The sequence below is a fragment of the Pseudomonas syringae pv. tomato str. DC3000 genome, assembly GCF_000007805.1.
Lineage (GTDB): Bacteria > Pseudomonadota > Gammaproteobacteria > Pseudomonadales > Pseudomonadaceae > Aquipseudomonas > Aquipseudomonas avellanae.
This window is the reverse complement of record NC_004578.1, coordinates 5,825,780-5,883,450: the sequence shown is the minus strand read 5'-3', so window position 1 is coordinate 5,883,450 and position 57,671 is coordinate 5,825,780. Positions and strand designations below refer to the sequence as shown.

The window sequence follows — 57,671 nt, the reverse complement described above, 5'->3', positions numbered from 1 at the left end:
GGTGCGAAATATCCCACCACCAGTAGCAAAATGCCAACACCGATGAACGAGACGATACGCTCCATGCCGCCGCGATTGCTCAGCTCGACAAAAAACAGTTTGATCACCACCACCCCGATCAATGCTGCGCCGCCGAGCCAGATTTCGCGATTGGCGCGCATGTGGCCGCCGATCATCAACGCCAGCGCCATCAGCGTCCAGACAATCGACAAGCCCGCCTGAACGCGCATCGACGCCAGCAGTGCCTCGGTTTCCCACGGCACATCGGCCCAGTGATGGGCGGTGCGCATGACCATCGCCGTGATCAGTGCGAACAGCGAAGCGCCGGCCAGCAGCAGGGTGTGATTGCGTTTGTGCGTCAGGTAGGTGCGCATCCACAGGCACACGCCGGTCAGCGCGAGCAGCAGGCCGATTTCCAGCGGGTTGAACAGCGGTAGGTAAGGCAGCGGATCGGCGGCGCCGTCGCTGAAGATATTCGCCAGCCAGAACCACACCAGCATCAGGGCCGCCAGTGGCGCGGCAGCTCCTGCGTGATAAGCCTCGGGGCAGGCTTTCACGGGCCACGGCCATTGACGTGTCGAACTCATCGCCAGCAGGAACAGGCTCGGCAGGATAGCCCAACCCAGCCAGCGCCAGGCGTTGTAATACTCGGACAATTGCAACAGACCGAAACGCAACTCCAGTGCCAGCACGCTTATGATCAGCAGGCAGCCCACTGTGTGAGCGATACGTTGGGCAAGGACGGATTGCAGGCCCGCCAGGTAGCGCAGACTTAGCAGATGCACCGCGAACACCGCCAGCCAGGCCAGCCAGCCCAGGTTGCCTGCCGGATTATTGCGCAGGTACACCGAGATCATCAGCAATGCAGCGCACACAGGCGTTAGTGCGCTGCACAGCGCGGCGAGATCCGTCCAGCGCAAACGGAGGGCGAATGCGGCCCAGAGCGCCACGCTGATTGCCATGGCGATTAGGGCCGTGGAGGCCAGATACGGCGCTGGCGCGTGCAGGACGGCCGCGCTGGCCAGCGAAACCAGCCACCAGAACGCCCCCCAGATGACCAGCAGTGTTCGAGCGGTGCGCTGGTCGATGAGGGTCAGCGAATTGAGGCGGAACACGCACCAGGCGCTGACCATGGCGGCGATGGCCAGGATCATCGGCGTCCAGTAATCATTGGCAAAGGCTTGCCGCGCGCTGTCGGTGCCGCCGCTGATCAGAATCGCGCTGGCGGCCAGTTGCAACACCAGGCCGAAAACCTGTGCCAGCCTACGGTGCTGGCGCAGGCCCAGCCAGAAAACCGCTGCGCCTTCCACGGCCCAGGCACTGGTCGTCCACTGCGAACCAAGGCCCAGCGGTATTGCCAATGTGGCAAACACCACGCCCAGCGCCAGGCAGGTTTCCATCAACAAAACGGTTCGGCCGGTTGCACGTGCCGCCAGCCAGCGTGCCACCCCCATGTAGATCAGGCCCAGCGTGAGCGCGCTGAACGCGGCACCGAACTCAAGGTGTTCGACCAGTGCGTATTGCAGGCCGAACCCGACGATTGGCGTGCCAAACAGCAGTGTGCCGTCGACGTAATCACCTTGGCGTGCAGGCCAGCGCAGCAGGGTTTCGCGACTGGCATCCGGTGGCGCGTCAGTGAGTTCCAGCAGCTTTTGGCGGGCGAACAGCAGACCGATAGCCAGATACATCAGGAAGAACAGAATCAGGAAGGGTTCGGTGCTCCAGAACAGTTCGGGGGTGTAAGCCCTGATGCCCCAGGCGAAGCCGATGCCGAAGGTGCCGAAAAAGCCGATCAGGTTGAGGACGCGCCAGGCCTTGAACCAGGCGATGGCGATGATGCCCGCATTGAGCAGGGCGAAATAACTGAACAGCGAAACGTGGCTGCCTTGACCGGTCGAGGCCAGAATCGGTGCCGCAAACCCGCCGAGTGCGCCCGCGCAGGCCAGCGCCAGCGAATTCTGGTTCAGCGCCAGAATGGCCGAGAACACCGTGACGGCGACCAGCAGCGCAAAGCCCAGCGTCGGGTCCAGCAATGCGTGCAGCTTCATCGCTGCGAATACAGTCAGGTACAACACGCCGACGCCAGCGCCTTGCAGCATCAGCGCGTAAGGCCCGTTGCGCAACCTTAGCCACCAGCCCAGCGCCAACAAGGCCAGCGCACTGGCTGCAACACCGGCGTAGCGTGCTTCAACAGGCACAACCACGCCTTCGGTGGCATAACGCAGCAGAAACGCCAGGCCGAGAAACAGCACGACCACGCCGACGCGCAACACTGTATTGCCGCCCAGCAGCCAGTTCTTTGCGCGCTCGATGGCGCGGTCCAGCAGGTTGGGTGTTGCCGGTGGTGATGGCTGGGGGAGTGCGGCGGCAGGTTCGGGAGGTTGCGTTGGTTGCGTTTGTGGTTCGTCCGGCAGGTCCCAGATCAGTTCGGGGCCGGCAGTCGGCGCTTGCAGAATGACAGCATCCACCGGCAGCGGAGCGGCGTCCTGTGCAGGCGGTACGAAGGCGGGTGCAGGCTGGCGTTCAAGTGCGCCAAGGCGTTGCTGGAGGGTCTCGATGTTTTTGCCGGTTGCGAGTATCTGTTGCAGTTGAGCCTCGGATCGCCTGCCAAGCACACGTACACGAATGCCTGCCCAGACAGCCCAGCCCATCAGCGCGCCGATCAGAAACCCCGTCCACTCGTCATAGCTGAGCAAATAGCCCAGTAATGCACCGCCCACTACCAGACAAATCCAAAGCACGCGACGACATCCTTTTCGGTGTGTGAAGGTTTATCGGGCGCAGTATATAGGGGCGGACGGACATCGTTTGTAATGTTTTATGCGGAACAGACCCTCGTTACGCATGCTTCAAACCAGGCATCTATCGTTCTCACGCTCCAGCGCATTCAAGATCGGACGCGGAGCGTCCAGAACGTCGTTACCACGCAGGGCGTGGTAACGATAACCATGTGAGTGGGCGAGCAGCGCTTGGTCAGTCCAGCGCCTTCCAGATGTCGCCGGCGTATTCGCGAATGGTCCGGTCCGAGGAGAACCAGCCCATGCGTGCGGTGTTGAGCACCGCCGAGCGCCACCATTCCTTGGAGTCGTGCCAGCGTTCCTCGACCTTGGCCTGGGCCGCCCAGTACGAGTCGAAGTCGGCACAGACAAGGAAACGGTCATACGCCAGCAACTGATCGATCAGGCCCACGTAACGGTTCGGATCATCCGGTGAGAACACCCCGCCACGAATCGCTTGCAGTACATCGTTCAAACGTCCCGATGCCTCTACATCAGCATGCGCGCTGAATTCGCCTGCCTGTTTGCGGGCTTCGACCTGTTGCGAGGTCATGCCGAAGATGAACATGTGCTCCAGCCCGACCTGCTCGCTCATCTCCACGTTGGCACCGTCCAGTGTGCCGATGGTCAGTGCGCCGTTAAGGCCGAATTTCATGTTGCTGGTGCCCGACGCTTCCAGGCCCGCAGTGGAGATCTGCTCGGACAGGTCGGCTGCCGGAATGATGCTCTCGGCCAGGCTGACGTTGTAGTTGGGCATGAACACCACTTTCAGCAAACCACGAACCGTAGGGTCGTTGTTCACGGTCCGGGCGATGTCGTTGGTCAGCTTGATGATCAGCTTGGCCGAGTGATAGCTGGCGGCTGCCTTGCCGGCGAAGATTTTCACTCGCGGCACCCAGTCCGTACCTGGTTCGGCACGAATGGCCTGATACAGGGCGACGGTGTGGAACAGGTTCAGCAACTGACGCTTGTATTCGTGAATCCGTTTGACCTGCACGTCGAACATCGCCGCAGGGTTGACCGCAATGCCCAGACGCTCATGAATGATCGCGGCCAGGGCACGCTTGCTGTGCAGGCGCTGATCGGCCATCTGCTTGCGAAACGATGACTTCTCGGCGAACGGCTCAAGCTCCTTGAGTCGGGTCTCGGCGTTGTCCAGAACATCCTCGCCCAGCGATTCGACGAGCATTTCGGTCAGTTTCGGGTTGGCCTGGAACAGCCAGCGGCGGAAGGTGATGCCGTTGGTCTTGTTGTTGATCCGGTCCGGGTAGATCTTGTGCAGCTCTGCGAATACGGTCTTGCGCATCAACTGAGTATGCAGCGCCGAAACGCCGTTGACGCTGTGCGAACCGAGGAAGGCGAGGTTGCCCATGCGCACACGACGACCGTTGTCTTCTTCGATCAGCGACACCGCGCGCAGCACGTTGACGTCGTCGACGCCTTTGGCACGCAGCGTGTCGATGTGTTGCGCGTTGATCAGGTAGATGATCTGCATGTGGCGCGGCAGCATGCGCTCCATCAGGCCGACCGACCAGGTTTCCAGCGCTTCGGGCAGCAACGTGTGGTTGGTGTAACCGAGGGTGCCGACGGTGATTTTCCAGGCGGTGTCCCACGCAATGTTGTGGTTGTCGATCAACTGACGCATCAGTTCGGCCACTGCAATCGAGGGGTGCGTGTCGTTCATCTGGATCGCAGCGTGATCGGCCAGGTCGGTCAGCGTCGCGTGCTGGTTCAGGTGGCGACGCAGCAAGTCCTGCAGCGATGCCGATACGAAGAAGTACTCTTGACGCAGGCGCAGTTCCTGGCCCGCTTCGGTTGCATCGTTCGGATACAGCACGCGCGAGATGCTTTCTGCGCGCACCACTTCGGCCACCGCACCAAAGTGGTCGCCGGCGTTGAAGCGCTCCAGATGCAGATCTTCTACTGCACGGGCACGCCACAGGCGCAGGGTGTTGACGCTTTTGCCGCGCCAGCCCACCACGGGGGTGTCATAGGCGATGGCCCGCACGGTTTCGCCCGGACGCCATACCTGACGCGACTCGCCCGCTTCGGTAACAACGGTGTCGACGCTGCCGCTGAAGCCGATGGAGTACACGACCTCAGGGCGCTCGAATTCCCACGGGTTGCCGAAGTCCAGCCAGTTCTCGGTCTGTTCCTGCTGCCAGCCATCGACGATGCCCTGACGAAACAGCCCATGCTCGTAACGAATGCCGTAACCGTGGCCAGCAATGCCCAGGGTCGACATGCTTTCCATAAAGCACGCGGCCAGGCGGCCCAGGCCGCCGTTACCCAACGCAGCGTCGGGTTCGAGCAAGCGGATACGCTCGATGTCCACGCCCAGCTCGGTCAACGCTTCGCGAGCGACTTCCAGCAGGCCGAGGTTGCTCAGGCTGTCGTACAGCAGCCTGCCGATCAGAAATTCCAGCGACAGGTAATAAACGCGCTTCTGGACCTTGCGATAAATCTGTCGCGTGTGGTCCATCCAGTGTTCGACCATGTGGTCACGAGCGGCCAGAGCAACGGCTTCAAACCAGTCATGCTCAAACGCATGGTCGGGGTCCTTGCCCACCGAATAGGTGAGTTTGGCGAGCACGGCGGCGCGAAAAGCTGCCACATCAGCGTCACGAACAAGTGGTTCCTGAGACATCGATACAACCTCAAGTAGTCTGACGAATGAAAAACGGGATTCTTAGACTGTTAGACTGTAGGCGTGTCGTCAGTTATTTCCTGAAAATAGAGAAATAATTCGGTTTACGACTCACGCTTCGACCCAGCGCGACGGCTCTGGTTCGCGAACTTTTCAAATTGGCAAAACGCTTGCATCGATCGTTCCACCCCGATCAATGACGTGCAGCATGCTCATTCTTCGTTTCGGGTTTATGATGCCCCGTGGCAGAACAATAGAAGCCTCTGAACTGGACTTATGGAGCACTTATGCAGACTTTGTACCCGCAGATCAAACCCTACGCCCGGCACGATCTGGCCGTGGAACAACCGCATGTGCTCTACGTCGATGAAAGCGGTTCGCCTGAAGGTTTGCCTGTGGTGTTCATTCACGGTGGCCCGGGTTCTGGATGCGATGCGCACAGCCGCTGCTATTTCGATCCCAACCTGTACCGAATTGTTACCTTCGATCAGCGTGGCTGTGGCCGCTCCACACCTCATGCCAGCCTCGAAAACAATACCACCTGGAAGCTGGTGGAAGACCTTGAGGTCATTCGCGAGCACTTGGGCATCGACAAATGGGTACTGTTCGGCGGCTCGTGGGGTTCGACCCTCGCGCTGGCTTACGCTCAGACCCACCCCGACCGCGTGCATGCGCTGATTCTGCGTGGCGTGTTTCTGGCCCGTCAGCAAGAAATCGACTGGTTCTATCAAGCGGGTGCCAGCCGCCTGTTCCCCGATTACTGGCAGGACTACGTCGCCCCTATCCCGTTGGATGAGCGCAACAATATTCTCGCTGCCTTTCACAAGCGTCTCACCGGCGCAGACCAGATTGCCCAGATGCATGCCGCCAAGGCCTGGTCGACGTGGGAAGGCCGCTGCGCAACCTTGCGTCCCAATCCTCAGGTGGTCGACCGCTTTACCGATCCGCACCGTGCCCTGTCCATCGCGCGTATCGAATGCCACTACTTCATGAACAAGGCGTTTCTGGAAGAGAACCAGCTGATTCGCGACATGCCGAAGATCGCTCACCTGCCGGCAATCATTGTGCACGGTCGTTACGATGTCATCTGCCCGCTGGACAATGCCTGGGAGCTGCATCAGAACTGGCCCGACAGCGAGCTGCAGATCATTCGCGACGCAGGGCATTCGGCCGCCGAAACCGGTATCGCCGATGCGCTGGTACGTGCCGCTGCGCAGATTGCGCAGAACCTGCTCGATCTGCCGCCCGAAGAAGCCTGACGGCGGTTTTTGAAACGGGTCTGAAGTCTGGAAAGGTCTCTATGAAAGGTTTGTTGCAGCGCGTGCGCAGCGCACGCGTCGAGGTGGGTACCGAGGTCGTTGGTGCTATCGATCAAGGTATATTGGTGCTGGTCGGGATAGAGCCTCAAGACACTCGCGCCAGTGCCGATAAGTTGCTGCACAAACTGCTCAATTATCGTGTGTTCAGCGACGCCGACGGCAAGATGAACCTGTCATTGCGCGAAGTCAGCGGCGGATTGCTGCTGGTTTCGCAGTTCACGCTGGCTGCCGATACCAAAAGCGGGTTGCGCGCAGGGTTCTCGAAAGCCGCTGCTCCAGCGCTGGGTGCCGAGTTGTTTGACTACCTATTGAGTCAGGCCAGAATCGCGCACCCGGTCGTGGCAGCGGGCCAATTTGGTGCGGATATGCAGGTGCACCTGATAAATGATGGCCCTGTGACATTTTTGTTTGAGACGTAAGCTACGATTTCACCGTTACGCTTGGCGAATTCATCGTTCGTTCAGGAAATAAATTCTTTGTCATACCTGATGCGTTGTAGCGCGCGCTGCTGGATAATCGCGCGCTACGGGGATCGGCACTGTTGGTCCAATTGGTATGACAAAAGCGGTTCTGACATCGGATTGGGGAATCATTAAGCCCATTCGGAGTCGGAACAATGCTCGCCAACCCGGCATTGATAGCTGGCCGTTGGTTTATTCATCTGTTTTTCGGCGAGGGTTGCTCGTGATTGTTAGTCCCTGTGATGCTCCAAAGACACCCGTCAAGCGGTTGCGTAGTGCACTTCTGGCAAGCTCGGCCCTTGTGTGCCTGTTCAGTGCAGGCCAGCTGTGGGCGTTCAGCCTTGATGATGTAGCGGCAAAGGCCAAAGAAATGGCCGGGCAGAAGTTCGAGGCTCCGCGGAGCAATCTGCCGAACGAACTGCGCGACATGAAGTTCGCCGACTATCAGAAGATCCGCTTCCGTGATGACAAGGCCGAATGGGCGGGCGACAAGACCCCGTTCAAAGTGTCTTTCTACCACCAGGGCATGCACTTCGATACGCCGGTCAAGATCAACGAAGTGACCGCGACCAGCGTTGACGAGATCAAGTATGACGCCAGTCGGTTTGACTTCGGCGGCCTGAACATCGATCCGAAAACCTCCGAGAAACTGGGTTATGCCGGTTTTCGCGTTCTGTATCCGATCAACAAGGATGACAAGCAGGACGAAATCATGACCATGCTGGGCGCGAGCTACTTCCGCGTCATCGGCAAGGGTCAGGTTTATGGCCTGTCCGCACGCGGCATGGCCATCGACACGGCATCGCCGTCCGGTGAAGAGTTCCCGCGCTTCAAGGAATTCTGGATCGAGAAGCCAGGCCCGGATGACAACCATCTGGTGATTTTCGCACTGCTCGATTCGCCACGCGCCACGGGTGCCTACCAGTTAACCCTGCGTCCTGGCACCAACACGCTGGTTGACGTCAAATCGCGCATGTTCCTGCGTGACAAGGTCAACAAGCTCGGTGTTGCGCCGCTGACCAGCATGTTCCTGTTCGGCGCCAACCAGCCTTCGCGTGTGCCTAACTACCGTCGCGAGCTGCACGACTCCAGCGGTCTGTCGATTCAGGCAGCCAATGGCGAGTGGTTGTGGCGTCCGCTGAACAACCCTAAACATCTGTCCATCAGCAGCTTCTCGGTCGAAAACCCGCGTGGTTTCGGTTTGCTGCAACGTGGTCGTGATTTCAGCCAGTACGAAGACCTCGATGATCGCTACGACAAGCGCCCTAGCGCCTGGATCGAGCCAAAAGGTGATTGGGGCAAGGGCACCGTCGAGCTGGTCGAAATCCCGACTGCCGACGAGACCAACGACAACATCGTCGCGTTCTGGAAGCCTGAGACCCTCAAGGCGCCGGGCGAGGAAATGGCGTTCGATTACCGTCTGCACTGGACCATGCAGGAAAACTCGATTCACTCGCCTGATCTGGGCTGGGTCAAACAGACCCAACGCTCCATCGGTGACGTGCGTCAGTCCAACCTGATTCGTCAGCCGGACGGCAGCCTTGCATTTCTGGTCGACTTCGTTGGTCCGGTACTGGCGGCATTGCCGGAAGACAAGACCATTCGTAGCCAGGTCACTACCGACGACAACGTCGAGCTGGTGGAAAACAACCTGCGTTACAACCCGGTCACCAAAGGCTACCGCCTGACCCTTCGTGTGAAGGTCAAGGATGCCGGCAAGGCGACCGAGATGCGCGCTTATCTGCTGCGTGAAATCCCTGCCGAGCCGGGCAAGGAACCTGCGTTGCTCGTCGCTGATAAAGCTGACGAGAAGAAAGCTGCTGCCAAGGAAGCTGCTGCCAAGGAAGCTGCCAAGCCTGCCGTTGCCAAAGAGTCCGCCAACGACCAGGTAGAAATTGCCAAAGCCGACGCGCCGAAGCCTGAAGCCGCCAAGCCGGAAGCTGGCAAAGCTGATGCATCCAAGGCCGACGCTGCCAAAGGTGACGTTGCCAAGGCTGATGCAGCCAAGGCTGATGACGTAGCCAAGGGCAAGGACGGTAAAGATATTCAGCAGCCTGCTACCGAGGCAGCACCCACCCATCCGGAACCGGCCAAGACGTTGCAAGTCATGACCGAGACCTGGAGCTATCAGTTGCCGAGCGATGAGTAATTCTCAATGGGTGCCAGTGTCTCTGAACGAGTACCTGGCGCATTTGCCGATGAGCGACGAGCAGCGGGCAGAACTTGCCAGCTGCACAACCTTCGCCGAGTTGCATGAACGCCTTTCGGCGCAGCCGGTCACCGATCCTGCCGAGGCCGCTCAGGCTTCGGTAGGCCGTCGTCTGACGCTGTCCGCAGACGATCTGGAAGACGCCGAGATGCTCGGCGTCGATGCCAGCGGGCGTCTGTGCCTGAAGGCTACACCGCCGATTCGCCGGACCAAGGTTGTGCCCGAGCCGTGGCGCACCAACATTCTGGTGCGTGGCTGGCGCCGCCTGACCGGCAAGAGCAACCCGCCCAAGCCGGATCACAGCGATCTGCCTCGGGATCTGCCGAAGTCTCGCTGGCGTACCGTCGGTTCGATCCGCCGCTACATTCTGCTGATCCTCATGCTGGGTCAGACGATTGTGGCTGGCTCGTACATGAAAGGCATCTTGCCGTATCAGGGCTGGTCGCTGGTTTCGCTGGATGAAATCACCCGTCAGACCTTCGTGCAGACCGCTTTGCAGGTCCTGCCTTATGCCTTGCAGACCAGTATTCTGTTGCTGTTCGGCATTCTGTTCTGCTGGGTGTCGGCCGGTTTCTGGACCGCACTGATGGGCTTTCTGGAATTGCTCACCGGGCGTGACAAGTACCGCATCTCCGGTGCCAGTGCTGGCAACGAGCCGATTGAAGCCGGTGCACGCACCGCGCTGGTCATGCCGATCTGCAACGAAGACGTGCCGCGTGTTTTCGCGGGTTTGCGTGCAACGTTCGAGTCGGTAGCGGCCACGGGTAATCTGGACCGCTTCGACTTTTTCGTGCTCAGTGATACCAACGAGACCGATATTGCCGTCGCCGAGCAACAGGCCTGGCTGGATGTGTGCCGCGAGACCAAAGGTTTTGGCAGCATCTTCTATCGTCGTCGCCGCCGTCGCGTAAAACGTAAAAGCGGCAACCTCGATGACTTCTGCCGTCGCTGGGGCGGTGAATACCGCTACATGGTCGTACTCGACGCCGACAGCGTCATGAGCGGTGAGTGTCTGACCAGCCTGGTTCGCCTGATGGAAGCCACGCCGGACGCCGGTATCATCCAGACCGCGCCACGTGCTTCGGGTATGGACACGCTGTATGCACGCATGCAGCAGTTTGCTACCCGCGTCTATGGTCCACTGTTCACGGCCGGTCTGCACTTCTGGCAGCTGGGTGAATCCCACTACTGGGGTCACAACGCGATCATTCGCATGAAGCCGTTCATCGAGCACTGTGCGCTTGCGCCGTTGCCCGGCAAGGGCGCGTTTGCCGGTGCAATTCTGTCCCACGACTTCGTTGAAGCTGCGCTGATGCGCCGTGCCGGCTGGGGCGTATGGATTGCCTACGACCTGCCGGGCAGTTACGAAGAGTTGCCGCCCAACCTGCTCGACGAACTCAAGCGTGACCGTCGCTGGTGCCACGGCAACCTGATGAACTTCAGGCTGTTTCTGGTCAAGGGCATGCACCCGGTTCACCGTGCGGTGTTTCTGACCGGCGTGATGTCATACCTGTCGGCACCGTTGTGGTTCTTCTTCCTTGTGTTGTCCACGGCCCTGTTGGCGGTGAACACCCTGATGGAGCCGACCTACTTCCTTGAGCCGCGCCAGTTGTACCCGTTGTGGCCACAATGGCATCCGGAACGCGCTGTAGCGTTGTTCTCGACCACCATCGTTCTGCTGTTCCTGCCTAAACTGCTCAGCGTTATTCTGATTTGGGCCAAGGGCGCGAAAGGCTTCGGTGGCAAGTTCAAGGTTACCGTTTCGATGCTGCTGGAAATGCTCTTCTCGGTGCTGCTCGCACCGGTGCGCATGTTGTTCCATACACGCTTCGTACTGGCTGCCTTCCTGGGCTGGGCCGCAACCTGGAACTCGCCGCAACGCGACGATGACTCCACGCCGTGGCTTGAAGCGGTGAAGCGTCACGGTCCGCAGACCTTGCTGGGCGCATGCTGGGCACTGCTGGTGTTCTGGTTGAACCCCAGCTTCCTGTGGTGGCTTGCGCCTATCGTGGTTTCGTTGATGCTGTCGATTCCGGTGTCGGTGATTTCCAGCCGTACCAACCTGGGCCTCAAGGCGCGCGACGAGAAATTCTTCCTGATTCCTGAAGAATTCGAGCCGCCCCAAGAGCTGGTCTCGACCGATCAGTACACCCACGAGAACCGTTGGCATGCGCTGAAACAAGGCTTTATTCGCGCGGTTGTCGATCCTCGGCAGAATGCTCTGGCTTGCGCGTTGGCCACTTCGCGTCACCGTCAGGCACAGCCGATTGAAGTCGTGCGTATGGAGCGTGTTGATCACGCTCTCAAGGTCGGTCCGGCGAAGCTCGACAACCAGCACCGTCTGATGCTGCTGAGCGACCCGGTCGCACTGGGTCGCTTGCACGAGCGGGTCTGGAGCGAAGGTCATGAAGAGTGGCTGGCTGCCTGGAGAGCTTCCATCGAAGCTGATCCGCATGCGCCGTTGCTGCCTTTGCAACCTGTCGTGAAAGCACCGGAGCCGGTCCTGGTCTAAAACCACCCGGCAACCAAAAAGCCCCTGAAGCACTGCTTCAGGGGCTTTTTATTGGGCGTGTGCCGAGAAAAGATTTTTTGTGGGAGCGGACCGGGCGACGCTCCCACAGTTACGTTACCGGCCCCTTCGCGGACAAGTCCGCTACCACTTGGGCAGAATCCAAAGCAGACTTCTGTCCGAGGGGTAGGAGCGAACTTGTCTATGCCCGTTAAGCAGAATCAAAAGCGGGCGGGTGTATAACGCCAAGCGCTCCAGCTTGGGAATCCTTGCATCGCAGATCCATCAACTCACCTTGAATTTCCCCACCAGCCCCTGCAAGTGTGTGCCCAATCGGGCCAGTTCGACGCTGGATGCTGCGGTTTGTTCGCTCGCTGCTGCAGTCTGTTCGGAGATGTCGCGCACGCTGATGACGTTGCGGTTGATCTGTTCGGCAACCACGCTTTGTTCCTCGCTGGCGGTGGCGATCTGTTCGTTCATGTGCTGGATGGTTGCAACCGTGCGGGTAATGTCCTCAAGTGCACTGCCCGCGCGACGGCTCAGTTCGACCGTGTTGTCGGTCAAGGTGCGGCTGTTGTCCAGCGTGGTCGCGACCTGCTGCGTGCCGCTTTGCAGCGCCGCAATCAACTCCTCGATTTCCTCAGTGGACTTCTGGGTTCGTTGCGCCAGGCTGCGTACCTCATCGGCGACCACCGCAAAGCCACGCCCGGCTTCGCCCGCGCGGGCTGCTTCAATCGCCGCATTCAGGGCCAGCAGGTTGGTCTGCTGCGAAACCGACTTGATTACATCAAGAACGCCGACGATCTTGCCGCTTTCCTGCTTGAGCTGATTCATGGACTGAGTGGAATTGACCATCTCGCGCGCCAGTTGCTCGATCTGAGTGATCGCCCGTCCGACCACTTCATCACCGCTGCGCGCCTGTTGGTCGGCCTGAACAGCCGCCTGGGATGCCTCCTGAGCACTGCGCGCCACTTCCTGCACTGTCGCGGCCATTTCATTCATGGCGGTGGCCACCAGATCCGTCTCGTCCTTCTGGCTGTTCACCCCTGAACAGGTCTGTTCAGTGACGGCTGAAAGCTGCTCGGCTGCGCTGGCGATCTGCGTGACGCCATCACTGATGCCGCCAATCAACTCGCGCAGGCTAAGCGTCATGGTCTGCATACTGCGCTGCAACTGACCCATCTCGTCACGACGCGCTACTGACATATCCCGGCTCAGGTCGCCTTGAGCGATGCGTGCTGCGGCAATCAGGGTTTGTTGCAGCGGAACGGTGATTTGTCGGGTCATGACCCAGGCCGCCAGCAACCCGATCAGTAATGCCAGGCTCGCCACACTGGCCAGCATCGTTCTGGAGTTTGCAGCTTCGCTGTCACGTTGCGCGGTTTGCAGAAGGGTCAGCGCGGCCACAGACTCAAGCAGCTTTTCACCCAGGCTTTCCATCGACTCCTGATCAGCCTCGGCTTTGGTCTGTATCTGTTTGAACTCGCTCAGGCTGTCCCGATAACCCTTCAGCGCCTCGGTCGCGGGTACCAGTCCTTGAAGCGGGTCGTCGGCCTGGGTCTGAGCGATCTGCTCGACTTCCTTGAGCGCTTCGTCGATAGCGGTAATGGCGGCCGTTTCATCCGCATCCTTGGTGGTGAAGGTGTAGGCCTGCACCTGATAACGCGCGACCTGGATCTGCTGCCTCAGTTGTGAAATGTTGGTGAATTCTTCCATGCGCTCGCTGCTGTCCTGCTCCTGGCTCACGCTCTTGAGCACTTCGGCTTCGACCTGCGCGACTGCCTGCAAAGCCTGCTCTGACCTTTGATCCAGGCGCTGGCGTATCTGGTTGCGGCTCTGTCGATTGCTGCGAATCTCGGCGAAGGATTTCTCCAGTTCGCTCACCGCCTGCAGTTGCCCGTTGAGCAAGGTGATGGTCGCCTGCTCCGTGCTCTGCCGGTGCAGCGATGTCAGGTGGGTTTTCATTTCGTCGAGCTTTTTGATGACTTGCGCTGTGGTCTCCGGGGTCTTTTCCACTCGGTCGGTGATTCTGTCAGCGCGCAGGTCTTTGGTCAGGCTGGTGAGCTGTGAGACGTCCGAAAGCGACTCGGAGCGGTCGATCATGGTGTAAAGACCATGCCAGCCGGTGAGTGTGATGATCAGGGTTAGTAATAGCACCAGGGCAAAACCCAGGGACAGTTTGAATCTGACGTTCATGTTGCCGAGCGCGTGATTGATCAGTCGGAACATTGGAATCTCCTGCAATGAGCGAACAAAAACAGGTCCTGTGTGAGTCAGGACGTGCGTTGTGAGCGCATCGGCATGGCGATCCATTGTGTGACCTGAGAAGGTCGTGGGAGATTTCCGAGAAGAAACGAGGGGTGACAGACGTCACATTCCACGCAGACAGTCGGGCCCGTGCTCGCAAAAAGCACGGGCCTGATGCGCTTGATCAGACGGTAAAGCGGCTTACCAGCAACTGCAGGTGATTGCCGAGTCTGGCCAGCTCGACGCTTGAGGCTGCCGTTTCTTCACTGGCCGCTGAGGTCTGTTCGGAAACATCGCGCACATTGATGATGCTGCGATTGATCTCTTCGGCGGTGGCGCTCTGTTGTTCGGCTGCGGCGGCAATCTGCTGATTCATCGACTGGATGGCCGAAACGGTTTTGGTGATGTTTTCCAGCGATCCACCGGCCCGACGGGTCAGCTCCACGCTGCTGGCGCTCAGCTCGCGGCTGCTGTCCATGACCGTCGCGGCTTGGTGAGTGCCGCTTTGCAGGCTGGCAATCAGCGCTTCGATTTCTTCGGTGGACTTCTGGGTGCGCTGCGCAAGGCTGCGCACCTCGTCGGCGACTACGGCGAACCCGCGACCCGCTTCACCGGCACGGGCTGCTTCAATGGCGGCGTTCAGGGCCAGCAGGTTGGTCTGTTGCGCGACCGACTTGATAACGTCCAGCACGCTGCCGATCTTCTCGCTTTCCTGTTTCAGGGCACCCATTGCTTCGCTGGAATTGCCCACCGCAGAGGCGAGGCGTTCGATCTGCGCGATGGCCTCCTTGACCACGCGTTCACCGTCACGGGCCTGCTGATCGGCGGCTACCGCAGCTTCAGAGGCTTCTTCGGCGTTGCGTGCCACTTCCTGAACCGTGGCGGTCATCTCATGCATGGCCGTGGCCACCTGATCGGTCTCGACCTTCTGGCTGTTGACCCCGGCACTGGTCTGCTCGGTGACTGCCGACAATTCCTCAGCAGCACTGGCAATCTGCGTCACGCCGTCACGGATACCGCCAACCAGCTCACGCAGGCTGACAGTCATGCGCTGGATGGTGCTTTGCAGCTTGCCCAGCTCATCCTTGCGATCGACCCGCAGGTTGCGACTCAGGTCGCCGGAGGCAACGCGCTCAACCACTTCAAGGGTTTCCTGTAGGGGCGTGGTGATCTGACGGGTGATTATCCAGGCTGCCAGAATGCTCATCACCAGCGCCAGCGCGGTGGCTACAGCGATCATCAGGACTGACTTGTCGCTGTCTGCGTTGCGGCTTTTGTTCTGCCTGGCGATCATTTCATTGCTGGTGGCCAGCATGGTGGTGCCCAGCGCTGTCATTTTCTCCAGCGCGGCCTGGCTGGCGGCTTGCGCGTCCCGATACTGGCCTACCGCAGCGCGGTAGCCTTTTAGGCCGACCACGGCCTGTTGCAGCAACGGCAGGTATTCGGAGGAAATGTCACCGGCCAGGGTGTTGATCCCGGTAACGGCTTCATCGATAGCCTGGTTGGCGTTCTTTTCAAAGTCCGGACGGCCGCTGTAGGTGTAACCACGAACCTGGAAGCGCGCCTGTTGAATCAGCTTGCTGACGCCAACGATGCCGTTGAAGGCGAGGATGTTATCTGCCTTGAGCAACTCCGCTTCCACCTTGTTGGCCTGATCCACCGCCTTGTCGGCGTTGTCGCCCATCTGACTGCGGCTGGCCTCGCGAACATCGATGGCTTTGGACATGTCCGCGAACGACTGGCGGTATTCACGAGCGGTCTGGATCTGACCATCAAGTGACTGGAGGTTTTCAGGTGAGCGCAGCAGGCTTCTCGCGTACGCAAGTGCTGCATCAAGTTGATCCAGGGTAGTTCTGACTTCTGCCGCGCTTTCTGCGTTGAACAGGTCTTCGTAACGGGAACGGTTGATGCGCAACTGAAGCGTCAACTCGTTGATCTCTGCAATCGCTGTGACACGGTCGCCACGATCAATAAGCGCCTGGTTGCTGAACCAGCCGGTGGCCGAGATCATCAGGGTCATTAGCATGACCAGGCCAAAGCCGACTGCCAATTTCAGGCTGACACTCGCGTTGGCGAGACGTTGAGATAACCCACGAGACATGACCACTCCTTAGCTGTCTGTTCTTTTACGAATGCACTTACATCGGCAGTGCAGCAACTAACTGAAGCGATTTAGTTTGCGTAAAAAGTCTAGAACAGACGAGCCAGAAGGGCTGTTACTGCCGTTTCGACGCGCAGGATGCGCTCGCCCAGCTGCACAGGCTGCAAACCGGATTGGCGCAACAGGTCGACTTCATACGGGATCCAGCCGCCTTCGGGGCCGATCGCCAGCGTGACAGGCTGGGTGACCGCGCGCGGGCAGGCAGGGAAGTCGCCAGGATGGCCGACCAGGCCAAGTGTGTCGGCAGCTATGTGCGGCAGGCGGTCTTCAACGAAAGGCTTGAAACGTTTCTCGATCACGATCTCGGGCAGTACACAGTCGCGCGCCTGTTCCAACCCCAGAATCAACTGCTCGCGAATGGCTTCGGGCTCCAGAAACGGTGTCTGCCAGAAGCTTTTTTCGACCCGGTAGCTGTTCAGCAGAATGACTTTCGGCACGCCCATGGTCGCAATGGTCTGAAACACCCGGAGCAGCATTTTGGGACGAGGCAGCGCCAGCAACAGGGTCAGCGGCAGCTTGGCCGGCGGCTCGGCAGTCAGCGAAACACGCAACTCGGCCTCGTGAGGCTCCAGACGCAGCAGTTCGGCACTGCCCAGCAAGCCGTTGACACGGCCCACGCGCAAGCTGTCGCCAACCTCTGCGCGATGCACCTCCTGCATGTGCTTGAGGCGCCGATCGCGCAGAACCACCCGGTCGGCCGCGATAAAGTCGGCCTCCTCAAGTAACAGCAGGTTCACGGTGTGGTGGCGGGCGGCTGATCCTGCTTGTCAGCGTCCTCGGTTTCATCGTCCGGGTGTTCGCCGCGCTTCCTGATCATCGAGCTGCACAGGATGCCCAGCTCGAACAGCAGCCACATCGGCACAGCCAGCAGCGTTTGCGAGAAGATGTCCGGCGGGGTCAGGATCATGCCGACCACGAAGCAGCCGATGATCACGTACGGACGAATCTTTTTCAGGTACTTGACGTCGACAATGCCGATCCAGACCAGCAACACCACCGCCACCGGGATCTCGAAGGCCACGCCGAAGGCGAAGAACAACGTCATCACGAAGTCCAGATAACTGGCGATGTCGGTCATCATCGACACGCCTTCCGGCGTCACGCTGGCGAAGAAGTGGAAGATGATCGGAAAGACCAGAAAGTAGGCGAACGCCATGCCTGCGTAAAACAGGATGATGCTGGAGACCAGCAACGGAATGGCCACACGCTTTTCATGCTTGTACAGGCCCGGGGCGATGAAGCCCCAGATCTGATGCAGGATGACCGGCATCGACAGAAACAGCGCGACCATCATGGTCAGCTTGAACGGCGTGATGAACGGCGAGGCCACGTCGGTGGCGATCATCGTTGCGCCTTCAGGCAGGTAGACGCGCAGCGGGGCCGACACCAGGGTGTAGATCTTCTGCGTGAAGTAAAACAGACCGGCAAAAATCAGAAACACTGCCGCGACACAGCGCAACAGACGTGTACGCAGCTCGGTGAGGTGCGAGATCAGCGGCATTTGCTGATCGTTTTCCGGGATATCAGCGCTCATGGGGCTCGCGGTGGCAATGACGAATCGTGGGCGGGAGGCGTCGGGACCGGCGTGCCGGCATCGGCTGGCTTCGCGGTTTTCTCCAGCGACAGTGCGGTTTTCGGTGCCGCAGGTTCCGCCGGGCCGAGGGAGTTGTGCCCGGTGTCGGTGGCGTCGGTCTGCACCGGTGCTGGCTGCGGGCTCACCGGCTCGTAAGCGGTTTCGGGGTGCTGATTCTGAGCGAACATTTTGCGCGCTTCGTCTTCCAGCGAAAGAATGTGCTCGTTGTGCAGCTGCCGACGAATTTCGTCGGCACCGATTTCACGTTCAACTTCCTGTTTGATCGCATTGAAGCTGCGCTTCAAGCGGCCGATCCATAAGCCTGCGGTGCGTGCGGCACCCGGCAGGCGCTCGGGACCCAGCACCAGCAAGGCAACCAGGCCGACAAGCAGCAGTTCAGAGAAGCTGATACCGAACATGGGCTTAAACCTGGTCTTTGCGGATCGGCTCGTCGACTTTGTGCGCTTGCGCGTCGATGGTGTGCGGCTGGTTCAGCGGCGAGCCCTGAGGCGCGGGCTGGGCCTGCTGAGGTTGAGGTGCAGGCTGCTCGGCGGGCTTGTCGTCATCGTGCATCGCTTTGCGAAAGCCCTTGATCGACTCACCGACGTCAGTGCCCAGGCCCTTGAGCTTTTTGGTCCCGAAAACCAGTACCACGACGATCAGGATGACGATCCAGTGTTTCCAGTCAAAAATACCCATGAAACAGTCCTCGTAAAAGATTTCAAGCTTGAAAGGGGAGAGCGCTATTCTGCCGTGCGAGCAGCTTTTTCGGTGTGACCGGACAAGCCGAAACGGCGGTCCAGTTCATCGAGCACCGCCTGCGGATGCTGACCTAACGCGGCGAGCATCACCATGCTGTGAAACCACAGGTCGGCGGTTTCATAGATCACATCGCTGCAATCACCGCTGACCGCTGCGTCCTTGGCGGCAATGATGGTCTCGATCGACTCTTCGCCGAGCTTTTCCAGAATCTTGTTCAAGCCCTTGTGGTACAGACTGGCGACGTAGGAGCTGTCGGCAGCTGCATCCTTGCGTGATTCCAGCACCTCGGCCAGGCGGGACAACGTATCAGTCATGTTCAATGGCCTGCAGGGTAAATAGCATCAGGATCTTTCAGAACCGGGTCTACGGTCTTCCAGCCTGACTGTTCATACACGCGGTAAAAGCAACTTTCGCGGCCGGTGTGGCATGCGATGCCGCCGATCTGCTCGACCATCAGGATAATAACGTCGGCGTCACAGTCCAGGCGCAGTTCGTGCAGCTTTTGCACATGACCTGATTCTTCACCTTTGCGCCAGAGTTTGCCACGCGAACGCGACCAATAGATTGCACGATTTTCGGAGGCCGTCAGGCTCAGGGCCTCGCGGTTCATCCAGGCCATCATCAGTACCCGGCCGGTCTTGCGGTCCTGAGCGATTGCAGGCACCAGACCGTCGCTGTTCCAGTGAATCTCGTCCAGCCAGTCTTTCATATCTACTCCGGCAGCCGGACTTCAGGCCCGGCGGATTGAACAGTGTGCCAGCGCCATACGCTGCTGGCTATCGGCGAACGATCAGATACAGCCCGGCGATCAGCATGATCGCCGCCGGCCATGCGGTCAGCGTCAGCAGCTGCGTGGCTGCCTCGCTCATCACCCAGCCCTGTATCGCACCGCCCACCAGCAAGGCCGCACCGATGAGCCGCAAGACCGGCTCGTCCTTGCGATCGTGCCAGGGGCGTGGCGGGTCCGAAGCATGCGGGCGGGACATGCGCTCCAGCAGGTCGCGGGTCATGCCGGCGATATGCGGTAGTTGCTCGACCTGGGATTGCAGGTTGCCCAGCAGGGTTTTCGGGCTGACCCGCTCACGCATCCAGCGCTCCAGATACGGCTGCGCGGTGCTCCACAGATCCAGCTCCGGGTACAGCTGACGACCCAGCCCTTCGATGTTGAGCAGGGTCTTTTGCAGCAGAACCAGTTGCGGCTGAACTTCCATATTGAAGCGGCGCGCGGTCTGGAACAGGCGCATCAGCACCTGACCAAAGGAAATATCCTTGAGCGGCTTCTCGAAGATCGGCTCGCAGACGGTACGGATGGCCGCTTCGAATTCATTGAGCTTGGTCTCGGCCGGCACCCAGCCCGAATCGATGTGCAACTGCGCAACCCGGCGATAATCGCGTTTGAAGAAGGCAAACAGGTTACGCGCCAGATAATCCTGGTCTTCCGGCGTAAGACTGCCGACGATGCCGCAGTCGATGGCGATGTATTTCGGCGCCCACGGATTGACCGTGCTGACGAAAATATTGCCGGGGTGCATGTCAGCATGGAAAAAGCTGTCGCGAAAGATCTGCGTGAAGAAGATCTCCACGCCGCGCTCGGCGAGCATCTTCATGTCGGTGCGCTGATCGGCCAGCCCGGCCATGTCAGTGACCTGCAGGCCGTAGATGCGCTCCATGACCAGTACTTTCGGACGGCACCAGTCCCAGTAGACTTGTGGCACGTAAAGCAGGTCGGAGCCTTCGAAGTTGCGGCGCAGCTGGCTGGAGTTGGCCGCTTCGCGCAGCAGGTCCAGCTCGTCGTAGATGGTTTTTTCGTAGTCCATCACCACCTGCACCGGGTGCAGCAGGCGCGCATCGGCGGAAACACGCTCGGCCATGCGGGCAAGGATGAACAGCCAGGCAAGGTCTTGGCCGATGATCGGTTTGAGCCCCGGGCGTACCACTTTCACCACGACTTCTTCGCCAGTCTTGAGGCACGCGGCATGCACTTGCGCCACCGACGCCGATGCCAATGGTGTTTCGTCAAACCGGCTGAACACATCGCAGATACGTGCGCCCAGTTGTTCTTCGATCAGCTTGATGGCCACTTGCTGGTCGAACGGCGGCACGCGGTCCTGCAGCAGCATCAGCTCGTCGGCGATGTCTTCGGGCAGCAGATCGCGGCGCGTGGACAGCAGTTGCCCGAACTTGATGAAAATCGGCCCCAGGTCTTGCAGTGCCAGACGAAAACGTACGCCACGGCTCAGCTCGGACTTGCGCCGTGGCAGCCAGCGCCAGGGCAGCACGAAACGCACCGCGAGCATCCACCACGGCAAGGGCAAAGCGAACAACAAGTCATCGAGGCGATAGCGAATAACGACACGTTGAATGCGAAACAGACGGCGGACGGCAAGCAGCTTCATGCGTTATCGCTGGTATTGAGAAAGTGGGCAAGGCGGGCAAAACGCGCCTCGAGACGGTCCAGATCGAGTTTGATCCGGTCGAGTTCGGCGAAGCGTGCCTCGGCTTCGTGATTGCCCACCAGCGTACGCGATTCTTCGCTGAGGTAGTCGGCAACGTTCTGGCTGAGGCTGGTGAAGCTTTCCCGCGTCCAGCGCCCGCTGCTGCGCACGCGGCTGCTGAATAGCTGGCTTGCCACAGGGCCGACCCAATTGGACAGTTCGTGCTCCCAGTCCAGTTCGAGGTCCTGAAGAATGCCGGTCAGTTCCAGCAGTACGCCGCTGTCACCCTCAAGTTCGACGTCCGGGCCATGCAGCACGGCGGTCTTGTCCTTGCTCAGGGCCAGACGCAACAGGCTGGAAGCCGGTGCACGCAGGGTGCAGTCGGCATCGGCGGCCCAGTCAGCGGCCAGCAACAGGCCTTCGTCACTGGGCAGAATGAAGATTTTCAGGGACGGGTCGCGGCAATCGACGGCAATGACATGGCCGGACAGACGCGCCAGGCGCGGCAACGCTGTGCTGTCCAGGCGCAACACCCGATTGATACCGTGCTCGATGCTGGCGAGCAGCCCCCGAAGCAACATCAGGGTTTGATACCGCGGTGCAGGGCGACGACACCCGCCGTCATGTTGTGATAGGTCACGCGGTCGAAACCGGCGTCGACCATCATCGACTTGAGGGTTTCCTGATTGGGGTGCATGCGGATAGATTCGGCCAGATAGCGGTAGCTTTCCGAATCATTGGTGACCAGTTTGCCCATCAGCGGCATGAACGCGAACGAGTAAGCATCGTAAGCCTTGGACATGAGCTTGTTGGTCGGCTTGGAGAACTCCAGCACCAGCAAGCGGCCACCCGGCTTGAGCACGCGCAGCATGGAGCGCAGAGCGTCTTCCTTGTGCGTCACGTTGCGCAGGCCGAAAGCGATGGTCACGCAGTCGAAATGGTTGTCTGGAAACGGCAGTTTTTCGGCGTCGGCCTGGACAAACTCGACGTTGCCCGACACACCGAGGTCCAGCAGGCGGTCGCGACCGACCTTGAGCATGGAGGCGTTGATGTCAGCCAGAACCACTTGCCCGGTCGGGCCGACCAGGTTCGAGAATTTGCGGGTCAGATCACCTGTGCCGCCAGCGATGTCGAGCACGCGGTTGCCGGTGCGCACGCCGGACAGCTCAATGGCGAAACGCTTCCACAGGCGGTGCATGCCACCGGACAGCAAGTCGTTCATGAGGTCGTACTTGGCCGCGACCGAATGGAAAACCTCAGCGACTTTTTCTGCCTTCTGGCTTTCCGGTACATTTTTGTAACCGAAGTGAGTCGTAGGTTCGGCATCGCTGCCTTTGCGCTGATCGTTCATATCGCTTCACCGGAATAGAGTGCGGGTCATTCTAATCGCCAAGGCCGGCTTTGTCTTGACAAGGCTCATCAGCAACGCTTTCTTGGATGCGGGCGGGTGTATATAGTTGCGCCGCATTTCATCTGACGATCAAGGAACGCTCCAATGGCCAAGATAACCGTTGAACGCCCGCACGCCCTGGGCCGGGAAAAGGCTCGCGAGAAAGCCGAACAGCTGGTTCAGAAGCTGTCCGACAAGTATGGCCTGGCTCACGAGTGGTCTGGCGATACCGTGAAACTGGAAGGCAATGGCGCCAAGGGCAAGGTCGAGGTCGAAGAGGCGCTGATCCGCATCAATATCGAGCTCAACTTCATCCTGTCGACCATGAGCGGCTCGATCAAGACCGAAGTCGAGCGTGTGCTGGACAAGGCGCTGGCTGCCTGAGGCCTGGTATTTAGCCTAGGGTGAGCTTTCTAATTTTTCTCCGTAACGTTGTGCTTATGCCCATCAGGGGCGGTTCCTTCAACTTTCGAGCATGAGGTGCACCATGGCCAGAGCGAACACGAAGAAAAAAATCGAAGACGAGCAAGCCTCCACGCTTTCCGACGTCAGGCTGTATGCCCGCAAGATCTGGCTGGCCGGTCTGGGTGCCTATTCCCGTGTCAACGAGGAAGGCACCCAGTACGTCAAGGCGCTGATCAGAACTGGCGAGCAGACCGAAAAGGAAGTGCTCAAGACGGTCGATGAAACACGTGTGGCCGCCAACAGCGAAATCGAATCGATCAAGGGTGAGGTGTCGGGCGTCAAGGGGCGTGTCGATGCGCAATTAGGCAGAATCGAGGGTGCTTTCGACCGTCGCGTCGCAAAGGCCTTGAACCGTATTGGAATCCCGTCTAAACATGATGTTGACACGCTCTCTGCCAAGCTCGACGAGCTGACGGCATTGCTTGAACGTGTCGTGCCTAAAAAGCTCGAGCGCTCAGAGTCGAAATGACTTGAACGTTCAGGGTCTGGACAATAAGGAGAGCAGGATGGCTGGCAAGAAGAAAATCGATAAAGATGGCAGCTCGTGGATCGGTGAGGTCGAGAAGTACTCGCGCCAGATCTGGCTCGCGGGTCTTGGGGCTTATTCCAAGATCAGCAACGACGGCAGCAAGCTTTTCGAGACACTGGTAAAAGACGGTGAGAAAGCCGAGAAGCAGACCAAGGTCGAGGCGCAGAAACAGCTCGATGAGGTCAAGGACACGGCCAAGACGGCCAAGTCCCGTGTCGGCGACGTGAAAGACCTCGCGGTCGGCAAATGGAATGAGCTGGAAGGTGCTTTTGACAAGCGTCTGAACAGCGCCATTTCGCGTCTGGGCGTACCGAGCCGCAACGAAGTTCAGTCGCTGCACAGCAAGGTCGACCAGTTGACCCGGCAGATCGAACAACTGACTGGCGAGAAAGCCAAACCAGTGGCGTCGCGAGCTGCGCCGGCCAAGCCTGCACCGAAGACTACGGCCAAACCGCTGGTCAAGGCCGCTGCCAAAACCGTTGCGAAAACTGCTGACAAAGCAGCAGCCAAAACCGCTGCGGCCAAGCCTGCAGTCAAGAAAGCTGCGGCCAAACCGGTCGATGCGGCCAACAAGGCCGCGACTGCCACCGCCAGCAAAGCCAAGGCCGTCGCCAAACCTGCTGCAGCGAAAAAGCCTGCGGCCAGAAAACCGGCTGCCAAGCCCGCTGCGTCGTCGCCTGCGGCAAACAGTTCGACGCCTGCGGCAACCGCCCCGGCCGCTACACCGGAAACACCCGCCAGCCAGTCCTGATAACCGGCTGCAACATCGAAGCCCGGCCTGTCAAACAGGCCGGGCTTTTTTAATACCCCGAATACCTGCCATGCCAAAGCTTCTGGCCGAAGGCCGCAGGGAGCGAACTTGTTCGCGAAGAGGGTGGTTCAGACGATGCATCTTCGGGGAATGTGCCGGCCCTTTCGCGAACAAGTTCGCTCCCACAGGGGGTGGGCGTTCAGCCTGCTAATTCAGTTTTAGACCAATTTTCAACTATCGTGCCAGCACCGCTATCGTGCGACGCTCAGCGTCGGCATGCCGTTCTGGACGCTCTGCGTCCGCTCTTGAGCATGCGGCGCGGCGCGAGGTGCGTCAGGGAGAACGCTTCTCGCGCCCATGTTCACCCACCCAGGTACTCCATCGCCAACTGTTCTGCCGCCTCTCTTGAGGTGGGCAACAGGTGTGGAATGACAAGCATCATGATCTGGTAAACCACCACCCGCACATTGCCCTCGCGTCCGAGGATGCGTTGGTAGTCCAGTGAAAACAGCAGGTTCATGGTGATCTGCTCCACCAGTTGCCCCAATGCCTGGGTTTCGCTGACCAGTTGCCCGCGGGCCTTGAGGCGGGCCAGCAATGAGGCCAGGGTCTTTTTGATCGAGTTGAGCAGGTTGCGAATACCGCGGGCCAGTTTAGGCAGTCGTCCGGCGAGGTTGGACAGGTCCTGAAACAAAAAGCGATAGTGCGACAGCCGCTCGACAATCAGGTGCAGAAACATCCAGTAGTCTTCAGGCTCAAGCCTGGCGTCCGAGGGCGGATCGAGCAGCGGCGCCAGTTCTGTCTGAAAACGCTCGAACAGGCCCAGAATCAAAGGCTCCTTGCCATGAAAGTGGTAATACAGATTGCCGGGGCTGATGCCCATTTCATTGGCAATTTCCAGTGTGGAGACGTTCGGCTCGCCCTGCTGATTGAACAGCGTCAGCGCGCATTCAAGGATACGGTCGCGGGTTTTCATCCAGTCTTCTTGTTCAAAATTCAGAGTCTCGGGCTGGCCTGACCGGGTCAGCGCACATGCACATAGGTCCCCGGCGCGGCCTCCATCGGCGGGTAGTCGGCGTTGCCCAGCTCCCTCCGGGTTTCACGTTCGGCACCGCAATGTTCCTGAACCCATTTCAGCCAGTTCGGCCACCAGCTGCCGTCGTGGTGCTGCGCGTCGTAGTACCAGGCACGCGGATCGCTGCTCAGCCTGTCGTTCTCGACATAGCTGGCTTTGGGGTTGCCTGGCGGGTTGAGAATGCTCTGCACATGGCCGCTGTTGGCCAGCACGAAACGCCGGTCGCCGCCCAGCAGCAGGGTCGAGCGGTACACCGAGTCCCATGGCGTGATGTGATCGTTGATGCCGGCGACGCTGAAGCTGTCGACCGTGACTTTCTGCAGGTCGATTGGCGTACCGCAGACTTCCAGCCCACCGGCATGACTGAGCGGGTTGTGCTTGAAGAAGTCCAGCAGGTCACCGTGCAACGCGGCGGGGAGGCGCGTGGTGTCGTTGTTCCAGTACAGAATGTCGAACGGCGGCGGCGATTTGCCCAGCAGGTAATTGTTGATCCAGTACGTCCAGATCAGGTCATTGGGGCGCATCCAGGAAAACACCCGGCTCATCTCGCTGCCTTCCAGTACGCCTCGCTGGTAGGAGCGGCGCTTGGCGGCTTCCAGTGCCTGCTCATCAATGAACAGCGTGGCAGGGCTATCGATCTGGCTGTCCAGCAGGCTGACCATGTAGGTCGCGCTGGCAACACGGCGTGTCTGGCGTTTGACCTGCAAGTGGCCCAACAGCGCGGCGATGGTCAGACCGCCTGCGCAAGCGCCCACCAGATTGACCTCACGCGCGCCGCTGATCGCCCGGCAGATATTCATCGCCTGCTCGGCCGCCTCGACATAACTGGACAGCCCCCATTCGCGATGACGGATATCCGGGTTGCGCCAACTGATGATGAACGTCGACAGACCGTTCTTGAGGGCGTATTGCACAAAGCTGTTGGCCGGGCTGAGGTCGAAAATGTAGTACTTGTTGATCTGCGGCGGCACGATCAGCACCGGTCGGCTGAACTGCTTTTCGCTCATCGGCCGGTACTGGATCAATTCGAACATTTCGTTACGGAACACCACCGCGCCGGGTGTGGCCGCCACGGTCCGTCCTACCTCGAAAGCGTCCTTGGTGGTCTGGCTGGGCAGGCCGTTGTTGTGCAACAGGTCATCGGCCATGTGGCTCAGGCCTTTGAGCAGGCTGGCCCCGCCGGAGTTGAACAGCTCTTTGATGGCTTGCGGGTTGAGCAAGGTATTGGACGGGGCCAGCGCGTCGTTGATCAGCGTGAACAGAAAATGCGCGCGGGCCCGGTCCTCTGTGGACAGGTCGCAGTCATCGATCCACTGCCTGACTTGATGCTGGCAACTGAGATAAACCTGCAGCCCCCGGCGATAAAGCGGGTTCAGGCTCCAGGTCGGGTCGGCGAAGCGGCTGTCCTTTGGGTTGTGCGGATAAAGGGTTTCGCCCAGCAGCACCACGCGCCCCAGCTGGCTGCCCAGTGCCAGAGCGTGGCGGGCGCTGCGAATCGGATGCCGCCAGCCTTGCGCAGCCACATTACGCAGGGTCGAAAGCAGGTCTCGTCCGCGCACGCCGGCTATGGCGCTTTGCGCGTTGATAAAGTTCGCAGGCGCGGGCGCGATCGCGGCAGCTTTCGCTGGTTTTTCTTGCATGAGGGCAACACTCCGTCGTCAGGCAACTCATGGGTTGGCGCGAGCCCTTCTGTTGCGAAGGGCTTGCGTCGTTTTGCGCGCTCAAAAGCTCCTATGTAGTGCGCAATGGTTGAAACTGTTTTGTTCGGCGTCGCGGGCCTGCTGGCGCTGTCAGCGCGTTCGGGTTGGCGTGGGCTGCGGGTGCATGACCGCGCGTTGTCGTTCCTGCTGCAGAAACCCCATGATGATCGGCGCGACGGCTTCGGCGCGGGTAATCAGAAACAAATGCCCGTCATCGATTATGTGTAGCTGGGCATTGGGTATTCGCCAGGCCAGCAGGCGCATATTGACCAGCGGGATCAGCGGATCGTCATCGCCGGCCAGCACCAGCGTTGGCTGGTGAATCTTGTGCAGCCAGTGAATGCTGGTCCAGCCCATGCCGGCAAACAGCTGCCAGTAATAGCCCAGCTTGCCGGACGAGCGCACTTTGGCAGCGTGATTGGCTGCCAGATTGTGGTCGCGCCGAAACGCCCCACCGTAAATTTCCGGCGCGATGCGAATCACATGGGACGGTTGAATATAGCGGCGCGGGCTGGCCATCAACCACAGCACCCGTGGCTTGCCCGGCACCATCGCCATGCCCGCTGATGTAGCCGCCAGCACCAGTTTCTTGCAGCGCTCCGGGTAGTCATGGGCAAACTGCTGCGCCAGCGCACCGCCCCAGGAAACGCCGATGGCATTGACCTGCCCGTAGTTCAGGTAATCGAGCATGCGCGCCGCGAGTTTGGCCAGCCCCGGAAAGCGATAGGGACGTTTGGGTGTCGACGACCCACCGACTCCCGGCACGTCGAAGGCGATGACTTCCAAGTCCGGGTCCAGCGCCTCGACAAACGGAAACACCAGCTCCAGGTTGGCGCCGATGCCGTTGAATATCAGCAGCGGCGTCAGGTGACTCTTGCCTGGGCGCACGGCGGTACGAATGGTGTGTCCGTTCAGGTCAATGGAGCGAAAAACAAACGGTTGCGGCATGCGCGAAGCCCTGTTGATTGAACCGCCGGGGGATTTCTCCGGACTGAGCGAGCCTAGCGTTCGTGAACGTAAGTCCCGGGCGCTGCCTCGGCTGATGGATAGGCTTTGTTGCCGAGCGCGGCCGGTGCCTTTTTCAACTTGCCCGAGCGGCTGGTCTGCCATTCCTGCCAGTGTAGCCACCAGGAATCGGTGTGCTTGGTGCCGTTTTCCTGCCAGACGGCCGGGTCCGCAGGCAGTTCATCGTGCGTCATGTAACGCGACTTGGGGTTGCCCGGCGGGTTGAGAATGCTCTGGATGTGGCCGCTGCTGGAAAGCACGAACTCGGTCTTGCCGCCAAACAGCCGCGCCTACTTGTAGCAGGAGGCCCACGGCGTGATGTGGTCGTTGGTGCCGGCCAGGCAGAACACATCGGCCGTCACCTGCTTGAGGTCGATCGGCGTGCCGCAGACTTCCAGCGCGTTGGGGCGGATCAGCGGATTGTTCTTGAACATCTCGATCAGATCGCCATGAAAAGCGGCGGGCAGGCGCGTGGTGTCGTTGTTCCAGAACAGAATGTCGAAGACCGGCGGCTCGTTGCCGAGCAGGTAATTGTTGACCCAGTAATTCCAGATCAGGTCGTTGGGGCGCATCCAGGCGAACACTTTGGCCATGTCGCGGCCTTCCAGCACGCCTGCCTGATAGGAGTGGCGCTTTGCGGTTTCGAGCGTCTGCTCGTCGACGAACAGCGCGACTTCGTTGTCCAGCGTGGTATCCAGAACGCTGACCAGCAGGGTCATGGCGTTGACTTTCTTTTCGCCCAGCGCCGCGTAATGCCCCAGCAGCGCGGTACAGGTGATCCCGCCCGAGCAGGCCCCGAGCATATTGATGTCTTTGCTGCCGGTGATCGCCAGCACCACATCGACGGCTTCCTTGAGCGCTTCGATGTAGGTCGACAGGCCCCATTCGCGCTGGGCCTTGGTCGGGTTGCGCCAACTGATGATGAAGGTCTGCACGTTACTGCGCAGGCAGAAGCGCGCGAGGCTTTTTTCCGGGCTCAGGTCGAAGACATAGAATTTGTTGATCTGCGGCGGGATCACCAGCAAGGGGCGCTCGTGAACCTGCTCGGTGATCGGCTTGTACTGGATCAGCTCCAGCACATCGTTGCGAAACACCACGGCACCTTCGCTGGTGGCCAGGTTCTTGCCGACCTCGAAAGCATCCATGTTGACCTGGCTCGGCATACCGCCGTTGTTTACCAGATCCTTGGCCAGGTGTGACAAACCATCGAGCAGGCTTTTGCCGCCGGTCTCGAAGAAGCGCTTAACGGCTGCCGGATTGGCGGCGGAGTTGGTGGGCGACATGGCTTCGGTCATCAGATTGATCACAAAGTGAGCACGGCTGATGTCTTGGGGGGTGAGGTTGCTGCCGCCGATCCACTCGTGCAGTTCTTTGCGCCAGGCCAGGTAGGTCTGCAGGTAGCGGCGGTAAAGCGGGTTCTGGCTCCAGGCCGGATCAGCGAAGCGTCGGTCCTCAGGCGGCGGCTGCAAGGCGGACTTGCCGAACATCACGTTTCTGAGTTCGACGCCCAGGTGCGCGACGTGCTTGATGCTGTGAATCGGTTGCTTGAACGCTTGGCGCAGTACGAGGCGTGCGGTGCTCAGCAAGTCCTTGCGGCGCAGGCCTACTACCGGGTTCAGGCCTAGCGTGTGCTCAGAGGCCTGGCGCTGCAGTTCATCATCTTTCGGGTTACTCATCTACGACGCTCCATTGTCCTGAGACGAACACTGACATTCCTTGCCTGTGAACAGTGATACAGGCTGATAGCCAGTTCTACTGTCAATTTGCTGTGTGACTTTCTTCTGGACGATCCGACGCAGGAAACTTGCCAAAGTGACTGGTTACCCGAGATTTAAAAAAATCGCAAGCAGCGTCAGTCATCGACCGCTGCGCGGAACATTGAAACAAATTTGATTAGAACGCGCTTTCTAAAACGGCAAGCGGCAGGCCAGAGCGGCGGTGCTTGACTATGAAGGGGGGGGGCGGGCAGGTGGGCCTGGAGGGGTCAGAGCATCAGCTTGATGACTTGCTCGGAAGGGTCGCGGGATTTGCCGGCTTTTTTCAACTCCTGCAAATAATCTTCCCACAGCGCCGCCTGGCGTGTGGCCAGTTGGTACAGGTAGTCCCAAGTGAACAGTCCTGAGTCATGACCATCGTCGAAGGTCAGTTTCAGTGCGTATTGCCCCGCAGGTTCAACCTTGCTCAGGCCGACGCCCAGCTTGCCGAACTGCAGGATTGGCCGGCCATGCCCCTGAACTTCAGCAGACGGCGAATGCACGCGCAGAAACTCGGCAGGGAGGTGATATTCCTCATTCGCCGCGTATTTCAGCGTCAGGGTTTTAGAGGCTTTGTGCAGATGGATAGCAGTGGGGAGCATTAAGAGCAGCCTCAAGTTTTAAGCTACAAGCTACAAGCAGAAGCAAAAAAGCTGCAGGAGTGAACGACCTCTTGCAGCTTGTAGCTCGCGTTTAAAGAATATAGCGCGACAGGTCTTCGTTTTCCGCCAGATCGCCAAGATGGCTGTTGACGTAGTCGGCATCGATTTCGATAGGCGCTGCGTCCGGGCTGATCGCCAGGTCGCCTGCGCTGAACGAAACTTCTTCCAGCAGACGCTCAAGCAGCGTGTGCAGGCGTCGGGCGCCGATGTTCTCGGTCTTCTCGTTGACCTGCCAGGCAATCTCGGCCAGACGTTTGATGCCATCGGGCTTGAATTCGATTTTCAGGCCTTCGGTCTTGAGCAGTTCGCGGTATTGCTCGGTCAGCGAAGCGTGTGGCTCGGTGAGGATGCGCTCGAAGTCCTGTGGCGACAGCGCTTTGAGCTCAACACGGATGGGCAGGCGGCCTTGCAGCTCGGGTACCAGATCACTCGGCTTGCTCAGGTGGAACGCACCCGAGGCGATGAACAGGATGTGGTCGGTCTTGACCATGCCCAGCTTGGTGTTCACCGTGCAGCCCTCGATCAGCGGCAGCAGGTCGCGCTGCACGCCTTCACGGGACACATCGACGCCGCCCGAGTTACCACGCTTGGCTACTTTGTCGATTTCGTCGATGAACACGATGCCGTGTTGCTCGACCGCTTCCAGCGCCTTGACCTTCAACTCTTCGTCGTTGACCAGACGCCCGGCTTCTTCTTCGCGCACCAGCTTGAGTGCTTCCTTGACCTTGAGCTTGCGGCTCTTGGTCTTGCCTTTGCCCATGTTGGCAAACAGGCTCTGCAGCTGATTAGTCATTTCTTCCATGCCGGGCGGCGCGGAAATGTCGACACCAACGGCTTCGTTGATCTCGATTTCAATTTCCTTGTCGTCCAGCTGGCCTTCACGCAGGCGCTTGCGGAACAGCTGACGGGTGTTGGAATCGTTACTTTGCGCCGGGTCTTCGTTGAAACCGACGCGGGCAGGCGGCAGCAGGGCGTCGAGGATGCGGTCTTCAGCAGCGTCTTCGGCGCGGTGGCGTACCTTGACGATTTCCTGTTCACGCAGCAGCTTGATGGCAGCATCGGCCAGATCACGGATGATCGACTCGACATCACGGCCTACATAGCCCACTTCGGTGAATTTGGTCGCTTCGACCTTGATGAACGGCGCATTGGCGAGCTTGGCCAGGCGCCGGGCGATTTCGGTCTTGCCGACACCGGTCGGGCCGATCATCAGGATGTTCTTGGGCGTCACTTCAACACGCAGTTCTTCGGGCAACTGCATGCGCCGCCAGCGGTTGCGCAGGGCAATGGCAACGGCGCGCTTGGCATCGTCCTGGCCGATGATATGGCGGTTGAGTTCGTGGACGATTTCGCGGGGAGTCATGGACATGGTTATTCACGGCCCTCTGGCGCGATCAAGCCAATGGGGCCGCAGCATGTGCGGCCCGCAAGGGCTTAATCGGCGAGGTCCTGCTCCTCAATGGTGATGTTGTGGTTGGTGAACACGCAGATATCGCCAGCGATGTGCAAAGAGGTCTCGGCGATTTCGCGTGCTGAAAGATCAGTCTTGAGCAACAGGGCGCGGGCAGCGGCCTGAGCGAATGCGCCGCCGGAACCCATCGCGATCAGGCCATCTTCGGGCTCTACCACGTCGCCGTTGCCGGTGATGATCAAGGAGGCGTCCTTGTTGGCAACTGCCAGCATGGCCTCAAGCCGGCTCAGCGAGCGGTCGGTACGCCAGTCCTTGGCCAGCTCGACGGCTGCGCGAACCAGATGCCCCTGGTGTTTTTCCAGTTGGGCTTCAAAACGCTCGAACAGCGTGAAGGCATCGGCGGTCGCGCCAGCAAATCCGGCGATCACTTCACCGTGATACAGGCGGCGCACCTTCTTGGCGTTGCCTTTCATGACGGTGTTGCCCAGGGAAACCTGGCCGTCGCCGGCCATGACGACTTTACCGTGGCGGCGCACTGAAACGATGGTGGTCAAGGGAGAGTCTCCACACTGCGGGGCGAAAATGCCCTGATGCAAACTCATATGGGGGTGTGGGTGAGTATTTCAACCTTGGGGGTGAACAGCGGGGTCGAGATGACCCTCGTACCAGCGCGTAGCATGGGCACGAGGTCGTCTCAAGGGTTACGTATTACCGGCTCTGGCGCTGTTGCAACAACAGGTTACTAAAACCGCCGCCTGCCAGTTGTTTCTGGGCGGTGGTCAGTTGTTCGCGGTTGCTGAACGGGCCGACCAATACGCGGTACCAGGTTTCATCCTTCACCGTGCCGGACTCCACTGTCGAAGTCTGGCCCAGCAGGATGATTTGCGCGCGGACTTTCTCGGCGTCAGCCTGTTTGCGGAACGAGCCCGCCTGCAGGAAGAACGTCGTGACCGCCGCTGGCTTGGTAGTGGCGACGGGCGGAGCCGGTGGCGGCGTCAGGCCGCTGAGGGCTGCCTGGGCGCGTGCCGTGTCGATCTTGGCAGCCTGTTCGGGCGAAACCGGGGCGGTCGGTGCCACAGGCGGCGGCGTCTTCTCCGGGACCGCTTCGTTGGGCACGATCACTTCCGATTCCGGCAGCAGCGTGTAGAAGTCGTACTTCGGCTTGACCGGCGCAGTGGGGCTCGGTGGCGTCTTGTTCGCTTCGGCGATCTTCGCGGCCTTGGCGTCCGCCTTGACCCGCTTGACGTCTTCGCCGCCCGGTTCGAGCTTCATCAGAAAGACCACGAATGCGCCCACGGTCAAGCCAATCGCCAGCCACAACCATCCTGGAATCGGCTTCTTCGCGGGTGCCTGATAACGGCTGGCGCCCCGCTTGGGTGCCGGTTTTTTCTTCGCAACTGCCAACTTACATACGCTCCAGAGTTTCCAGACCCAACAGATCCAGGCCTTGCTTGAGGGTGCGGCCGGTCAGGGCAGCCAGACGCAGACGGCTCTGCTGCTGATCGGGATTTTCCGCACCAAGGATCGGGCAGTTTTCGTAAAAGCTCGAAAACAGGCCCGCAAGGTCATACAGGTAAGCACAAAGTACGTGCGGTGTGCCTTTTTCTGCGACGTTATTCAGTGTTTCGTTGAACTGCGCCAAGCGTGCAGCCAGTTCCTGCTCCTGCGGCGCCTCAAGGACGATGTGCCCTTTGCTGGCGTCGAAAGGCGTGCCCAGCTTGCGGAATACGCCGGCTACACGGGTGTAGGCATACAACAGGTAAGGCGCAGTATTGCCTTCAAAGCTCAGCATCTGATCGAAGTTGAAGCTGTAATCGCTGGCGCGGTGCTTGGACAGGTCGGCGTATTTCACCGCGCTGATGCCCACGGCCTTGGCAATGCTGCGCAGCTCGGCCTCGGCGACTTGCGGGTTCTTTTCCTTGACCAGCGTGTAGGCGCGCTCTTGGGCTTCATCGAGCAGGTCGATGAGCTTGACCGTGCCGCCGTCGCGGGTCTTGAACGGACGGCCGTCGGCCCCGTTCATAGTGCCAAAACCCATGTGTTCCAGTTGCATGCCTTCGTGGACGAAACCGGCGCGGCGAGCCACTTCAAACACCTGCTGGAAGTGCAGCGCCTGACGCTGGTCGACAAAATACAGTGCGCGGTCGGCCTTGAGCACTTTGCTGCGGTAGCGAATGGCGGCCAGGTCGGTGGTGGCGTACAGATAACCGCCACCGGCCTTTTGCACGATCACCGGCAGGGGCGTGTCATCGGCGGTGCGAAATTCTTCGAGGAACACGCACTGTGCGCCATTGCTTTCAACCAGCAGGCCAGCGGCTTTCAGGTCGTTGACGACATTGGCCAGGTCATCGTTATAGGCACTTTCGCCCATGACATCGGCCGGGGTCAGTTTGACGTTGAGACGCTCGTAGGTTTGTTGGCAGTGCGACAGCGAAATATCCTTGAAGCGCGTCCACAGCGTCAGGCATTCGGCATCGCCGGCTTGCAGCTTGACCACCAGCCCGCGAGCCCGCTCGGCGAACTCTTCTGACTCGTCAAAGCGTTGTTTGGCGGCGCGGTAGAAGTTTTCCAGGTCTGACAGCTCGTCGCTGGTCGCCGGTTTTTCCTGCAGATAGGCCAGCAGCATGCCGAACTGGGTGCCCCAGTCGCCGACATGGTTCTGGCGAATGACCGTGTCACCGAGAAACTCGAGAACGTTGGCCACGCCGTCGCCAATGATGGTCGAGCGCAGGTGCCCTACGTGCATTTCCTTGGCCAGATTGGGTGCCGACAGATCGACCACCACACGCTGGGCTGCGCCAGCCTTGCGGACCGACAGTTGCGGGTCGGACAGGGCGGCGTCGAGGCGCGAAGCCAGCGCGGCCGTGTTCTGGAAAAAATTCAGAAAGCCCGGCCCGGCAATTTCGACCTTGCTGACCTGCTCGTCGGCAGGCAGCGCGGCGATCAGCTTTTCAGCCAGATCGCGGGGCTTCATGCCGGCAGGCTTGGCGAGCATCATCGCGATATTGCTGGCGAAGTCGCCGTGGGTCTTGTCACGGGCGTTTTCCACCTGGATCGCCGGCGTCAGCCCTTCTGGCAAGACGCCCTCGGTGACGAGACGGGTCAGGGCTTGTTGAATCAGCTGGCGAATGGTGTCTTTCATGAGGCTCTCTTCGACCGCAAGCGCGGTGGCGCTTCATTGCGCGGGTGGAAAAACTCCGCATTATCCGTTGCCGGAGCCTGCTTGCCAACGGCGTGCCTTAATAAAGATCCACCGGGTCCACATCCAGCGACCATCGGACCTGTCGCCCGCTGGGCATTTGCTCCAGTGCCAGCAGCCAGCTGCCGAGCAATTTGTGCAGCGGCGCGCGCGCGCTGGACTGCACCAGCAACTGCGCCCGATAACGCCCGGCGCGGCGCTCCATCGGTGCCGGAATAGGCCCCAGCAGCTCGATGCCGCCCAGCTGCATCTGCGCCACCAACTGCTCGGCATCGCTGCAGGCCTGATCGAGAAAGGCCTCGGCCTGCCCCGGTTTGTGTGCTTCGGCGCGCAGCAGCGCAAGGTGGGAAAACGGTGGCAGGCCCGCCGAGCGGCGTTCGCTCAGGGCTTGTTCGGCGAAGGCGAAATAGCCCTGTTCGGTGAGCTGGATCAACAGCGGATGGTCGGCCAGATGAGTCTGGATGATCACCTTGCCCGGCTCTTCGGCACGCCCGGCACGCCCGGCCACCTGCACAATCAGCTGCGCCATGCGCTCGCTGGCGCGGAAGTCACCGGAAAACAGCCCGCCGTCGGCGTCCAGAATCGACACCAGCGTCACACGGGGAAAGTGATGCCCTTTGGCGAGCATCTGCGTGCCGACCAGAATGCACGGCTGACCGCGCTGGATGGTCGCGAACAACTGGTTCATGGCGTCCTTGCGCGAGGTGCTGTCGCGGTCGACGCGCAACACGGGAAAGTCCGGGAACAGAATCGCCAGCCGCTCTTCGGCGCGTTCGGTGCCTGCGCCTACCGGGCGCAAATCCACCTTGCCGCAGGACGGACACTGGCGCGGCACACGCTCGACATAGCCACAATGGTGGCAACGCAACTCGCCCGAGCGTTGGTGCACTGTCATGCGTGCATCGCAGCGCTGGCAGCCGGACATCCAGCCGCAGTCATGGCACAGCAGGGTCGGCGCAAAGCCGCGGCGGTTGAGAAACACCAGCACTTGCTGACCTGCTGCCAGGGTCTGGCCGATGGCCTGTTGCATCGGACCGGAAATGCCGCTGTCCAGCGGCCTGCTCTTGACGTCCAGACGCATGAAGCGCGGCTGTTGCGCGCCGCCTGCGCGCTGGTTCAGGCGCAGCAGGCCATAGCGTCCGGTGTAGGCGTTGTGCAGGCTTTCCAGTGAGGGCGTGGCCGAGCCGAGCACAATCGGGATGTTTTCCTGGCGTGCCCGCACCAGCGCCAGGTCGCGGGCGTGATAGCGCAGGCCTTCCTGCTGTTTATAGGAGCCGTCGTGTTCTTCGTCGATGATGATCAGGCCAGGGTTCTTCATCGGCGTGAATAATGCTGAGCGCGTACCGATAATAATGTCGGCTTCGCCATCGCGGGCGGCCAGCCAGGCATCCAGCCGTTCACGGTCGTTGACGGCCGAGTGCACCAGCGCGATGCGGGCATTGAAACGTTGTTCAAAGCGCGCCAGGGTTTGTGGTCCCAGGTTGATCTCCGGGATCAGCACCAGCGCCTGTTTGCCGGCTTCAAGGGTTTCGCGAATCAGCTGCAGATAGACTTCGGTCTTGCCACTGCCCGTGACGCCCGCCAATAAAAACGCATGGAAGCTGTCGAACCCGGCACGAATGGCTTCGTAAGCGGCGCGTTGCTCGGTGTTGAGGGGTAACTCCGGCTGCGCCAGCCAGTGTTCATGGCGTGCGCTGGGCGCGTGACTGCGCACCTCGACGTATACCAGTTCTTTGGCCAGCAACAGGTTGAGGCTGTCCTTGTTAAGCAGCAGTTTGCCGAGCAGTTGATGCGCCACGCCATGCGGGTGCTGGGCGAGGGTGGTCAGCGCTTCACGCTGCTTGGGCGCACGGGCGATACGCGGGTCATCGACACTGGCATTGGCGGCCACATGCCAGAAGCGTTCCTGGCGGCTTTCGGCCAGCTCGCCCTGACGCAGCAGCCCGGGCAGCGCCCAGCTCAGCGTGTCACCCAGGCTGTGCTGATAATACTGCGACGTCCACAGGCACAGCTTGAACAGCGCGGGCGGCAGCGGTGCTTCGCTGTCGAGCAGGGCGATGGCGGGCTTGAGCTTGTCGGCGGGCACTTCGCTGTGATCGACCACCTCCACCAGAATCCCGATCATTTCTCGCCGTCCGAACGGCACCCGCAGACGCATGCCCGGCTGCAAGGCGCTGCGCAGCACGCCCGCCGGGGCACGGTAGTCGAACAGGCGGCGAAGCGGCGAGGGCAGGGCAAGGCGCAGGATGGCGTCGGGCACGCGATGTTTCCCTGTGGTGGTCTGTAATAAGAAGGCGCGATCTTAGCAGACGACCGGTGAGAAGGTTCGCTTGCGTCGTTGCAATTGTCTGGTACTATCCGCAGCCTATTTCCGTGCGGTATTCAACAATAGTGTTGGGTGGCGGCACGTTAGACTGAGGAAGTACCGATGAAAGCTGATATCCATCCAGTTTACGAAGCCATTGACGCGACCTGCAGCTGCGGCAATGTCATCAAAACCCGTTCCACCCTGACCGGCCCTTTGAGCCTGGACGTGTGCAACGAATGTCACCCGTTCTACACCGGCAAGCAAAAAACGCTTGATATCGGCGGCCGTGTTGACAAGTTCAAGTCCCGTTTCGGTGCGTTCGGCGCAACCAAAGCGAAGCAGGACTGATAGCAAGACTGATTGCCCCTTGGGCATTTCCAGACTGCTTGAAAAGGCGCCCCTTGTGGGCGTCTTTTTTATGTCCGCGATTTGGCTGTCTGGTGCTCAGGCCTTCTGCCCGGCACCTGCTTCGTTGCCGGTTGCTCACGTGCAGCGCGTGGTAGATGGCGACACGCTACGCCTGACCGACGGCCGCAATGTGCGCATGATCGGCCTCAATACCCCTGAAACCGGCAAGAAAGGCCGCTCTGCCGAGCCATTCGCCGAGGCCGCCAAAAAGCGCCTGCAAGCGCTGGTGGACAAAAGTGGCGGGCAAATCAGTCTGCGTGTCGGTCAGCAGGGCAAGGATCATTACGGCCGCACGCTGGCCAACGTTTATGGCCGCAATGGCGACAATCTTGAAGCGCAGTTGCTCAGTGAAGGGCTGGGCTATCTGGTCGCTGTCGCGCCCAATGTGGCACTGGTCGACTGCCAGCAAAGCGCCGAGCGTGAGGCGCGTCAGGCCCGGCGCGGGGTGTGGCGCAATTCGCAGGTGCAGCCTTCCGACAAACTACGCAAAGGCGGCTTTGCAGTGGTGTCTGGCAAGGTCAGGAGCGTGCAGCGTAATCGCGGTGGCATCTGGATCGAACTACACGGTTCGGTGGTGCTGCGCGTTGCCCCTGATCAGGCGTTCAGGTTCGATATGGCGGCGCTTGAGCGTCTCAAGGGTCGGCAAATTGAAACGCGCGGCTGGGTGATTGATCGTTCTGGCCGAGGTGGCTTGAAGGCCGGGCAGTCGCGCTGGATGATCGCGTTGAGCCATCCGGCAATGCTAAGCCTTTAGAGGCTGATGGTAGAAATCAGCAGGCAGGCGACCAGCGGTCAGGCATCTAAGCGTAAAGTCTAATCCAGTACCTATTGACAGCAGTGACTGGCCAGTCTTGTTAGGACTATGCATCTTGCGTATCCTCGGCGGTCCGTCTGTCCCACAGTAAAAAAGCGGAATCCAATACATGTCAGATTTGAAAACTGCCGCGCTCGAATACCATGCCAATCCTCGTCCGGGGAAGCTGAGCGTCGAACTCACCAAGCCGACCGCAACCGCTCGTGACCTGGCTCTGGCCTACAGCCCTGGCGTTGCTGAACCCGTGCGTGAAATTGCCCGTGACCCCGAGCTGGCTTACAAGTACACCGGCAAAGGCAACCTGGTAGCAGTTATTTCCGATGGCACCGCGATTCTCGGCCTCGGCGATCTGGGCCCATTGGCCTCCAAGCCGGTTATGGAAGGTAAAGGGGTTCTGTTCAAGCGTTTCGCCGGTATCGACGTTTTCGATATCGAAGTCGATTCCGAAAGCCCGCAAGCGTTCATCGACACCGTCAAGCGTATCTCCATCACCTTCGGTGGCATCAACCTGGAAGACATCAAGGCACCTGAGTGCTTTGAGATCGAGAAAGCACTGATCGAACAGTGCGACATCCCGGTTTTCCACGATGACCAGCACGGCACCGCTATCGTGACCGCAGCCGGCATGATCAACGCACTGGAAATCGTCGGCAAAAGCCTTGAGTCCGCGAAGATCGTCTGCCTGGGCGCTGGCGCAGCTGCCATCTCTTGCATGAAGCTACTGGTGAGCATGGGCGCGAAGATCGAAAACATCTTCATGGTTGACCGTACCGGCGTGATCCACTCCGGCCGTACCGACCTGAACCAGTACAAGGCGGTGTTCGCTCACGCCACCGAGAAGCGCTCGCTGACCGATGCACTGGATGGCGCTGATGTATTTGTGGGCTTGTCCGGTCCTAACCTGCTGAGCGCTGAAAATCTCAAATTGATGGCCAAGGACCCGATCGTGTTCGCCTGCTCGAACCCGGACCCGGAAATCTCCCCGGAGCTGGCTCACGCCACCCGCAGCGACGTGATCATGGCGACCGGCCGTTCGGACTACCCGAACCAGGTCAACAACGTGCTGGGCTTCCCGTTCATCTTCCGTGGTGCACTGGACGTTCGCGCCAAGCGCATCAACGAAGAGATGAAAATCGCCGCAGCCAACGCCCTGCGTGAACTGGCCAAGCTGCCGGTTCCTCAGGAAGTCTGCGACGCTTATGGCGGTATCAAGCTGGAATTCGGTCGTGAATACATCATCCCGAAACCAATGGACACCCGTCTGCTGGGCCTGATCGCCGACGCGGTTGCCAAGGCTGCCATCGAAAGCGGCGTTGCGACCCTGCCGTATCCGAAGCACTACCCGCTGACCAGCGTGGACGACGTGTTCAACGGCTGATCCCGCCGCAATAAAAAACCCCTGCAGCGATGCAGGGGTTTTTTTATGTCTTGAGTAGCGCTAAAAGCGGACGCAGTGCGTCCAGGGCTGCATGCGACGCGGAGCGTCTCACGATAGTTGCGATAGTTGCGATAGTTGCGATTTATCGTTCCGCACGCTCCAGCGTCGGAATGCCTTGCGTGACGCTCCGCGTCACAACTCTGCGCCGCGCCGCCTACTCAAGATCGGACGCAGAGCGTCCAGGGCTGCATGCGACGCGGAGCGTCTCACGGTAGTTGAAGGCGATGGGCCCAACATCTTCGCGAGCAAGCTCGCACACAAGGCCTGTGTATGACCGTGAGTGCGGAGCCTGCGGCGTATCAGAATAAGTCGATCGGCGCGGACTCGTCTGCTGGCAGCGGGCTGCCGGGTGCGCTACCGCCGCCCAGTTCGTTGACGCTTGGCGGTGTGTCTTCGCTTTTGAACAGCTCGAAGAACGCGTTTGGCGTGCTCGGTGTGGCCGCGCGGCCGCTCAGCGGGTCGACGCGCAGGCTGAGGATGCCAGACGGTTCGGCCTGCTGATGGGGTGGTTTGTCCTTGAGCGCGGCGCTCATGTAGTCCATCCAGATCGGCAACGAGACCGTACCGCCAAATTCATGACGGCCAAGGCTCTCAGGCTGATCGAAACCGCTCCACACCGTCGTGACGTAATCCGCGTTGTAGCCGGAGAACCATGCATCCTTGGAATCGTTGGTCGTACCGGTCTTGCCTGCAATGTCCGGCCGGTTCATCGACAAGGCGCGACGCCCGGTGCCGCGCTTGATCACGTCCTGCAGCATGCTGTTCAGAATGTACGTGGTGCGCCCATCCACAATGCGCTCGGCAACGGCTGGCGCTTGCGGTTGGGCCGGTGAGCCCGGAGGGCTTGCGACTACGCTCGGGCTGTCATGCACGGCAAAGGTCGACGTATTGGGCGCCGTATTCACGTCATTGACCGGAACGCTAGGCGGATTGGCGACAAACAGCGTCTGGCCGTCACGGTTCTCGATGGTCTGGATCAGGTAAGGGCTGACCTTGTAACCGCCGTTGGCAAAGGTCGCCCAGCCGGTAGCGATTTCCATCGGGGTCAGTGTGGCCGTACCGAGTGCCAGCGACAGGTTGCGTGGCAGATCCTGCTTGGCAAAACCGAAGCGAGTGATGTAGTCGATGGTGCTATCGACGCCCAGCGCCTGCAGCAGGCGGATAGAAACCAGGTTGCGCGACTTGTACAGCGCTTCGCGCAGGCGGATCGGGCCGAGGAAGGTGTTGGTGTCATTTTTCGGACGCCATACCTTGTCCAGATACTCGTCGACGAACACGATCGGCGCGTCGTTCACCAGGCTGGAGGCGGTGTAGCCGTTATCCAGCGCGGCGCTGTAAATGAATGGCTTGAAACTGGAGCCCGGCTGACGCTTGGCCTGCATGGCCCGGTTGTAGTTGCTCTGCTCGAAAGCAAAACCGCCGACCAGGGCGCGGATGGCGCCATTTTGCGGGTCGAGGGAAACCAGAGCGCTTTGCGCGACGGGAATTTGACTGAATTTCAGCGAGCCATCGTCCTGACGCAGCAGGCGAACCAGATCACCCACCTTCGCAACATCGCCAGGCTGCTTGGGATTGGCGCCCAGGCTGTTGGTGTTCAGATAAGGACGCGCCCACTTCATGCTGGCCCAATCGACGGTTTCTTCCTTCTCGCCATTGCGCGTCAAAACGCGCAGACCGGTCTTGTCGATCTGGGTGACGATGGCCGGCTCCAGGCCGTTGATCGTGCGTTGTTTGGTCAGCTCCTGCGTCCAGCCAGCGCGGGTCATGCCCGGGAAGCGGCTTTCAGGCCCGCGATAGCCGTGGCGTTGATCGTAGTCGATCAAGCCCTGCTGGATGGACTTGTTGGCGTGCTCCTGCAGGTCGCTCGGCACCGTGGTCGTGACGCGGAAGCCCTCTGTATAGGCCTCGCTGCCATAACGGCCGACCATTTCGGCGCGGGCCATTTCAGCGATGTACGGCGCGTTCACTTCCGGTGTCGGTACGTGATAACTGGCGTTGAGCGGCTCGTTGAGCGCTGCCTGATACGCAGCCTGGTCGATTTTGCCCAGACGGAACATGCGCCCCAGAATCCAGTCGCGACGCTCTTTGGCACGGGTTGCATTGGCGAGTGGGTTGAAGCGTGACGGCGCCTTGGGCAAACCGGCAATCATGGCCATTTGCGCAAGGCTTACATCGCGAATCGATTTGCCATAGTAGACTTGCGCCGCCGCCTCGATGCCGTAGGCGCGGTTACCCAGATAAATCTTGTTCACGTACAGCTCGAGAATCTCGTCTTTGGTGAGTTGGCGCTCGATTTGCAAGGCGAGAAGGATCTCTGTGGTTTTGCGCGAAAAGCTTCGTTCGCTGGTCAGGAAAAAGTTTTTCGCGACCTGCATGGTGATGGTACTGCCGCCTGACTGAATATGACCGCTCTTCACCAATTGGGTGGCGGCGCGCATCAGGCTGCTGGGGTCAACGCCATAGTGGTTGGCGAAGTTGTCGTCTTCGGCCGATAACAGCGCGTTGATGAAGTTGGGCGGGATTTCGGCAAAGCGAATCGGGGTCCGGCGCATCTCGCCGAACTCGGCAATCAGCTTGCCGTCGCTGCTGAACACGCGCAGGGGAATTTGCAGTTGAATGCTTCGCAGCGCTTCGACAGAGGGCAGGGTCGGGCTCAGATACAGAAACGCGCCGCTCAGGCCGAGTAACAGCGAGCAGAATACCGCTACGAGGGACCACCAGAAAAACTTCAGCAGGCGTATCAAGGCTTTTGGATTTCCAGAAAAAATAATGGGTTAAGCGCAGGCATTTATAAATGAACACGCCTTGAAGCTTTCTTAAATGAAAAAAACGCTGGGCATTATAAGCATTTTTCGTCCCCAAGCGTGATTTGCGCTACTGTCAAGGCTGTCGACAGTGACGTTGACCCGAAATAACTCCGTAAGTGACGGAAACTCATAGGAATCAGGTTGTGTTCGAACTCTTTGGTAAGAAGGCCAATACCCTTCTAGGGATCGATATTAGCTCCACCTCGGTAAAACTCCTGGAATTGAGTCGTTCCGGCACTCGTTACAAGGTCGAGTCTTACGCAGTCGAGCCGTTACCGGCCAACGCTGTCGTCGAAAAGAATATTGCCGAACTCGAAGGGGTTGGTCAGGCGCTGTCTCGCGTACTGATCAAGGCCAAGACCAACGTCAAGATTGTGGCGGTTGCCGTGGCGGGTTCCGCGGTGATCACCAAAACCATCGAGATGGACGCCGGTCTCTCCGACGACGACATGGAAAATCAGCTCAAGCTTGAAGCTGATCAGTACATCCCTTACCCGCTCGAAGAAGTTGCCATCGATTTTGAAGTGCAGGGCTACTCGGTCCGCAACCCGGAACGTGTCGAAGTCCTGCTGGCGGCCTGCCGCAAGGAAAACGTCGAAGTGCGCGAGGCCGCGCTGGCCCTGGCCGGGCTGACGGCGCGTGTCGTGGACGTCGAGGCCTACGCGCTGGAGCGTTCATTCGGTCTGCTGGCTGCGCAACTGGGCAACGGCCATGACGAACTGACCGTTGCCGTGGTGGACATCGGCGCGACCATGACCACCCTCAGCGTGCTGCACCATGGTCGAATCATCTATACCCGCGAGCAATTGTTCGGCGGTCGCCAGTTGACTGACGAAATTCAGCGCCGCTACGGGCTTTCCATGGAAGAGGCCGGGCTGGCCAAGAAGCAGGGCGGGCTGCCTGACGATTATGTCAGCGAGGTGCTGGATCCCTTCAAGGAAGCGCTGGTGCAACAGGTTTCCCGATCCCTGCAGTTCTTCTTTGCGGCCGGTCAGTACAACTCCGTGGATCACATCATGCTGGCAGGCGGTACGGCGTCGATCTCAGGGCTGGAGCATTTGATTCAGCGACGTATCGGCACACCGACCATGGTTGCCAACCCGTTTGCCGACATGGCCTTGAGTTCCAAGGTCAATGCCGGTGCGCTGGCCAGCGATGCACCTGCCCTGATGATCGCGTGCGGTCTGGCGTTGAGGAGCTTTGACTGATGGCGCGGATCAACTTATTACCGTGGCGTGAAGAGCTTCGCGAAGCACGCAAAAAACGCTTTCTGACCGCACTGGTCTGCGTGCTGGTGGTGTCGGTCGGCATTCTCTTTCTGATCGATCGCTATGTCAGCAGCGCCATTGAACATCAGATGGCCCGCAACGCGTTTCTGCAAACCCAGATCGCCCAGCTCGATATCCGCATCAAGGAGATCAGCGACCTGAAGGCGCGTCGCAAACAACTGCTTGAGCGCATGAAGATCATCCAGGACCTGCAAGGCAACCGGCCTGTCACCGGGCGTGTGTTTGACCAGTTGGCGCGCACTCTGCCGGATGGCGTTTATTTCTCGCAGGTCAAAATGACCAGCAAACTGATTGCCATCAGTGGCGCTGCCGAATCGAACAACCGGGTTTCCGACCTCATGCGTAACCTTGAAGCCTCCGACTGGCTGGAAGCGCCAAGCCTCACCGAGGTCAAGGCCACGACGGCGGGCGCTGTCGATCAGGCCAACGTCTTTCAGTTGACCGTGCGCCAGACCCAGCCACCGGTTGCCGCAGTTGCTCCAGCCGGCGCTGCATCGGTCGCACCCACAGCCGCACCCGCACCCGCTGCAGGAGCCAAGCCATGAATATGTCCGAATGGCTGGAAGGGCTGCGCAAGGTTGATCTGAGCGAGCTGGACCTGAACAACATGGGTTCCTGGCCCGCCGCGATCAAGGCGATTGCCGGTGTGCTGGTCGCGGTACTGATTTTCGCGCTGGGCTATTTCTTCTTTATTCAGGATCTGGAAACCCAGCTGGAGAGCACGCAGGCCAGCGAGGTAGCGCTTAAAGAGCAGTTTTCCAACAAGGCGTTCCAGGCTGCGAACCTTGAGCCCTACAGAAAGCAGATGGAAGAAATGGAAAACACCTTCGGGGCGCTGCTGCGGCAATTGCCGAGCGACACCGAAGTGCCAGGCCTGCTTGAAGACATCACCCGCACCGGGCTGGGAAGCGGGCTTGAGTTCGAGGAAATCAAGCTGTTGCCCGAAGCGGTCCAGCAGTTCTATATCGAGCTGCCGATACAGATCACAGTGGTGGGTGGCTATCACGACCTGGCAACCTTTGTCAGCGGCGTTGCCAGCCTGCCGCGCATCGTCACGCTGCATGATTTCGAGATTAAGCCGGTCGATTCGAAGGTGCCGACCAAGTTGCGCATGAGCATTCTGGCCAAGACCTACCGCTACAACGATGAAGGGCTGAAGAAATGAGGGCGGCGCGATTGTTGTGCGTCAGTGTGGTTCTGGCAGGGCTGGCCGGTTGCGGCAATGACAACGATTTTGCCGACCTGAGCGAGTTCATGGATCAGGCCAGGGCGCGCCCGAGCGGCACGATCGAGCCCTTGCCGAAGTTTCGCCCGTATGAGGCCTTTACCTATAACGCAGCGGCCCTGCGCAGCCCGTTTCAGCCGCCGATCAAGATTGACCTGCTCAATCGTCAGAAAGGTACGCGGCTGGTGGCGCCGGACGAGCATCGGGTCAGGCAGTTTCTCGAAGGGTTCAATATCGAGGCGTTCGAGATGGTCGGCACGATCGGCAACGAGTCAGGGACGTTCGCCCTGTTGCGTGGTGCCGGAGGCGTTCATCGCGTCAAGGTGGGCGATTACCTGGGGCGCAACAATGGCCGGGTAGTGTCGATCGGAGATGCACAGGTTGATGTCATTGAAATAGTTCCTGATGGAGAGGGGGCCTGGCTGGAAAGGCCGCGCAGTATTTCCCTCAAAGAACGCTCATGAAGTGGGCAAGGCCAAGTATGCACAGTAGCGCTCAACGGAAATTGATCATGACCCGGATTCTCTCGATTATCGGCGTGTCGTTATGCATAGCGATGCTGTCGCCGGTTCTCCAGGCTGCCAACCTCAAGACCCTGGATGTCGCCGCCCTGCCAGGCGACCGCATCGAGCTCAAGCTTGCCTTTGACGCACCGGTGCCCGCGCCTCGCGGCTACACCACCGCGCAACCGGCGCGCATCGCTCTGGACCTGCCGGGCGTGACCAGCCAGCTGGAGACCAAAAGCCGTGAGCTGGGCACCGGCAATGCACGCAGCGTAGTGGTGGTGCAGGCTCAGGATCGCACGCGAGTGATCATCAACCTGACGACGCTTGCGCCTTACAGCTCTCGCGTTGACGGCAACAATCTGTTTGTGGTCATCGGCCAGGGTGCCGCCGCAGCGCAGGCCTCCCAGCCGACCACTGCGATGGGCGCGCAACGGGTAGCGGTGCCGCCTCCAGCCCCGGCGTCTGCCAGACCCTTTATACCGGCGGGCGTCAAAGCCATCCGCAATGTCGATTTTCAGCGTGGTGAGCTGGGCGAAGGCAATGTGGTCATAGACCTGAGTAACCCGAGCATCGCGCCTGATATTCAGGAGCAGGGCGGCAAGATCCGTGTCGACTTCGCCAAGACCCAGTTGCCCGAGCCTCTGCGTGTGCGGCTGGACGTCAAGGATTTCGCGACCCCTGTGCAGTTCGTCAGTGCGTCGGCCACGGGCGACAAGGCCAGTATTCTGATCGAGCCGTCGGGTGCCTTCGACTACTCGGCGTTCCAGACCGAAAACAAGCTGACCATCAGTGTGCGTCCGTTGACCAACGAAGATCTGGACCGCCGCGCCGCCGACAAGCCGGTGTACACCGGTGAAAAGCTCTCGCTTAACTTCCAGGACATCGATGTGCGTTCGGTGCTGCAACTGATCGCCGACTTCACCAACCTCAATCTGGTGGCCAGTGACACGGTTCAGGGCGGCATCACCCTGCGCCTGCAGAACGTGCCCTGGGATCAGGCGCTGGACCTGGTGCTGAAAACCAAAGGCCTGGACAAGCGCAAGGTCGGCAGTGTTCTGCTGGTTGCGCCAGCGGATGAAATTGCCGCCCGCGAACGCCAGGAGCTGGAATCGCTCAAGCAGATTGCCGAACTGGCACCGCTGCGCCGCGAGCTGTTGCAGGTCAATTACGCCAAGGCCGCCGACATCGCCAAGCTGTTTCAGTCGGTGACCAGTGCCGAGTCCAAGGCTGAAGAGCGTGGCTCGATCACCGTGGACGATCGCACCAACAACATCATTGCCTACCAGACTCAGGACCGTCTCGACGAACTGCGTCGCATTGTTTCGCAACTGGATATTCCAGTGCGCCAGGTGATGATCGAGGCGCGTATCGTCGAGGCCAACGTCGATTACAACAAGCAGTTGGGTGTGCGCTGGGGTGGCTCGACCAATACCAGTCGCAACGGTAAATGGACCACCTACGGTCTGGACGACAATGGTGATGAGGGCGGTAACACGAATGCAAACCTGACCTCCAACATCCCTTTTGTTGACTTGGGTGCAGCCGATGCGACCACAGGCATTGGCTTGGGCTTCGTAACCAACAACACGCTGCTGGACCTTGAGCTGAGCGCGATGGAGAAGACCGGCAACGGTGAAATCGTCTCCCAGCCCAAAGTGGTCACATCCGACAAGGAAACCGCCAAGATCCTCAAGGGCACAGAGATTCCGTATCAGGAATCCAGCTCCAGCGGCGCCACCACCGTGAGCTTCAAGGAGGCTTCGCTGTCGCTTGAAGTCACGCCGCAGATCACGCCGGACAACCGCATCATTATGGAGGTCAAGGTCACCAAGGATGAGCCGGACTACCTGAATGCGGTGCTTGGCGTACCGCCCATCAAGAAAAACGAGGTCAACGCCAAAGTGCTGATTTCCGATGGCGAAACCATCGTGATCGGTGGTGTGTTCTCCAATACGCAAAGTAAAGTTGTCGATAAAGTGCCATTTCTTGGCGATGTACCGTATCTTGGCCGGCTTTTCAGGCGCGATGTGGTATCCGAGTCCAAATCCGAGCTGTTGGTATTTTTGACTCCGCGTATCATGAACAACCAGGCGATTTCTGTGAGTCGTTGATTTTGTGCGAAATTTAATACTTGTGGGGCCGATGGGTGCTGGCAAAAGCACCATCGGCCGCTTGCTTGCCAAAGAGTTGCGACTGCCGTTCAAGGATTCCGACAAGGAAATCGAGCTGCGCACGGGCGCCAACATCCCCTGGATCTTCGACAAGGAGGGCGAACCGGGTTTCCGGGAGCGCGAGCAGGCCATGATTGCCGAGTTGTGCGAAGCCGATGGCGTGGTTCTGGCCACTGGCGGCGGCGCAGTCATGCGCACTGAAAACCGTCAGGCGCTGCGTGCCGGTGGGCGTGTGGTGTATCTGCATGCCTCTATCGAACAGCAGGTCGGGCGCACCGCGCGTGACCGAAATCGTCCTTTGTTGCGTACTGCCGATCCGGCCCGGGTGCTGAGCGAATTGCTGGCCATCCGCGACCCGCTGTATCGGGAAATCGCCGACGTGGTGATCGAAACCGATGAGCGGCCACCCCGAATGGTGGTTCTCGAGATACTGGCGCGCCTTGCAGAGCTTCCTCCCCGTTAAAGCGCAGGCGAAAATGCGCTATCCTCGGCGACCATAAAAACAGCGACGGTGCATGGCCTTGCGTCATGACCTCCTGAAAACCGTGCAGCGGTCCAATCGGTAATCAATGTGGGGACACATGCAGACACTTAAGGTCGAGCTGGGCGAGCGCAGCTACCCGATCCATATAGGCGAAGGCCTGCTGGATCAGCCAGAGCTCCTTGCCCCGCACATTGTCGGGCGTCAGGTGGCCATCGTCTCCAACACGACGGTCGCGCCGCTGTATCTGGAGCGCCTGACTCAGACGCTGGCTGGTTACAATGTCCTGCCGATTGTTCTGCCCGATGGCGAGGCGTTCAAGAACTGGGAAACCCTGCAGACCATTTTCGATGGCCTGCTCACTGCCCGTCACGACCGTCGTACCACGGTCATTGCGCTGGGTGGCGGAGTGATTGGCGACATGGCCGGTTTCGCTGCGGCGTGTTATCAGCGCGGCGTGAATTTCATTCAGATCCCGACCACGCTGTTGTCTCAGGTGGACTCCTCGGTCGGCGGCAAGACCGGCATCAACCATCCGCTGGGCAAGAACATGGTCGGTGCGTTCTATCAGCCAAGCGTCGTGCTGATCGACACCACCTCGCTCAATACCCTGCCTGAGCGTGAGTTGTCCGCCGGGCTGGCCGAAGTCATCAAGTACGGTCTGATCTGCGATGAGCCGTTTCTGACCTGGCTCGAAGAACACGTCGACGCCCTGCGCGGGCTTGATCAGGCCGCGCTGACCGTGGCCATTGAACGCTCCTGCGCCGCGAAGGCGCTGGTGGTCGGTGCCGATGAGCGTGAGTCCGGTGTGCGCGCCACATTGAACCTGGGGCACACATTCGGCCACGCCATCGAGACGCATATGGGCTATGGTGTCTGGCTGCATGGCGAAGCGGTGGCTGCCGGTACGGTCATGGCGCTGGAAATGTCCTCGCGCCTGGGCTGGATCAGCACGCAGGAACGGGATCGCGGCATTCGCCTGTTTCAGCGCGCCGGGCTGCCGGTGGTGCCGCCGCAAGAAATGACGGAAGACAATTTTCTCGAACACATGGCGATCGACAAGAAAGTCATCGACGGTCGCCTGCGTCTGGTGCTGTTGCGCCAGATAGGTGAAGCGGTTATCACGGACGATTATCCACAAGAAGTATTACAGGCCACCCTGGTTGCGGACTATCGCGCCCTGGTGGATCAGCTTAGAGGTTAACGGAAAACCCATGACTAGTTTGCATGCCGACGAGGCCTTCCTCGGCCATTATCAGTTGAGTCATGACCCCTTTGCAGCGCGGGTACCTGGCTTCAAATTCTTTCCTGCCCAGCGCAAGCCCGTGCTGGGTCAGCTTCATCATCTGGCGCGTTACAGCCAGTTGCTGCTGGCAGTCACCGGGCCACAGGGCAGCGGCAAGACCCTGCTGCGCCAGGCGCTGGTGGCCAGCACCAACAAGCAGTCGGTGCAAAGCGTCGTGGTTTCTGCGCGCGGTGCAGGCGATGCGGCGGGTGTATTGCAGCAGGTCGCCCAGGCGCTGAGTGTCGCTCAGGCCGAAATGCAGGCAATCCTGTCGCAGGTCGTTCAGCTCGGGCTGACCGGTCAGGAAGTCTACTTGCTGGTCGACGATGCGGAACAACTGGGCGATTCGGCGCTCGAAGCGTTGCTGGGTCTTGCTGCGGGCACGCCGGAAGGGCGTCCGCATGTATTCCTGTTCGGAGAGCCATCGCTGCTCGATCGTCTCGATCAGATGTGTGCCGACCTGCAGGGCGATGTCGAAGGCGAACGCTTTCACGTCATCGAGCTGCAACCCTATACGCAAGAGGAAACCCGGGAGTATCTGGCTCAGCGTCTGGAGGGTGCAGGGCAGGGAATCGCATTGTTTACTGCCGACCAGATCACCGATATTCATGAACAATCCGATGGCTGGCCTGGGGCAATCAACCAGGTGGCCCGCGATTCAATGATCGAGGCGATGATCGCGAGTCGTTCCGCGGTCAAGCGTCCAAGTGTGGGGTTCAACATGCCGAAAAAACACGTATTGGCCTTGGGTGCCGTCGTCATAGTGGCCGTGGCAGCAGCAGTGCTGATCCCGGGTCGTGGTGACAAGACGGGCGCACCTGCCAATGCCCCTGCTTCCGCTCAGGCGCAATTGCCGCTGGGCGAGGGCAAGCCAACTGCTCAGCAATCGAACAACGGTAGCCCGGCCATCGAATTTGCGGGCAATTCGCAACCGATGCCGCTGCCGATGAACGGTAATTCGCAGCCGGTAATGCGCGGTCCGCTGGCTGAGGCCGCCGGTTCCAGCGATGTCGACGAAGACGCAGTGCCGACAGGTTCGCCTGCCCAGCCGCCGACCGTGACCACCACCGCGCCGCCAGCAGGCGTGCCTGCCGGTCAGGCCGCCGCTCAAACGCCACGTTCGTCGATTCCTGCGCCAACGCCTGCCGCCAAACCGACGCCAGCGCCAGCGCCGACTCAGGTTGCTGTCGCCAAGCCTGCTCCAGCGCCTGCACCGGCCGCCAAGCCTGCCGAAAAACCGGCAGCTGCGGCCGCCAAGCCAGCGACCGGTGGCAACTGGTACAGCAGTCAGGCACCAGGCCACTACGTAGTGCAGATTCTCGGCACCAGCTCCGAAGCGACGGCTCAGGCCTATATCGCAGAGCAAGGTGGCGAGTACCGTTATTTCAAGAAAACCCTGCAGGGCAAGCCGCTGTACGTCATCACGTATGGCAACTTTCCTGACCGTGCTGCCGCTCTGGCAGCCATCAAGGTATTGCCAGCCAAGGTTCAGGCTGGTAAACCTTGGCCTCGCACTGTCGCCAGCGTCCAACAAGAGCTCGGCGCCACCCGCTGAAGTCGCAGCGGCTCTATCCGGGCCGCTTCACCCAGCCAGCCTGACTTAACCCGCATGAGCGCCACCTTATGGGTGCGCGCCTTGCGGCGTCTGCGTTACAAGCGCTTTGCAGTCTCCCGTCGCGTCAGTCAGATTCATGAAGAAATGCTTTGACTAGCACAGCGACCCGCTTTAAAACTTTCATAATTGCGACATTGATTATCAACCAGTCGTCGTTAAATTTGTGAGCCCTTGTGTCGCTGTGTACAATGACCTCCGTTTTGCCTGTCCGAAGCCGGCGTACGTTCGGCGTGACAGGTAATTGGTTGAATTAAAAGGAAATTTGCCTCGCATAGAGGCAGCCTGGTGAGAAAGTGTCTATGAAAGCAGGTCTGTACCAACCAGATGAATTCAAGGATAACTGCGGCTTCGGCCTGATCGCTCATATGCAGGGCGAGCCCAGTCATCACCTGTTGCAGACGGCCGTCCAGGCCCTGACCTGCATGACCCACCGTGGCGGTATCAACGCCGACGGCAAGACCGGCGACGGTTGTGGTCTGTTGATTCAGAAGCCCGACGGCTTCCTGCGTGCGATGGCCAGCGAGCACTTCGGTGTCGAACTGCCCCGTCAATATGCCGTGGGCATGGTGTTCCTCAATCAGGACGACACCAAGGCCAAGGCCGCACGCGAAAACATGAACCGCGAGATCCTGGCCGAGGGCCTGGAACTTGTAGGCTGGCGCCAGGTGCCGATCGATACCAGCGTGCTGGGTCAACTGGCGCTGGAGCGACTGCCGAAAATCGAGCAGGTGTACATCGGCGGCGAAGGCCTGAGTGATCAGGAGTTCGCCATCAAGCTGTTCAGTGCCCGTCGCCGTTCATCGGTTGCCAACGCTGCAGATTCGGATCACTACATCTGCAGCTTTTCGCACAAGACCATCATTTATAAAGGCCTGATGATGCCGGCCGACCTCACGGCCTTTTTCCCGGACCTGAGCGACGAGCGTCTGCAGACCGCAATCTGCGTGTTCCACCAGCGCTTTTCGACTAACACCCTGCCGAAATGGCCGCTGGCTCAGCCTTTCCGCTTTCTTGCCCACAACGGCGAGATCAACACCATCACCGGTAACCGTAACTGGGCACAGGCGCGTCGTACCAAGTTCACCAACGACCTGATGGATCTGGACGAATTGGGCCCGCTGGTCAACCGCGTGGGCTCCGACTCGTCGAGCATGGACAACATGCTTGAGCTGATGGTGACCGGCGGCATAGACCTGTTTCGTGGCGTGCGCATGATCATTCCGCCTGCGTGGCAGAACGTCGAGACCATGGACCCGGATCTACGCGCCTTCTATGAATACAACTCCATGCACATGGAGCCGTGGGACGGCCCGGCCGGCATCGTGATGACCGAAGGTCGTCACGCGGTCTGCCTGCTCGACCGCAACGGCCTGCGCCCGGCGCGCTGGGTCACGACCAAGAATGGCTACATCACCCTCGCGTCGGAAATCGGCGTGTGGGACTACAAGCCCGAAGACGTCATCGCCAAGGGCCGTGTCGGTCCTGGGCAGATTTTTGCCGTGGACACTGAAACCGGCCAGATCCTCGACACCGACGCTATCGACAACCGCCTCAAGTCGCGTCATCCGTACAAGCAATGGCTGCGCAAGAATGCCCTGCGCATTCAGGCCACCATGGAAGACAACGACCACGGCTCGGCTTTCTATGACAGCGAGCAGCTCAAGCAGTACATGAAGATGTATCAGGTCACGTTCGAGGAGCGTGATCAGGTGCTGCGTCCGCTCGGCGAGCAGGGCCAGGAAGCCGTGGGCTCGATGGGTGACGACACGCCGATGGCAGTGCTGTCGCGTCGCGTGCGTTCGCCTTACGATTACTTCCGCCAGCAGTTCGCGCAGGTTACCAACCCGCCGATCGACCCGCTGCGTGAAGCCATCGTCATGTCGCTGGAGATCTGCCTCGGTGCCGAGCGCAATATCTTCCAGGAATCGCCAGAGCATGCTTCGCGCGTAATCCTCAGCTCGCCAGTCATTTCGCCGGCCAAATGGCGTTCGCTGATGAACCTGGAGCGTCCGGGTTTCGAGCGCCACATTATCGACCTGAACTACGACGAAAGCCTGGGCCTTGAAGCCGCTGTGCGTAACGTCGCCGATCAGGCCGAAGAAGCGGTGCGTTCCGGGCATACCCTGATTGTGCTGAGCGACCGCCACATTGCACCGGGCAAACTGCCGGTGCACGCTTCGCTGGCCGTCGGCGCGGTTCACCACCGTCTGACCGAGCAGGGCCTGCGTTGCGACAGCAACATTCTGGTCGAAACCGCCACGGCGCGTGACCCGCATCATTTCGCTGTGCTGATCGGTTTTGGCGCTTCGGCGGTCTATCCGTTCCTGGCCTACGAAGTGCTGGGTGACCTGATCCGTACCGGCGAAGTGCTGGGCGACCTGTACGAAGTCTTCAAGAACTACCGTAAAGGCATCACCAAGGGCCTGCTCAAGATTCTGTCGAAGATGGGCATTTCGACCGTTGCGTCCTACCGTGGTGCACAACTGTTCGAAGCCATCGGCCTGTCCGAAGAAGTCTGCAACACCAGCTTCCGCGGTGTGCCGAGCCGCTTGAAAGGCGCGCGTTTCGTCGATATCGAAGCCGAACAGAAGGCCCTGGCCGCCGAAGCCTGGAGCCCGCGCAAGCCGATCCAGCAGGGCGGTCTGCTCAAGTTTGTCTACGGTGGCGAATACCACGCCTACAACCCGGACGTGGTCAGCACCCTGCAAGCCGCTGTACAGCAGGGTGACTACAGCAAGTTCAAGGAATACACCGCGCTGGTGGACCAACGTCCGGTGTCGATGATTCGTGACCTGTTGCAGGTCAAGACCCTCGACCAGCCGCTGAACATCGACGAAATCGAGCCGCTGAGCGAGATTCTCAAGCGCTTCGATTCGGCCGGTATCTCGCTGGGTGCCTTGTCGCCCGAGGCTCACGAAGCGCTGGCCGAGGCAATGAACCGTCTGGGCGCGCGCTCCAACTCCGGTGAAGGCGGTGAAGACCCGGCGCGCTACGGCACCATTCGTAGCTCGAAAATCAAGCAGATTGCCACCGGCCGCTTTGGTGTAACGCCTGAGTATCTGGTCAACGCCGATGTGTTGCAGATCAAAGTCGCGCAGGGCGCCAAACCGGGTGAGGGCGGGCAACTGCCGGGCGGCAAGGTCAACGGCCTGATCGCCAAACTGCGCTATGCCGTACCGGGTGTGACGCTGATTTCGCCGCCGCCGCACCATGACATCTATTCCATCGAAGACCTGTCGCAGCTGATTTTCGACCTCAAACAGGTCAACCCGGCAGCGCTGGTCTCGGTCAAGCTGGTGGCAGAAGCGGGCGTGGGCACCATTGCCGCAGGCGTGGCCAAGGCCTATGCCGACCTGATCACCATTTCCGGCTACGACGGCGGCACCGGCGCTTCGCCGCTGACCTCTATCAAATACGCTGGCGCGCCGTGGGAACTGGGCCTGGCCGAAACGCACCAGACCCTGCGCGGCAATGACCTGCGCGGCAAGGTCCGGGTGCAGACTGACGGTGGTCTGAAAACCGGCCTCGACGTGATCAAGGCAGCCATTCTCGGTGCTGAAAGCTTCGGCTTCGGTACTGCACCAATGATCGCGCTGGGCTGCAAATACCTGCGCATCTGCCACCTGAACAACTGCGCTACCGGCGTCGCGACGCAGAACGAAAAGCTGCGCAAAGACCACTACATCGGCACCGTCGATATGGTGATCAACTTCTTCACCTACGTGGCAGAAGAAACCCGTGAGTGGCTGGCCAGGCTGGGTGTTCGCACGCTGGAAGAGCTGATCGGTCGTACCGACCTGCTGGACATTCTGCCGGGCGAAACCGAAAAGCAACGGCATCTGGACCTCACGCCTTTGCTGGGCAGCGATCACATCCCGGCTGACAAGCCACAGTTCAGCCTGGTGGACCGCAACCCGCCGTTCGACAAAGGCCTGCTGGCAGAAAAAATGGTCGAGCTGGCCAAGCCGGCCATCGAAGCCCTCAGCGGCGGCGAGTTTGAGCTGGACATCTGTAACTGCGACCGTTCCATCGGCGCGCGGATCTCCGGCGAAATCGCCAGACTGCACGGCAATCAGGGCATGAACAAGGCGCCGATCACTTTCCGTTTCAAAGGCACTGCCGGGCAGAGCTTCGGGGTATGGAACGCTGGTGGTCTGAACATGTACCTGGAAGGCGATGCCAACGACTACGTCGGTAAAGGCATGACCGCTGGCAAGCTGGTGATCGTGCCGCCCAAGGGCAGCCCGTTCAAGACCAACGAGAGCGCCATCATCGGCAACACCTGCCTGTACGGCGCAACCGGCGGCAAGCTGTTTGCGGCGGGTACCGCGGGCGAGCGTTTCGCGGTGCGTAACTCGGGTGCCCACACGGTTGTGGAAGGCACGGGCGACCACTGCTGCGAGTACATGACCGGTGGTTTCGTCTGCGTTCTGGGCAAGACCGGTTACAACTTCGGTTCCGGCATGACCGGCGGTTTCGCTTACGTGCTCGATCAGGACAACACCTTCGTTGACCTGGTCAATCATGAACTGGTCGAGATCCAGCGCATCAGCGGCGAGTCGATGGAAGCTTATCGCACTCACCTGCAGAGCGTTCTGAACGAGTACGTGGCTGAAACCGACAGTGAATGGGGTCGTAACCTCGCGGAAAACCTGGACGATTACCTGCGTCGTTTCTGGCTGGTCAAGCCCAAGGCTGCCAACCTGAAATCGCTGCTCTCCAGCACTCGGGCGAATCCGCAATAACAGCAGCTGCTAGCGGTTAGCTTCAAGCCGCCAGTTAACGGCAGTGCGCGAATTGCCTGCGATCATGATTTTTTGCAGCTTCAAGCTTGTAGCTTGAAGCTGCCGCAAAGAGGCTCCAGAGAATGGCTGAACGTCTCAGTAACGACTTCCAGTTCATCGACGTCGGGCGTAAAGACCCGAAGAAGAAACTGCTGCGTCAACGCAAGAAAGAGTTCGTGGAAATCTACGAACCCTTCAAACCCCAGCAGTCCGCCGATCAGGCGCACCGCTGCCTGGGTTGCGGCAACCCGTATTGCGAGTGGAAGTGCCCGGTGCACAACTTCATTCCCAACTGGCTCAAGCTGGTTGCCGAGGGCAATATTCTCGCGGCGGCGGAGTTGTCCCACCAGACCAACACCCTGCCGGAAGTCTGCGGCCGCGTGTGCCCCCAGGATCGCCTGTGTGAAGGTGCCTGCACGCTGAACGACGGCTTTGGTGCGGTCACCATCGGCTCGGTCGAGAAGTACATCACCGACACCGCGTTCGCCATGGGCTGGCGTCCGGACATGTCCAGGGTCATACCGACCGGCAAGCGCGTCGCCATCATTGGCGCAGGGCCTGCGGGCCTTGGCTGTGCCGACGTGCTGGTGCGTGGCGGCGTGACCCCGGTGGTGTTCGACAAGAACCCTGAAATCGGCGGTCTGCTGACCTTCGGCATCCCCGAATTCAAGCTGGAAAAATCCGTGCTCAGCCATCGGCGTGAAGTGTTCACCGGCATGGGGATCGAGTTCCGGCTCAACACCGAAGTCGGCAAGGACGTGACCATCGACCAGTTGCTCGAAGAGTACGATGCGGTGTTCATGGGCATGGGCACCTACACCTACATGAAAGGCGGTTTTGCCGGTGAAGACCTGCCGGGCGTGCACGATGCGCTCGACTTCCTGATTGCCAACGTCAACCGTAACCTGGGCTTCGAAAAGGCGCCGGAAGACTTTGTCGACATGAAAGGCAAGCGCGTTGTCGTGCTGGGCGGCGGCGACACGGCGATGGACTGCAACCGTACTTCGATCCGTCAGGGCGCCAAATCGGTCACCTGCGCCTACCGTCGCGACGAAGAAAACATGCCGGGTTCACGCAAGGAAGTGAAGAACGCCAAGGAAGAGGGCGTGCGCTTCCTCTACAACCGCCAACCCATCGCCATTGTCGGCGAAGGCAAGGTCGAAGGCGTCAAGGTGGTCGAAACGCGTCTTGGCGAACCCGACGCCCGTGGCCGTCGCAGCCCCGAGCCGATTCCGGGTTCTGAAGAGATCATCCCGGCAGACGCCGTGGTCATCGCCTTTGGCTTCCGCCCAAGCCCGGCACCGTGGTTCGAGCAGTTCACGATCAGCACCGACAGTCAGGGCCGCGTCGTCGCCCCGGAGCAGGCGCAGTACAAGCACCAGACCAGCAATCCGAAAATCTTTGCCGGTGGTGACATGGTTCGCGGCTCCGACCTGGTGGTCACTGCGATCTTCGAAGGCCGCAATGCGGCTGAAGGGATCATGGATTACCTCGGCGTC

The 57,671-nt window shown here is 59.9% G+C and carries 43 protein-coding genes and 1 pseudogene (2 of these 44 running past the window's edge); 20 read left to right on the top strand and 24 right to left on the bottom strand.

The genetic code is table 11. The features are described 5' to 3' along the window. Both PSPTO_RS26695 and PSPTO_RS26685 read right to left on the bottom strand, forming a co-directional pair. Positions 1–2,741: the 5' portion of a DUF2339 domain-containing protein gene (locus PSPTO_RS26695; protein ID WP_011105345.1), read on the bottom strand. 79 nt of this gene lie to the left of the window's left edge; only the first 2,741 of its 2,820 coding nucleotides appear in the window; the start codon lies at positions 2,739–2,741; its stop codon lies beyond the left edge, outside the window. A 232-nt stretch (positions 2,742–2,973) separates the two neighbouring features. Next, complete coding sequence (locus PSPTO_RS26685) at positions 2,974–5,424, bottom strand: glycogen/starch/alpha-glucan phosphorylase (protein ID WP_005765552.1); 2,451 nt, start codon at positions 5,422–5,424, stop codon at positions 2,974–2,976. Between the two features lie 287 nt (positions 5,425–5,711). Between PSPTO_RS26685 and pip the strand changes: the two genes are divergently transcribed. The 4 genes from pip to mdoH all read left to right on the top strand — a co-directional run bounded on the left by pip (position 5,712) and on the right by mdoH (position 11,925). After that, the gene (pip, locus tag PSPTO_RS26680) at positions 5,712–6,683 is read left to right on the top strand and encodes a prolyl aminopeptidase (RefSeq protein ID WP_005765551.1); all 972 of its coding nucleotides are present in this window, start codon (positions 5,712–5,714) and stop codon (positions 6,681–6,683) included. Between the two features lie 41 nt (positions 6,684–6,724). Continuing rightward, entirely contained in the window at positions 6,725–7,162 is a 438-nt protein-coding gene (gene dtd, locus PSPTO_RS26675; protein ID WP_005765550.1) for a D-aminoacyl-tRNA deacylase, read from the top strand. Between the two features lie 259 nt (positions 7,163–7,421). Further along, positions 7,422–9,353: a glucan biosynthesis protein G gene (locus PSPTO_RS26670; RefSeq protein WP_269467375.1), complete on the top strand. Its 1,932-nt coding sequence runs from the start codon at positions 7,422–7,424 to the stop codon at positions 9,351–9,353. Continuing rightward, positions 9,346–11,925: a glucans biosynthesis glucosyltransferase MdoH gene (gene mdoH, locus PSPTO_RS26665; protein ID WP_007245578.1), complete on the top strand. Its 2,580-nt coding sequence runs from the start codon at positions 9,346–9,348 to the stop codon at positions 11,923–11,925. Before PSPTO_RS26670 ends, mdoH begins: the two co-directional genes overlap by 8 nt. Positions 11,926–12,207: 282 nt before the next feature. On the opposite strand, the gene PSPTO_RS26660 is transcribed toward mdoH, so the two are convergent. The 11 genes from PSPTO_RS26660 to ubiE form a co-directional block, all read right to left on the bottom strand. Then, positions 12,208–14,151 carry a methyl-accepting chemotaxis protein gene (locus tag PSPTO_RS26660; protein WP_011105343.1) on the bottom strand — a complete coding sequence of 648 codons (1,944 nt, stop codon included), beginning with the start codon at positions 14,149–14,151 and terminating at the stop codon, positions 12,208–12,210. Positions 14,152–14,353: 202 nt separating this feature from the next. Next, positions 14,354–16,270 (bottom strand): HAMP domain-containing methyl-accepting chemotaxis protein, encoded by a 1,917-nt coding sequence (locus PSPTO_RS26655; protein ID WP_011105342.1) that lies wholly within the window; start codon positions 16,268–16,270, stop codon positions 14,354–14,356. A gap of 89 nt (positions 16,271–16,359) precedes the next feature. Then, a complete protein-coding gene (locus tag PSPTO_RS26650; RefSeq protein ID WP_011105341.1) occupies positions 16,360–17,067 on the bottom strand; it encodes a 16S rRNA (uracil(1498)-N(3))-methyltransferase in 708 nt (235 codons plus the stop codon). After that, positions 17,064–17,864 carry a twin-arginine translocase subunit TatC gene (gene tatC, locus PSPTO_RS26645; protein WP_005765541.1) on the bottom strand — a complete coding sequence of 267 codons (801 nt, stop codon included), beginning with the start codon at positions 17,862–17,864 and terminating at the stop codon, positions 17,064–17,066. The genes PSPTO_RS26650 and tatC overlap by 4 nt, the downstream gene beginning before the upstream one ends. Further along, the gene (tatB, locus tag PSPTO_RS26640; RefSeq protein WP_005765539.1) at positions 17,861–18,322 is read right to left on the bottom strand and encodes a Sec-independent protein translocase protein TatB; all 462 of its coding nucleotides are present in this window, start codon (positions 18,320–18,322) and stop codon (positions 17,861–17,863) included. Before tatB ends, tatC begins: the two co-directional genes overlap by 4 nt. A gap of 4 nt (positions 18,323–18,326) precedes the next feature. Continuing rightward, positions 18,327–18,602, bottom strand: coding sequence for a twin-arginine translocase TatA/TatE family subunit (locus PSPTO_RS26635; RefSeq protein WP_003378893.1), 276 nt, complete (start codon positions 18,600–18,602; stop codon positions 18,327–18,329). A gap of 44 nt (positions 18,603–18,646) precedes the next feature. Next, positions 18,647–18,979 carry a phosphoribosyl-ATP diphosphatase gene (locus PSPTO_RS26630; protein ID WP_011105340.1) on the bottom strand — a complete coding sequence of 111 codons (333 nt, stop codon included), beginning with the start codon at positions 18,977–18,979 and terminating at the stop codon, positions 18,647–18,649. A gap of 2 nt (positions 18,980–18,981) precedes the next feature. Beyond that, a complete protein-coding gene (hisI, locus tag PSPTO_RS26625) occupies positions 18,982–19,374 on the bottom strand; it encodes a phosphoribosyl-AMP cyclohydrolase (RefSeq protein WP_011105339.1) in 393 nt (130 codons plus the stop codon). A 67-nt stretch (positions 19,375–19,441) separates the two neighbouring features. Beyond that, complete coding sequence (gene ubiB, locus PSPTO_RS26620; protein ID WP_007245582.1) at positions 19,442–21,061, bottom strand: ubiquinone biosynthesis regulatory protein kinase UbiB; 1,620 nt, start codon at positions 21,059–21,061, stop codon at positions 19,442–19,444. Continuing rightward, on the bottom strand, positions 21,058–21,681 hold the full coding sequence (locus PSPTO_RS26615; protein ID WP_011105338.1) for a ubiquinone biosynthesis accessory factor UbiJ: 624 nt from the start codon (positions 21,679–21,681) through the stop codon (positions 21,058–21,060). The genes ubiB and PSPTO_RS26615 overlap by 4 nt, the downstream gene beginning before the upstream one ends. Next, on the bottom strand, positions 21,681–22,451 hold the full coding sequence (ubiE, locus tag PSPTO_RS26610) for a bifunctional demethylmenaquinone methyltransferase/2-methoxy-6-polyprenyl-1,4-benzoquinol methylase UbiE (protein ID WP_003378884.1): 771 nt from the start codon (positions 22,449–22,451) through the stop codon (positions 21,681–21,683). Before ubiE ends, PSPTO_RS26615 begins: the two co-directional genes overlap by 1 nt. 144 nt (positions 22,452–22,595) lie before the next feature. On the opposite strand from ubiE, the gene PSPTO_RS26605 reads away from it, so the two are divergent. The 3 genes from PSPTO_RS26605 to PSPTO_RS26595 all read left to right on the top strand — a co-directional run bounded on the left by PSPTO_RS26605 (position 22,596) and on the right by PSPTO_RS26595 (position 24,235). Continuing rightward, positions 22,596–22,874, top strand: coding sequence for a polyhydroxyalkanoic acid system family protein (locus PSPTO_RS26605; protein ID WP_003378882.1), 279 nt, complete (start codon positions 22,596–22,598; stop codon positions 22,872–22,874). 103 nt (positions 22,875–22,977) lie between these two features. Beyond that, positions 22,978–23,424 (top strand): phasin family protein, encoded by a 447-nt coding sequence (locus tag PSPTO_RS26600; RefSeq protein ID WP_005765531.1) that lies wholly within the window; start codon positions 22,978–22,980, stop codon positions 23,422–23,424. Positions 23,425–23,461: 37 nt separating this feature from the next. Then, entirely contained in the window at positions 23,462–24,235 is a 774-nt protein-coding gene (locus tag PSPTO_RS26595) for a phasin family protein (protein ID WP_011105337.1), read from the top strand. A gap of 361 nt (positions 24,236–24,596) precedes the next feature. Here the strand turns inward: PSPTO_RS26595 and PSPTO_RS26590 are convergent, their stop codons facing one another. The 10 genes and pseudogenes from PSPTO_RS26590 to PSPTO_RS26545 all read right to left on the bottom strand — a co-directional run bounded on the left by PSPTO_RS26590 (position 24,597) and on the right by PSPTO_RS26545 (position 37,301). Continuing rightward, positions 24,597–25,211, bottom strand: coding sequence for a TetR/AcrR family transcriptional regulator (locus PSPTO_RS26590; protein ID WP_011105336.1), 615 nt, complete (start codon positions 25,209–25,211; stop codon positions 24,597–24,599). 47 nt (positions 25,212–25,258) lie between these two features. Further along, positions 25,259–26,950 carry a class II poly(R)-hydroxyalkanoic acid synthase gene (phaC, locus tag PSPTO_RS26585; RefSeq protein ID WP_011105335.1) on the bottom strand — a complete coding sequence of 564 codons (1,692 nt, stop codon included), beginning with the start codon at positions 26,948–26,950 and terminating at the stop codon, positions 25,259–25,261. Between the two features lie 150 nt (positions 26,951–27,100). After that, positions 27,101–27,958: a poly(3-hydroxyalkanoate) depolymerase gene (phaZ, locus tag PSPTO_RS26580; protein WP_005739559.1), complete on the bottom strand. Its 858-nt coding sequence runs from the start codon at positions 27,956–27,958 to the stop codon at positions 27,101–27,103. Positions 27,959–28,011: 53 nt separating this feature from the next. Continuing rightward, positions 28,012–29,691, bottom strand: a pseudogene (gene phaC, locus PSPTO_RS26575) (class II poly(R)-hydroxyalkanoic acid synthase). 308 nt (positions 29,692–29,999) lie between these two features. Continuing rightward, on the bottom strand, positions 30,000–30,371 hold the full coding sequence (locus tag PSPTO_RS26570) for a gamma-butyrobetaine hydroxylase-like domain-containing protein (protein WP_046463876.1): 372 nt from the start codon (positions 30,369–30,371) through the stop codon (positions 30,000–30,002). Between the two features lie 91 nt (positions 30,372–30,462). Beyond that, positions 30,463–31,800, bottom strand: coding sequence for an ATP-dependent protease ATPase subunit HslU (hslU, locus tag PSPTO_RS26565; RefSeq protein WP_005765516.1), 1,338 nt, complete (start codon positions 31,798–31,800; stop codon positions 30,463–30,465). A gap of 65 nt (positions 31,801–31,865) precedes the next feature. Continuing rightward, positions 31,866–32,396, bottom strand: a complete 531-nt coding sequence (gene hslV / locus PSPTO_RS26560; protein ID WP_003378861.1) for an ATP-dependent protease subunit HslV — start codon at positions 32,394–32,396, stop codon at positions 31,866–31,868. Positions 32,397–32,550: 154 nt separating this feature from the next. Next, positions 32,551–33,246, bottom strand: coding sequence for an SPOR domain-containing protein (locus tag PSPTO_RS26555; RefSeq protein ID WP_005621218.1), 696 nt, complete (start codon positions 33,244–33,246; stop codon positions 32,551–32,553). Between the two features lies 1 nt (position 33,247). Beyond that, entirely contained in the window at positions 33,248–34,984 is a 1,737-nt protein-coding gene (gene argS / locus PSPTO_RS26550) for an arginine--tRNA ligase (RefSeq protein WP_011105333.1), read from the bottom strand. Positions 34,985–35,081: 97 nt separating this feature from the next. Continuing rightward, positions 35,082–37,301 (bottom strand): primosomal protein N', encoded by a 2,220-nt coding sequence (locus PSPTO_RS26545; protein ID WP_011105332.1) that lies wholly within the window; start codon positions 37,299–37,301, stop codon positions 35,082–35,084. Positions 37,302–37,469: 168 nt separating this feature from the next. Here PSPTO_RS26545 and rpmE point away from each other — a divergent pair, with 168 nt between their 5' ends. The 3 genes from rpmE to PSPTO_RS26530 all read left to right on the top strand — a co-directional run bounded on the left by rpmE (position 37,470) and on the right by PSPTO_RS26530 (position 39,949). Then, a complete protein-coding gene (gene rpmE, locus PSPTO_RS26540; RefSeq protein WP_003378857.1) occupies positions 37,470–37,697 on the top strand; it encodes a 50S ribosomal protein L31 in 228 nt (75 codons plus the stop codon). A gap of 70 nt (positions 37,698–37,767) precedes the next feature. Beyond that, on the top strand, positions 37,768–38,511 hold the full coding sequence (locus PSPTO_RS26535) for a thermonuclease family protein (RefSeq protein ID WP_011105331.1): 744 nt from the start codon (positions 37,768–37,770) through the stop codon (positions 38,509–38,511). A gap of 169 nt (positions 38,512–38,680) precedes the next feature. Continuing rightward, positions 38,681–39,949, top strand: a complete 1,269-nt coding sequence (locus PSPTO_RS26530; RefSeq protein ID WP_003378855.1) for a malic enzyme-like NAD(P)-binding protein — start codon at positions 38,681–38,683, stop codon at positions 39,947–39,949. A 359-nt stretch (positions 39,950–40,308) separates the two neighbouring features. Here PSPTO_RS26530 and PSPTO_RS26520 read toward each other — a convergent pair whose 3' ends face one another. Then, positions 40,309–42,753 (bottom strand): penicillin-binding protein 1A, encoded by a 2,445-nt coding sequence (locus tag PSPTO_RS26520; RefSeq protein ID WP_011105330.1) that lies wholly within the window; start codon positions 42,751–42,753, stop codon positions 40,309–40,311. A 206-nt stretch (positions 42,754–42,959) separates the two neighbouring features. On the opposite strand from PSPTO_RS26520, the gene PSPTO_RS26515 reads away from it, so the two are divergent. The 10 genes from PSPTO_RS26515 to PSPTO_RS26470 form a co-directional block, all read left to right on the top strand. Continuing rightward, positions 42,960–44,024, top strand: coding sequence for a pilus assembly protein PilM (locus PSPTO_RS26515; RefSeq protein ID WP_011105329.1), 1,065 nt, complete (start codon positions 42,960–42,962; stop codon positions 44,022–44,024). Further along, positions 44,024–44,650 (top strand): PilN domain-containing protein, encoded by a 627-nt coding sequence (locus PSPTO_RS26510; RefSeq protein ID WP_005765503.1) that lies wholly within the window; start codon positions 44,024–44,026, stop codon positions 44,648–44,650. The genes PSPTO_RS26515 and PSPTO_RS26510 overlap by 1 nt, the downstream gene beginning before the upstream one ends. After that, the gene (gene pilO, locus PSPTO_RS26505; protein WP_005765501.1) at positions 44,647–45,270 is read left to right on the top strand and encodes a type 4a pilus biogenesis protein PilO; all 624 of its coding nucleotides are present in this window, start codon (positions 44,647–44,649) and stop codon (positions 45,268–45,270) included. The genes PSPTO_RS26510 and pilO overlap by 4 nt, the downstream gene beginning before the upstream one ends. Next, positions 45,267–45,794 carry a type 4a pilus biogenesis lipoprotein PilP gene (gene pilP / locus PSPTO_RS26500; protein WP_003378849.1) on the top strand — a complete coding sequence of 176 codons (528 nt, stop codon included), beginning with the start codon at positions 45,267–45,269 and terminating at the stop codon, positions 45,792–45,794. Before pilO ends, pilP begins: the two co-directional genes overlap by 4 nt. Before the next feature lie 47 nt (positions 45,795–45,841). After that, the gene (gene pilQ / locus PSPTO_RS26495; protein WP_005765499.1) at positions 45,842–47,947 is read left to right on the top strand and encodes a type IV pilus secretin PilQ; all 2,106 of its coding nucleotides are present in this window, start codon (positions 45,842–45,844) and stop codon (positions 47,945–47,947) included. Positions 47,948–47,951: 4 nt separating this feature from the next. Next, entirely contained in the window at positions 47,952–48,470 is a 519-nt protein-coding gene (gene aroK / locus PSPTO_RS26490) for a shikimate kinase AroK (RefSeq protein ID WP_007245596.1), read from the top strand. A 118-nt stretch (positions 48,471–48,588) separates the two neighbouring features. Next, positions 48,589–49,692 (top strand): 3-dehydroquinate synthase, encoded by a 1,104-nt coding sequence (aroB, locus tag PSPTO_RS26485; protein WP_005765495.1) that lies wholly within the window; start codon positions 48,589–48,591, stop codon positions 49,690–49,692. A gap of 10 nt (positions 49,693–49,702) precedes the next feature. Next, the gene (locus PSPTO_RS26480; protein ID WP_011105328.1) at positions 49,703–51,328 is read left to right on the top strand and encodes an SPOR domain-containing protein; all 1,626 of its coding nucleotides are present in this window, start codon (positions 49,703–49,705) and stop codon (positions 51,326–51,328) included. Between the two features lie 359 nt (positions 51,329–51,687). Next, positions 51,688–56,133, top strand: a complete 4,446-nt coding sequence (gltB, locus tag PSPTO_RS26475; protein WP_011105326.1) for a glutamate synthase large subunit — start codon at positions 51,688–51,690, stop codon at positions 56,131–56,133. Between the two features lie 122 nt (positions 56,134–56,255). Next, on the top strand, positions 56,256–57,671 hold the 5' portion of the coding sequence (locus tag PSPTO_RS26470) for an FAD-dependent oxidoreductase (protein ID WP_005621194.1). Its footprint extends 3 nt past the window's final position; the window shows 1,416 of its 1,419 coding nt (coding positions 1–1,416); the start codon lies at positions 56,256–56,258; its stop codon lies off the right edge, out of view.

Coding starts and splice junctions, on each gene's coding strand:
- mdoH (WP_007245578.1), top strand. CDS start 9,346: ATGAGTAATTCTCAATGGGTGCCAGTGTCTCTGAACGAGTACCTGGCG.
- PSPTO_RS26570 (WP_046463876.1), bottom strand. CDS start 30,371: ATGCTCCCCACTGCTATCCATCTGCACAAAGCCTCTAAAACCCTGACG.
- PSPTO_RS26615 (WP_011105338.1), bottom strand. CDS start 21,681: ATGTTGCTTCGGGGGCTGCTCGCCAGCATCGAGCACGGTATCAATCGG.
- phaC (WP_011105335.1), bottom strand. CDS start 26,950: ATGCAAGAAAAACCAGCGAAAGCTGCCGCGATCGCGCCCGCGCCTGCG.
- PSPTO_RS26685 (WP_005765552.1), bottom strand. CDS start 5,424: ATGTCTCAGGAACCACTTGTTCGTGACGCTGATGTGGCAGCTTTTCGC.
- PSPTO_RS26535 (WP_011105331.1), top strand. CDS start 37,768: ATGTCCGCGATTTGGCTGTCTGGTGCTCAGGCCTTCTGCCCGGCACCT.
- PSPTO_RS26600 (WP_005765531.1), top strand. CDS start 22,978: ATGGCCAGAGCGAACACGAAGAAAAAAATCGAAGACGAGCAAGCCTCC.
- pilP (WP_003378849.1), top strand. CDS start 45,267: ATGAGGGCGGCGCGATTGTTGTGCGTCAGTGTGGTTCTGGCAGGGCTG.
- PSPTO_RS26635 (WP_003378893.1), bottom strand. CDS start 18,602: ATGGGTATTTTTGACTGGAAACACTGGATCGTCATCCTGATCGTCGTG.
- PSPTO_RS26605 (WP_003378882.1), top strand. CDS start 22,596: ATGGCCAAGATAACCGTTGAACGCCCGCACGCCCTGGGCCGGGAAAAG.
- PSPTO_RS26590 (WP_011105336.1), bottom strand. CDS start 25,211: ATGAAAACCCGCGACCGTATCCTTGAATGCGCGCTGACGCTGTTCAAT.
- PSPTO_RS26510 (WP_005765503.1), top strand. CDS start 44,024: ATGGCGCGGATCAACTTATTACCGTGGCGTGAAGAGCTTCGCGAAGCA.
- ubiB (WP_007245582.1), bottom strand. CDS start 21,061: ATGAAGCTGCTTGCCGTCCGCCGTCTGTTTCGCATTCAACGTGTCGTT.
- phaZ (WP_005739559.1), bottom strand. CDS start 27,958: ATGCCGCAACCGTTTGTTTTTCGCTCCATTGACCTGAACGGACACACC.
- hslU (WP_005765516.1), bottom strand. CDS start 31,800: ATGTCCATGACTCCCCGCGAAATCGTCCACGAACTCAACCGCCATATC.
- tatB (WP_005765539.1), bottom strand. CDS start 18,322: ATGTTCGGTATCAGCTTCTCTGAACTGCTGCTTGTCGGCCTGGTTGCC.
- PSPTO_RS26530 (WP_003378855.1), top strand. CDS start 38,681: ATGTCAGATTTGAAAACTGCCGCGCTCGAATACCATGCCAATCCTCGT.
- pilQ (WP_005765499.1), top strand. CDS start 45,842: ATGACCCGGATTCTCTCGATTATCGGCGTGTCGTTATGCATAGCGATG.
- PSPTO_RS26655 (WP_011105342.1), bottom strand. CDS start 16,270: ATGTCTCGTGGGTTATCTCAACGTCTCGCCAACGCGAGTGTCAGCCTG.
- PSPTO_RS26660 (WP_011105343.1), bottom strand. CDS start 14,151: ATGTTCCGACTGATCAATCACGCGCTCGGCAACATGAACGTCAGATTC.
- gltB (WP_011105326.1), top strand. CDS start 51,688: ATGAAAGCAGGTCTGTACCAACCAGATGAATTCAAGGATAACTGCGGC.
- tatC (WP_005765541.1), bottom strand. CDS start 17,864: ATGAGCGCTGATATCCCGGAAAACGATCAGCAAATGCCGCTGATCTCG.
- aroB (WP_005765495.1), top strand. CDS start 48,589: ATGCAGACACTTAAGGTCGAGCTGGGCGAGCGCAGCTACCCGATCCAT.
- PSPTO_RS26480 (WP_011105328.1), top strand. CDS start 49,703: ATGACTAGTTTGCATGCCGACGAGGCCTTCCTCGGCCATTATCAGTTG.
- PSPTO_RS26630 (WP_011105340.1), bottom strand. CDS start 18,979: ATGACTGATACGTTGTCCCGCCTGGCCGAGGTGCTGGAATCACGCAAG.
- pilO (WP_005765501.1), top strand. CDS start 44,647: ATGAATATGTCCGAATGGCTGGAAGGGCTGCGCAAGGTTGATCTGAGC.
- argS (WP_011105333.1), bottom strand. CDS start 34,984: ATGAAAGACACCATTCGCCAGCTGATTCAACAAGCCCTGACCCGTCTC.
- dtd (WP_005765550.1), top strand. CDS start 6,725: ATGAAAGGTTTGTTGCAGCGCGTGCGCAGCGCACGCGTCGAGGTGGGT.
- ubiE (WP_003378884.1), bottom strand. CDS start 22,451: ATGAACGATCAGCGCAAAGGCAGCGATGCCGAACCTACGACTCACTTC.
- PSPTO_RS26595 (WP_011105337.1), top strand. CDS start 23,462: ATGGCTGGCAAGAAGAAAATCGATAAAGATGGCAGCTCGTGGATCGGT.
- pip (WP_005765551.1), top strand. CDS start 5,712: ATGCAGACTTTGTACCCGCAGATCAAACCCTACGCCCGGCACGATCTG.
- rpmE (WP_003378857.1), top strand. CDS start 37,470: ATGAAAGCTGATATCCATCCAGTTTACGAAGCCATTGACGCGACCTGC.
- hisI (WP_011105339.1), bottom strand. CDS start 19,374: ATGAAAGACTGGCTGGACGAGATTCACTGGAACAGCGACGGTCTGGTG.